The following is a 57313-nucleotide window of genomic DNA, read 5'->3' on the forward strand; positions in this document are numbered from 1 at the left end:
GCCAGCGAGTTGTTCGCCTGAGGGTGCATTTCCGGTCGATTACCGCACAGTCTGTTCTGCCGGTTCTTCTGAAAAGCTGAACATGGTTCTAAATTGTTGAATATAGATTATGGAACGAAGTTTCAGAATCCATATGACAACAATGACAAGAGGACAGGCTGTTGAACGCACCCCTTCGTATTGCCCTGATCGGCGCCGGCATCATGGGCCGCCAGCATTACCAGCATCTGCTCAGTGTTCCGCAGGCCCAGCTGTGCGCTGTGGCCGACCCGGGTCCGCAGGCCGAGGCCTTCGCGGCCGAATGCGGCGTGCCCTGTTTTGCCGACCACCGCCAGATGCTGGAGCGCGTGCGCCCCGAGGCAGTGATTGTCGCCAACCCGAACAACCTGCATGTCGCCACCGCCCTGGATTGCGTCGAGGCTGGCGTACCGGTGCTGGTCGAGAAGCCGGTGGGTGTGCATCTGGATGAAGTCCGCGCATTGGTGGAAGCCTCGCGCCGCCAAAATGTGCCGGTGCTGGTCGGCCATCACCGCCGGCACAACCCGCTGATCGCCAAGGCCCACCAGGTAATCAGCGACGGCAAGCTGGGCCGGCTGATCAACGTCACCGCGCTTTGGCAACTGCAAAAGCCCGACAGTTACTTTGAAACCCCTTGGCGCCGCGAGCCGGGTGCTGGCTTCCTGCTGACCAACCTGATCCATGACCTCGACCTGCTGCGCCACCTGTGCGGTGAGGTGGTGCAGGTGCAGGCGTTCACCCGCAACGATGTGCGCGGTTTTGCCAACGAAGACAGCGCCGCGGTGCTACTGCAGTTTGCCAATGGAGCATTGGGCAGCCTGACCGGCTCCGACGCGGTGGCCGCACCGTGGAGCTGGGAGCTGGATTCCGGCGAAAGCCCGGTGTACCCACGTCAGGATGGCCAGCCATGCTACCTGCTGGCCGGCACCCAAGGGGCGCTGAGCATTCCGCAACTCAAGCGCTGGCACTACGCCGAGGTGGGCTCGGGCTGGCATACGCCGTTGTTGCAGAGCGAGGAACGCATCCCCGCCGGCGAGGCATTGACCCTGCAACTGCAGCACTTCGTGCGGGTTGCCCGGGGTGAGCAGGCGCCGCTGATCGATGCCGCCGACGGTGGCCGCACCCTGGCGCTGATCCAGGCGATCCGCCAGGCAGCGGAAACTGGCCGGGCCTGTGCGCCCGAGCACATTGCCTGAGGTGTCTGGTGACGATAATGACTGAGCGAATTTTCTCCTTGGCGGCGCTGACGGTGCTCGAACTGTCCCCGCCGGACATGGTCGAGGCAGCGGCCCGCGCCGGCTATAGCCATGTAGGCCTGCGCCTGGTGCCCGCCACCGATCAGGAGCAGCATTTCCCGCTGGTGGCCGATGCCGGCCTGCGTCGGCAAACCCGGGCGCGCCTGCGCGACACCGGCATCCAGGTGCTCGACCTGGAAATACTGCGGCTGAAGCCGGAAACCTGCGTGGCCGATTTCGAGCCGATTCTGGCGGTGGGTGCCGAGCTGGGTGGCACGGAGCTACTGGTGGCTGGCAACGACCCGGATGAGGCGCGTTTGAGCGAGCGCTTTGCCGCGTTGTGCGACCTGGCGCTGGCTTATGGTATTCACCCGCATCTGGAGTTCATGCCCTGGACCGATGTGCGTGACCTGCGCCAGGCCATGCGGGTGGTGGCCAACGCCGGCCGCGCCAATGGGTGCGTGCTGGTGGATGCCTTCCACTTCAACCGCTCCGGGTCTTCATTCGGCGACCTGGCGCAGCTGGCGCCGCAGCGCATGCGCTATGCCCAGCTGTGCGACGTTGCCGGCCCGGTGCCGGCCGACATGGACGAGATCCTGCGCCAGGCACGCAATGAACGGCGCTTCCCGGGTGAGGGCGATGCCGACCTGGTCGGCTTGCTGCGTGGCTTGCCGCCAAATGTGCCGTTGAGCCTGGAAATCCCCACACGGCAGTTGCTTCAGCAGGGCATCAGTGGCGAACAGCGTGCGCGCATGGCGCTGGAGAAGGCCATGGCAGTGTTGGCCAGAGTCTGATTGAGAGAACGCGGCGCATGGCACGGGCTTCGCCCATGTTCGCGGGCACGCCCGCTGCCACAAGCTGCACCTGATTCACTGACCTGGCAGGGGCCTTGGGGAGCAACTGTCTTGCTCAATTTCTAAAAGGTGGCGCGATCCCTGTGGGAGCGGGCGTGCCCGCGAACACGGGCGAAGCCCGTGCCATCCACCGCGCCGCCTGTTTCGCGGGCTTGCCCGCTCCCACAGGTACGGCGCATATCTTGACTCAGGCGCGACCTCACACAGTGGGTGTATCAGATTGATCAAAAAAAAAGGGCCCGCGAGGGCCCCGTAGAGGTAAGTGGCCAGCGCGTTCAGATGCTCTCGACCTTGCGCGGCGCCATGAAGTACATCCACACCAGCGCCAGGAAGTACATCGCCGGGATCATGGTGAACAACACGGCATAGTTGTTGTGGGTAGCGGTCAGTACGCTACCGACGATCTGCGTCATGAACATTCCGCCAATCGCAGCGCACATGCTGCCGAAACCGAACACCGTACTCACCAGGTGCTTGGGCGTGTAGTCCATCACCAGGCTCCAGATATTCGCCGTCCATGCCTGGTGTGCGCCCACCGCCAGCGAGATGGCCGCCACCGCGACCCACAGGCCACTGGCGTTGGCGGCAAGCGTGACGCTGACCATGGTGCAGGCGAAGATCAGCATCGACACCAGCCGCGCCGTGGTGGCGCGCACTCCGCGGCCGATCAGCCAGGAAGACAGGACGCCACCGCCGATGCTGCCGAAGTCCGCCGTCAGCCAGATGATGATCAGCGGGATGCCCATCTGGGTCACATTGATGCCCAGGTTGTACTGCTGGTTGAGGAACGGTGGCAGCCAGTACAGGTAGAACCAGAACACCGGCGCGGTTATCGCGTAAGCCACCGCGAACGCCCAGGTGCCCCGCAGGCGCAGGATGCGGCGGAACGGTACGCGGGTCGGCTCGGGCTCGTCGTCCTGCTGGATGTATTCCACCTCGCTCTGGCGCACCTGTGGGTGATCCTCAGGGTTGTAGTACTTAAGCAGCCACAGTACCACCCACACCAAGCCAAGGCTGCCCATGGCGATGAACGCGGCCTGCCAGCCCCACACTGCCAGAATCAGCGGCAGCAGGGCCGGCGTGACCATGGCGCCGACGTTGGTGCCGGCATTGAACAGGCCGGTGGCGATGGCCCGCTCGCCCGCCGGGAACCACAGGCGCACGGTCTTCACGCAAGCCGGGTAGTTGGCGGCCTCGGTCAGGCCGAGGATGAAGCGGCAGACCATGAAGCCGGCGGCCGAAGTGGCCAGGCCATGGGCGCCGGTGGCCAGGCTCCACAGCAGCACGGCGAAAAAGAACGCGCGTTTTACCCCGACCTTGTCGATCAGCCGGCCCTGCAGCAGGAAGCCGACCGCGTAGCCGACCTGGAACCAGAAGTTGATGTTGGCGTAGTCCATCGCCGTCCAGCTCATTTCCTTGGCCAGGACGGGTTGCATGATGCCGAGCGCGGCACGGTCGATGTAGTTCAGGGTGGTGGCGAAGAACACCAGGGCAAGCATGCCCCAACGGGTTTTGCCGACGCCGAAGGCGCCGCGAAGCTTGTCGCCGATCGAACCCTGGGGCATTCGGGGGGCGGCGGGGGTGATCCTGGAGTGGTTCATAAACTGCTCGTTTCTTGAAATTGTATTCAGCTGCGGTGCTACGGATACGTGGCCGGGTCCCAGGCAGGGGGGCACGCAAGGCCGGTGCATGGTGAGCAGTGGGGACGGCAGCGTCAATTCAAGGGAAGGGCTAGTGTTCGGTTATCGAACGGTTGCGTTGGCCTGCGGGTGATGCAACGGCTCAACGTATATAGGGAGGAGATGGCGTGGCCGCTTGTTGCTCACTACCGCAGGCTGGTCGTGTTCGGGGTGGGGCATAAATTGTCGCCAGAGCAATCAGAACCATACCGTTGCCCAGCGTTCGACCTCCAGGCGGCCGTATTGCTGAATCCACATTTGAAGGGTTTTGTGTGAGGTGCTTTTTGCTTCTACCACCTCACCGGTATACGGGTTTACGTAGTATTTGCTTTGCCGCGACCTGAAGCGTGGGAGTGGTGGAGGTGGTAACCACGGGTTTTGAGTCTTATAGCTGTCACATTCACTGATGGCCAGGACATGAGACAAGTCGAATTGGTATTCATCAAGCAGCGCGTGGAGCTTGCTTTCGAATTCAAACTCGCGCTTTAGGTCGGGGTTGATTTTTATGAAGGAGAGTTCGTTTTTTTTGGCAGCGAGAAGGCGCTCGAGTGCACGAAATTCAGCAAGTCTGGACATGTCGTTTCTCCAACGGTTGATGGATGTAGTGTTAGTTGGTGTTAAGGGGGAATGCAAGTAAAGAAATAATTTGTGAATGTTTTTCGGTGCCTGGGGTGGTGTTGCCGTTATTGGGTTTGTTTGGTTTTTAGTTGTTTATGTAAGTTTATTCCTACCCGGCAATATTTTGTGAGCTGGTAGGGGCATACCTGTGGAAATCGACTCGCCGGTGATGGGCCGCAGGGCGGCCCAGAATGCTCGACTGACAGGCTTCAGCCTATGGCCTGTTTATGTCCGGGATTTGATGCCAGCTGTAACCACTATCTTCCAGGTGGCTGGCTTATGCTGTTAATCAATGAGCCAGCCTGGATCTCCCTCAACCAGAGTTCCTCCGTGGCTGGTTGTGTCTCCTTCCCTGGCCGCGGGTTGTCCCTCGATGATCGTGCAGGCAGCGCCTGTTTCGATGACGGCACCGCAACTGATGCGGTCGCCCACACGTGCGACGGCCCTGCCATCGACGAATGTTGCGCTTGCGCCTGTTTCCACGGTGCCTTCGCCATGGAGCGGGCAGCTATGACGGTGACCTACGAGTACGATGGGTTTCATTTGCGCTTCCTTTTGCTTGGTTCGACAGTGGTCTCTTCGAAGGCTTCTGCTGGTGGTGGGGCCGCCCGGACGTTGAACAGCCGACAGACGCCGTACCAGCAGATGGCGACGGAGAGGTTGTAAGGGAACAGCACGGCCCAGAACGGCAGTTGCCAGTTCTTCTTGCCTTGCATTTCACCGGGTTCGCCGGTTCGCCAGGGGGCGTAGTGGCGCCAGGCCTCTGCCGGGGTCAGGCAGATGGCATGCAGCGGCTTGTGCCACCAGTTGGATTCGCCGGGCGGGGGGAGCTTGTCCGGGCCGTGATCCATGAAGTGGCGGAGGTATTCCCAGACTTCGGCAACGTGCTTGACGCCGGGTTCGGTGGGTTCGTTGCTGTCGACCCAGAGGCAATCTTTCTGGTGGAGGCTGCCGTCTTCTCGGCGAGGGGCGAAGGCGAGGGCGTAGCTCGTGCTGAAGGATGAACCACCGAACTCGGTGCGTTTGAATACACCGCCTCCAATGTTGTTCCAATCAAAGATTATGAGTCTGTTTATTCTTTTGTAATAGATTTTTTGGGTGAGTCTATTGAAGTATATGTCAGAGAGGTTTTTTATGAAGAATATTCGGTAGGCTAAGAATGGTATGAAAAGAAGGGGGCCGAGAAGTTGTATTGCAATGAATACATATGCGCCATCCTGTTTGTAATTGATCGTGTGGTTCATAAAGCCTGTGCAGGATACAAGTGCTATGAACAAAATAGTTGCGGTATACATCTTGGCCATGAACACTGAGTCGGAAACCCATGGATTTCTCAACTCTGCTATTGAGTTGGTTAGGTTGGATATCTGTCCATGGATTTTTGGTTTTATATCAGTTTTTTGGTGCGGGCTAAATAGCCATGCTGTGGCCATGGCACTATCTCTCGATGTAAATGGTTGAGATTGAATTAGCGCTAGGGGATAAGCCTTGATTAGGATGGTATTTTATCGATAGTGTGGCGCTTCTTGTTCTGGCTCTATCGAGCTTGTAATGTAAGATAAGTCCTGTGGAAGTTATGTGGCAAGTCGGCTCCGTTGGTAAGGAGGTTGAGGTGTTGTCGAAATCCAAGGCTTTCAATGTACCGTACCATTGGCTTTGTCCCATGATGAAGTCTTTTAGCAGCACGGTGAATTCTATAGTGGCGATACCCTCGTAAACATGGCTATGTATGATTGTTGCCCAATCTGGTGTTTGCCAGTGATTGTCTGAACTCAACCTTGTAGTAAGTCCTTCAAGATTCAGGAGTGTTGCTTGTTCAGCCGTCAGGGCAATGGGGGCGTAGTCTTGAATATGCCAGGACTCAAGCTCTTCGTTGATATTGGCGAAGCCTGGGAGAAATCCTTGGTAATCTAATTTTATCTCGGAGCGGACCTCTCCATCGTTTTCTCTTGTGCCAAAAATACTTCTGCTTGCCCATAGCTCTATCGGCCTATGGAGGCGTTCGTGCGCTTTAGAGTGTAGATAAAGCCCTCCGGCATCCCCGCGTTCAACCCACCGCCAGCGCCTGCTGTCAGTAACCCGAGAAAGTTGGGTTTCACACGCACGGTAGTGGTCAGTTCGATTGATACCGTTCGGCTTCCCGAGATGCGCAGTTGTTTCATCTCTTCAACCTGCGCTATCCTGTGGGGGACCGCGCTCTTATTTTTTGACGGACTGTGTGTTGGAGGAAAGTGCTTGCCTCTAATTGCCAAGGTTAGGCGTGGTTGCCGAGCGACAATGATAAGACAATGCCTCGACTAACGCTTTTGAGTCGAGGTCGAAAGTGTAAGGATATATTTGAGTGAGTCGATGGCTGCTCGAACAGCCTTCAGGAGGGATAAATAATGCGGATAAGTTTGTAGGAAATATCTTATTTTATGTTTCGTCTATATATATTTAGTTCTTGCACTTGGCCATTACCACCTGGCAAGTCTTGGGTGTGCCCCCTGACCGGCTTGCATAGCGCACGCAGTTGTTCAGCGATTTCTGCCGGGCAATGCTCAGGGTATTGCCCCACGCAAGGCCGCCTTCGCCGGTGGTGGGGACGGCTTTGGCGAAGCAGTTGGAGCCTGTTGCGGGCGTCGCATACCGGGCCTTGCTCGCCTTGCTGGAACAGCCGGCGGTTAGCACCAGGCTGAAGGCGAGCAGGGTAGCCAGCGCCCAGGGCGTATATGGGCGATTCGGTTTACTGCTCATAGGTTCTCCACATTGATGGGCAGGACTCTGCAATCGTCAGAAAGGTGCTGTCCCTGTTGGGCGGTTTTACCGGCGAACAGCGGCAAAGCCGGTGCCATTAACTGAGCAGGATATTGCATTCAAGCGAAGCGGTGAACGCTTGTGTTGTATCAGATACAGCGGGGGCTTGCACCAAGGCAGAGCCCCCGCGGGCGTAGCGATCAGAAGCGGTAGTTGAAGCTGGCTTCCAGGGTACGTGGTGCTCCCGGGGTGATCAGGTCTACCGAACCGTGCGCGGACGCATAATAGTCACGATCGAATACGTTCTTCAGGCGCAACGCAGCATCCCACTGCGGCACGCTGTACAGCAGTGCGGCGTCGAAGGTGGTGTAGCCCGGCATCACTACCACGTTGTCGAGTGCGGTGTAGCGCTCGTCGACGTAGTTGGCGCCGGCAGCCACGCGCCATTCCGGGGTCAGGGTACGCACCAGCCAGACGTTGGCACTGTTACGCGGCGTCAGGGTAGGGGTCTGGCCTTCGTTGGACACACCGTTGGTCTTGCTGTTGGACTTGGTGATCTCGGCATCCAGGTAGGCGTAGCCGGCGTAGATCTGCCACTTGTCCGTGAGCTGCCCGCTGACGGTGGCTTCGAAGCCGTCGGTGCGCTGCTCGCCGGCTAGCACGGTCAGGTTGGGGTTGGCCGGGTCGGCGGTTTTCATGTTGGTGCGCTCGAGGCGGAATACTGCTGCGGTCACCGACAGGCGGCTGTCGAGCAGGTCCCACTTGGCGCCGATTTCGTAGTTGGTGGTTTCTTCCGGCTCCAGGTGCTGGTTGGTCGGGCTGACCGCGAACACTTCGCCCGAAGGCTGGTAGCTGCGGCTGACCGACACGTAGTACGACTGGATGTTATCCGGTTGGTAGACCAGGCCGGCACGTGGGCTCCAGGTCTTGTCGGTACGGTCGAGGTCGACGTTCTGCGCGCGGTCGTCGTCGTACTCCTGGCCAAAGATGTCATAACGTACACCGACAAGGGCCTTCCAGTGCTCGTTCAGTTCGATCATGTCCTGCACATACAGGCCGGTGGTCTGCTGGAAGTTGGTGCCCTTGGACGACAGATTGGCGGCGTGCTCCGGCACCGGCACCAGTGCGTCGCGGTACACCGGCACCTGGGCCACGTTGTTCTGGCTCAGCACCCGCTGGTGCTTGTCCTGGAAGCCTACTTCCAAGCCATACAGCAGGTTGTGCTGCATACCGGCCAGTTGCGCCTGTTGCTTGAGTTCGGTCTGGTTGAACATGCCGTACTCGTCGCGGGCGACGTTGCCGCGGTTGAGCTTGACCAGCAATTCGCCGTCGGGCGCGGTGACGAAGCGCGTCGGGCTGCTGTCGGCCAAGGTGTTGTTGCGGTCCAGGTCGTAACGGTAGTAACGGCTGGTGTTGGTCAGAGTGAAGTCGTCGTTGATGCGGTAGTCCAGGCTGGCAGTCAGCGAGAACACTTCGCTGCGGGCGTAGTCCTGGTCGGCATCGCCGGAGCCGAAGCGCTTGTCGCGGTCCACATCCACCGGGCGGTTGCCCAGCGCCGGGATGCCGAAGTCGATCAGGCGCTTGTCGTACAGGTAGGTGGCGCCCAGGTTCAGTTCCAGGTCGTCGGAGAGGCGGAAGTAGGCCGATGGCGCGATGGCCTTGCGGTCGATGTAGCCATCGTCGCGGAAGGTGTCGCTGTCTTCGAAGGCACCGGTCACGCGGTAGGCCTGGTTGCTTTGCGGGTCGGCCCATCCGGTGTCGAACTGGGTGCGGCGCTTGCCTTCGCTGTCGAAGTTCATGCCGATTTCGCGCTTGGGCGTGAAGCTTGGTTTCTTGCTGATGCTATTGATCAGGCCGCCCGAAGAGCCACGGCCATACAGCACGGCGGCAGGGCCCTTGATCACCTCGACCCGCTCGATGTTGGACAGGTCACGGAAGTACAGGGCGTCGTCGCGCACGCCGTCGATGTACATGTCGCCAATGGCACTGAAGCCGCGGATGGTCACCTGGTCGCGCTGGCCGTCACCGTTGGACAAGCCAACGCCTGGCACGTTCTTCAACACGTCTTCCATCGACTGCGCACCCTGGTCCTTGATCACGCTTTCGGGCACGACATTGACGGTCTGCGGGATGTCGCGCAGTGGGGCGTCGATCTTCATGGCGCTGCGACTTTCGCTGGCCTTGTAGCTTTGCTGCTCGTAGGCGCTGGTGACGGCAGTGGCGGGCAGGGCCAGGGAACCCTGTGAGTCAGGTTGAACGGCTGCGTGAACAGCAGGTACTACCAGCAAGCCAAGCATGGAAATGGATGCCGGGGCAACAGACTTTTTTGCCATTACAGGTGACTCTTTGTTGTATTTTGGAAGTCACGAATAGTAATGATTTGTAAATGTAAAGCAAGTGTAAAGAATTCGCATTTGCTTTCGCAAGGGCGCCGATGGTGAGAAAGCGACGAAATGCGTCGCAGCAGGAAGGCGACTGCAAGGTGGCAGGCAAGGGCTATGCTTGTTGGCGCGTGAGCATTTCACGCACTTATCCGGTCTTGATTACATGGAAGCAGGCCTATGAATTCAATTCGCTCCCTCGTTCGTGCTGTTGCCTTGGTCACCCTGGCGTCCACCGCCAGCTTTACGGTGCAGGCTGCCGGTATTCCCATTGGCAGCGAAGCGCTGGAAAGCCACGTCACCACACAGGTCACAGCTATCGACCTGGCCAACCGCCAAGTCACTGTGAAAGGCCCGGATGGCAAGAAGGACGTGACCTTCCAGCTCACGGAAAAGGCCAAGGCGCTGCCTAACCTCAAGGTGGGTGACCGGGTCGATATCTACGTGACCCGTGCAGTGGCCTATGTGCTGAATCCCGAAGTAGGCGGGGTGCCGAAAGCGACTGAAGAGTCCGGTACCATCCGCGCCACGGCAGACAACCCCAACCCGGGCGGCGAGGCATTCCGCCAGGTCAAGGTCACGTCGCAGATCAAGAAGATCGACCTCAAGGCGCATGAGGTGAGCCTGCTACCGCCGGAGGGCAAGCTGCAGGTGGTCAAAGTCGAGAACCCTGACCTGCAGGCACGCATGAAGAACCTCAAGGTCGACCAGACGGTCGACGCGATCTACACCGAAGTGCTGCGCGTCGAAACCTCGCGCTGACCATTCATCGGGGCAGGCTACGGGTTGCCCGCACATGGATCCGCCGTGATGCCTTGCATGACGGCGGGTGTCGTTCGAACAGCTGAAGCACCCAGTCGGGCCGGGTCTTGCTGGCATCGTTGAGCCAGTTTGCAACCGAGTCCTGGGCATACTTGTCGGCTTCGGCCAGGCGGGGCACCAACAGTGGCTCGGCCGTTTCCGGCATCAGCTTGAGCGCGGCGATGTGCTCGCACCAGACGCCACGTGGGCGCAGTACCTCGATGCAGAAGCGGCGTACCAGTGGGTTGCTGTCGCCGGCATGCCGGGCAAGCAGGGCAAGGGCGTTATCCAGTGCTTGAACCAGGCGTGGGCGCAGGGCCATCCAGGCCCATTCGCGCACGCCAAAATGTTCATCGCGAGCAAAACGCAGCTGGGCCAGCAATGCGCCTTCGAGATCGAGCCTGCGCGACAGGTGCGACTGGGCAAAGGCAGCCCAGCTGCGCACTGTATCGGAGCTGTGTGCGCTGCACTGCTCGAACACCTGCTGGCGCTGGGGAGCAGGTGCTGCTTCCAGCCACTGCCCAAGGGTAACTCCGATACCCGTGATCTTTTTTGAAAGGCCCTGCGAGCATGTTTCTTCGGCGCAGGTAGCCAACTGTTCGGCCAGTGTGTCAGGCAACTGGCTTGCCAATGCCCCCGCCAGTGCCCGTTGATCCACTGCCAGGCATTCGGCCAGGTTGCGGGTGGGCAACTGCCCGTGGTCGATCAGGGTTTTGCGTTCATCTGTCATCGAATGTGCTCCATCACATACGGTTTGCTCTGGTCTCGGCCGTAAACCCGCCTGTTCGAGCCTCAGGCGCCGCGGCTGGGCAGCATCCTAGCCCAATTGGCGGGTATCCATGTGACGAATAGCATGAGTGCACACTTTCGATTTCCATCGATAAAGGGAATTTTCCGATCATTGACTGAACATACGTCACGAATGAGGACTGCCATGTTCAGCAAAACCTTGTGCCTGCTACTGTTTCCCTTTGCCCTGGCGTTGCTTGCCGGTGCCGTGCTGCCATTCCAGGCTGCGGGTAATGCCGCCGTCGGCCGGGCGCTCGGGCATTGGCTGTGGGGCGCCTTTACGTCGTTGGCGGTAAGTTCGCTGGTGGTGATCGCCGCGTTGCTGATCCTGAGGGTGCCGGCGCCAGACATGGGCAAGGCCTTGCAGGGGCCTTGGTGGTTGTGGGTTGGCGGTGTGCTGGGGGCGTTGTACGTGGCCGGTGCCGCGGCGCTCACCCCTAAGCTGGGCGCGGCGGGGTTCCTGGTGCTGGTGGTGGCGGGGCAGATCATCACGGCGGTGGTCGCAGACCACTTCGGGGTGATGGGGTTGGGGGGCAGACCGCTCAACCTGGCCAGGCTGGCGGGGGTAGTGCTGATTCTCTGCGGCGTGCTGCTGGTGCAAGGCCCCTGGGCGGCGGGCTCGCCGGTCAGTGCCACTGCCGTGTTGAAACAGCCGGAAGGCTGATCAGCGCCCCGGCTGGCTGCACGCCCATACGGTTTCGCGCAACCAGCGATGCCCGGGGTCGTCGTCCTTGCGCCTGTGCCAAGCCTGCTGGTAATCGAATGAGGGAATCGCCAGAGGCGGCTCGAACTGGCGCAATGCCCTGTGCTGATGCAGCGAGCCCACCGCGCGGCTGGCCACCGTCAGGATCAGATCGGTGCCGGCCAGCACCTCGACCGCCGCACTCCAGTGCGGCAAGGCCAGGGCGATCCGCCGACGCAGACCTTGGGCGGCCAGGGCACGCTCGATTTCATCGAAGGCATCCGGGTGCATGGCCATCAGCACATGCGGGCGAGCCAGCCAGTCGGCCAAGGCCAGGCCGCCGCTGGCCGGCAGCACGTGGTGATCGGCAACGCTGATGAAGCTGTCGGCGAAAAGCGGCTGGGCAGTGATGGCCTCAGGCAGGTCCGGAAAGATGCCCAGGGCCAGGTCCAGTTCACCATCGAGCAACTGCGCCAGCATGGTTTCGCGGCTGGCCTGGCTGATGGCCAGGTCTACCCCGGGTGCGACCTGGCGCAGGTGGCGCAGCAGCGGTGGCAGGATGATCCGTGAGGAATAGTCGGACAGCGAGAGCCTGAAGCGACGCTGGGCCTTGGCCGGTTCGAACTGTGGGGCGGCCAGCAGGTTGTTGAGGTTGCCCAGGGCGTCCTGCAGCGGCCTGGCCAGCGAGCGGGCGCGGGCGGTCAAGGCCATGCGGCCGTTCTGGCGCACCAGCAAGGGGTCGTCGAAGTGCTTGCGCAACTGCGCCAGGGCGTGGCTTACCGCGGGCTGGCTGCGGTGCAGGCGCAGAGCGGCGCGGGTCACGTGCTTTTCGCTCAGCAGCGCGTGCAGGGCGAGCAGCAGGTTGAGGTCTATCTTGCGTAGTTCATCCATGGTGCGAATGGTCTTGGCCAGCTGCGACGGTTTTGATCAGCTTAACAAATACTGAAGGCGGGCACGGTCCCGTGCACACAGTGGGTGGTACTGGCCTGGGCCCGCACTTGATTGCTGCAACAGGTGCAGAAATCATCTGCATGGGCCCAGATTGTTCAACTTGTCGTGCCTGATTAGCCTGACTCGAACCCCATCCAACAGGATTTGATCATGGCTACCCGCATCGTTCTAACCAGCACCGGCACTGCCGATGTCATGCAGCTTGAACACTTGCCAGTACAACCTCCAGGTCCCGGCCAGGTCTGGCTGGAACAGACAGCCATGGGCGTGAACCCGCTGGACCTGTTGCAGCGCAAGGGCGGAGCGCCCCTGGCCTTGCCGTCCGGGCTGGGGCTGGAAGGGGCGGGGTGGGTCGCTGCCGTCGGCGAAGGGGTGTGTGACGTGCAGGAAGGCGACCGGGTTGCCTATGCGATGGGCCCGGTCGGCGGTTACGCCAGCGGCCGCCTGTACCCGGCCGAACGCCTGGTCAAGCTGCCGCCGCAGCTGGATGACCAGGCCGCCGCCGCAGTGATGTTCAAGGGCATCACCGCGCAGTACTTGCTGAAGACCACTTATGCCGTGGGCCCGAGTAGCCAGGTGCTGCTGTACGGCGCCGCCGGCGCCTTGGGCCAGCTGATGGCACCCTGGGCACGGCATCTGGGGGCGAAAGTGATCGGCGTGGTGTCGCGCCTGCAGAGTGTGGCAAGGGCACAGGCAGCGGGCTGCCACCATGTGCTGGTGTTCGACGCGGCAACCTTGGCCGACCAGGTACGTGAGCTGACTCAGGGGCAGGGTGTGGACGTAGCCTATGACTGTGTCGGCAAGGTGTCGCTGCAAGCCTCGCTGGACAGCCTGCGGGTGCGCGGTTTGCTGGTATCGTTCGGCGGCACCTCCGGTGCGCCGGCGGCCATCGAAGTTGCCACGCTCAACGCCAAGGGCTCGCTGTACCTGACCCGGCCCTCGCTGGCGGCGCACACCCGCACGGTCGACGAGTACCAGCAGCGCGCCGCCGATGTGCTGGCGGCGGTCGCCGAGGGTATTATCCAGCCTCGGGTCTGGCGTCGCTACCCGCTGGCCGAGGCGGCCAGGGCCCATGGGGACCTGGAGCAAGGGCTGTCGGAGGGTGCGCTGGTCCTGACCACCTGATCCCCGATCCCGATCCCGATGCCTTGTGCCGAGCCTTGCCATGGATGCCTTCGACAGCCGCCGAGCCGATGAACTTGCCACTTTGCTGGCGCTGCACGAGCAGGGGTCGTTCGCCGCTGCCGGGCGGCAGCTGCAGCGCCACCCCACGGTGTTGTCCAAGCGCCTGAGTGCACTGGAGGCGCGCCTGGGCATTCGGCTGGTGGAGCGCAGTACACGGCAGTTGCGCTTTACCGATGAAGGCGAGCGACTGGTTACCAAGGTTTGCGAGGCCAACCGGCTGATCGCCGAGGCCGAACAGGAAGCGGCCGAAGGGGCGGCAACGGTACGTGGGCGCCTGCGCCTGGCGTTGCCGGCAGCCATGGGGCGGCGCTGGTTGAGCGGGATGTTGGCCGATTTCGTGCTGGCCCACCCACAGGTGATGGTGGAGGCCGAGTATGCCGATCGCTTCGTCGACCTGATAGGCGAGGGTTTCGATGCCGCCATCCGTATTGGCGAGCTGGCCGACAACCGCCTGGTGGCCAGGAAACTGTGCGATCACCTGCGCATCCTGTGTGCGTCACCCGAGTACCTGGCTCGGCATGGCGCACCTGTGCAGCCGGAGGACCTCTCTGGGCATAATTGCTTGTGTTTCAGCGGCTTGCGAAGCTTTCCTGAATGGCGACTTATGAGTGACGGGCGACAGATAAGCGTCAAGGTTGCCGGCAGCCTGCGCAGTAATGACAACGAAGCCCTGCTGGAAGCGGCGCGGCGCGGCGTGGGTATTCTGGCCGGAGGGGACTGGCTGATGGACGAGGACCTGGCCAACGGTCGCCTGGTGCGGGTGCTGCCGCATTGGCAGCTGGATGTGGCTGCAGGCATTTACCTGGTACGGCCGACCGCGCGCCTCAACAGTGCTGCCCTGGTGGCTTTCAAGGCGTGGCTGGAGGCACGCTTCGAGGCCGGTGCACCCTGGCGACTTTGACTTGCTCTCGTTGAGTTGGCAGGCCCTGTGGGAGCGGACCGCTTTCTCCCGCAGGGCTTTATCGCCTTGCTACCGCATGCTGCACGCACTGCTCGTAATAGGTCTGCTTGATTGCTGCAGGCTTGAGCCGCGAGCGGCTGTTGTACGTCTGTTCGGTAATGCCGAAGGCGGTCATGCGCATCCACGGCTTGGGAAATTTGCGCACCTGCAACTTCTTGCGCGTGGCATAAAGGGTTACCCCGGAAAGCTTGGCCTGCTGGGCCTCGGCGGCTATCTGCGCGCCCCAGCCGCAAGTGTGGCGATCGTTCTGGCTCAGCGCCCGTGCCTGCACGCCGAAAGCGAGCGTGGCCAGCAGGCAGCCGGCCATCGTTGCTAGAAGTACTCGCATGTTGCTGTCCTAAGCATCTGAAGGAAAACGAAGTTTGCCTTCGCTTGAGGACGCTGGGGGCCAGCAATTTGCCGTCAGGTTGTGGCCATGAGCAACGGCTTGCCGACGGAGGTGCGCAGGCTGGCCCGGGCCAGGCTGGCGACCCAGATCACCGATACGCCGTAGTTCAGGCGCTGGTACAGGCCGAACAACTGGCCGCTTTGTGCCGCCTGAGCCATGAGCGCGACGGTGATGATCGCCAGTACAACGCAGGCCAGGGAGAACAGCGCCAGCGCCCTGGAACCGGCAATGCGGTTGCCCAGCCAGGCCCACAGAGCACTGGCCAGGGTAAGCGATAAGAACATCAGCAGGCCGCACAGGTTATGCAGTTGTTGTGACAAGGAAGGCTGTGCCGGCGCGCAACCCTGGTCGCAGGGAAACCAGCCGGTGCCCAGGCTACCCAGGCCGTGCAGCAGCACCAGCGCGGCACTCAGCAACGCCAGCTTCGAGCCGTGCCAGCGTCGTGCCAGGCCCCAGGCAAACAGCGCAAACAGTATGGCGAGGGGGAAGTTGTTGACCAGCGGCGACCAGCTCTGGGTCGGTGAACCGGTGGCGCCGAGCTGGCTCATGGCCTGTTGAAGATGGTTGTAGCCGGGATAGGCTTGGGCGGTGAACCATACGCCAACCAGCAGCCAGACGGGAATCAGCAGGCCGCTGGCGAGCAGCAGGCGTTCGAGGGGTTTCATGCGGTGGTTTCCTTCCATGGACGAGCGTGAAACCGTACAGTACAGGCTTTCGCCTGCATGGAGCCAGCCCTTCCAGGGTCGGGTGGCGGTTGCGGACGCCGACAAATACAGTATGGCGTGTATGTGATCGTACAACTGCTTGCGCTATCATGAGCACTGTCTTTCAAGGTGAACTTCAGGGCAATGACAGAGCAGCAGGTACAGGCAAAGACCCGGCGCAAGCCGCGCAGTCTGGCCCAGGAACTGGTCACGGTGCTGACCGAGCGCATTCGTAGCGGTCAGCTCAAGCGCGGCGACAAGTTGCCGACCGAATCGCAGATCATGGCCGAAGAAGGCGTTAGCCGCACGGTGGTGCGTGAAGCGATCTCGCGGCTGCAGGCAGCCGGGCAGGTGGAGACCCGCCACGGCATTGGCACCTTCGTGCTGGATGCGCCGGCCGCGGGTGGTTTCCGTATCGACCCGGCGACCGTGGTCACCCTGCGCGAAGTATTGGCGGTGTTGGAATTGCGCATTGCCCTGGAGACTGAATCGGCGGGCCTGGCGGCGCAGCGGCGCAGCGATGAAGCGCTGGCCGGCATGCGTGCGGCGCTGGACGAACTCAACGAAGGGGCGGCGCATGCCACGGATGCGGTGTCGGCGGACTTCCAGTTCCACCTGCGCATTGCCCAGGCCAGCGGCAACCACTACTTCGCCGACATCCTCAACCACCTGGGCACCAGCATCATCCCGCGTACCCGGCTGAATTCGGCTCGGCTGGCCCATGATGACCAGGCGCACTACATGAGCCGGCTGATGCATGAGCACGAGGCAATCTACGAAGCCATCGCTCGGCGTGATAGCGAAGGGGCGAAAATGGCCATGCGCATGCACCTGAGCAATAGCCGCGAACGCTTGCGTCAGGCGCATGAAGAGGCTGAGGCGCAGGGGGCCTGAGGCTGTTGTCGCCTGTACCGGCCTCTTCGCGGGCGCGCCCGCTCCCACAAGTATCACCGTGCCCTTGAGGACGAGGTGAACCCGGTGGGAGCGGGCGTGCCCGCGAAGAGGCCGGTACAGTCAAAAGAGAAGCCCCGCCATGCGCGGGGCTTTCTGGTTTCAACGGGCAATCAGATCGCGCCATCACGCCACTGGCCATTCACCAGCCGGCGCAGCCCCAGCGGGTTGCCGTCGCGCAGTGCCTCGGGCAACAGCGCCTGCGGGTAGTTCTGGTAGCACACCGGGCGCAGGAAGCGGTCGATGGCCAAGGTTCCGACCGACGTACCGCGCGCATCCGACGTGGCCGGGTATGGCCCACCGTGCACCATCGCATCACACACCTCGACACCGGTCGGGTAACCATTGACCAGGATCCGCCCGACTTTCTCTTCCAGCAACGGTACCAGCCAGGCGAAGGCCTGCAGGTCTTCCGGCTCGCCGATCAGGGTCGCGGTCAGCTGACCTCGCAGGCCAAGCAGGGCGGCGCGCAACTGGTCGTCGTCCTGCACTTCCACGGCAACGGTGGTGGGGCCGAACACTTCTTCCTGCAGCAGCGGGTCAGACTCCATCAACAAGCGGGCATCGGCCTTGAACAGCTGGGCGCGCGCCTGGCTGCCTGCCTGCGCCTGGCCGGCCAGATGCTCGATACCGGCATGCGAATGCAGGTGCTCCAGGCCGCCAATATAGCTGCGCAGGCCGCCGGCGTTGAGCATGGTCTGGCCGGCCTGCTGGCCCAGGTGCTGGCCAAGCTCGACCAGCAGTTGGCTGTACTGCGGCGACTGCAGGCCGATCACCAGGCCCGGGTTGGTGCAGAACTGGCCAGCACCCAGGCACACCGAACCGGCCAGCTCTCGGGCGATAGCTTCGCCACGCCTGGCCAGGGCGCCCGGCAGGATGATGACCGGGTTGATGCTGGACATCTCGGCGAACACCGGGATCGGCTGCGGGCGCTCGGCGGCCATACGGCACAGGGCGTCACCGCCTTTCAGCGAACCGGTGAAGCCGACAGCCTGGATGGCGGGGTGCTTGACCAGCCACTCGCCGACGCCGCCACCGAACACCATGTTGAACACGCCCTTGGGCATGCCGGTGCGCTCGGCGGCGCGCTGGATGGCACAGCCCACCAGGTCGGCGGTGGCCATGTGGCCGCTGTGGGCCTTGAACACCACCGGGCAACCGGCAGCCAGGGCCGCGGCGGTATCGCCACCGGCGGTGGAGAAGGCCAGGGGGAAGTTACTGGCTCCAAATACGGCTACCGGGCCTACGCCGATGCGCATCTGGCGCAGGTCCACGCGTGGCAGGGGCTGGCGCTCGGGCAGGGCCAGGTCGATGCGTGCACCGAGGAAGTCACCACGCCGCAACACCTGGGCGAACAGGCGCATCTGGCCGCTGGTGCGGCCGCGTTCGCCCTGGATACGGGCAGGGGGCAGGGCGGTTTCACGGCAGACGATGGCGACGAAAGCGTCGTCCAGTTCGTCCAGCTCGGCGGCAATGGCATCAAGGAATTCGGCGCGCCGCGCCGGGGCCAACTGGCGGAATTCGGTGAAGGCGCCGGCGGCGGCCTTGGCGGCCTGGTCCACTTCGCTTTCGGTGGCTTGGGCGAAGCTGTAGGGCAGGGCCTCGCCGGTGCTGGCGTCCAGGCTCTGCAGGCGCTGCGGGCCAGCTGCGCTGCGCTGGCCGGCGATGAAGTTGTGGCCGAGGATTTCAGGCATGGGTGCTCCTGTAGAGAGTAGTGAAGGAAGAAAGGAAGAGAAAGTGTTTGAGGCGTTTGCTCGGTCCCTGTGGGAGCGGGTTCACCCGCGAAGCAGGCAACTCGATGTATGGCACCGGCTTTGCCGGTGTTCGCGGGTGAACCCGCTCCCACAGGGACCGCGTTGCAATGTTGAATTGGACAAGCCCTGGGCATCAGGTAATCGGTGCCGGGTTGAACAGGGTGATGTCGTTGTGCAAGCGGTGCTGTTCGGCCCAGGTCTGCTTGCGGCCGCTGGCCACGTCCAGGTAGTAGCGGAACAGTTCCCAGCCCAGCTCCTCGATGGTCGAGCGGCCGCTGGCGATGCGCCCGGCGTCGATGTCGATCAGGTCGGGCCAGCGCTGGGCCAGCTCGCTGCGGGTGCATACCTTGACCACTGGCGCCATGGCCAGGCCGTACGGGGTGCCGCGGCCGGTGGTGAACACATGCAGGTTCATGCCGGCAGCCAGTTGCAGGGTGCCGCAGACAAAGTCGCTGGCCGGGGTGGCGCAGAAGATCAGGCCTTTGCGCTTGACCCGCTCGCCCGGGCCGAGCACGCCCTGGATGGCGCCGCTACCGGACTTGACGATCGACCCCAGCGACTTCTCTACGATATTCGACAGGCCGCCTTTCTTGTTGCCCGGTGTGGTGTTGGCGCTGCGGTCGGCGGCGCCTTGCTGCAGGTAGCGGTCGTACCAGTCCATTTCGCGTACCAGGGCGTCTGCGACCTGCTGGTTTTCTGCGCGCGAGGTGAGCATGTAGATGGCATCGCGCACTTCGGTCACTTCCGAGAACAGCACGGTGGCGCCTGCGCGTACCAGCAGGTCGGCGGCATAGCCCAGCGCCGGGTTGGCGGTGATGCCCGAAAAGGCATCGCTGCCCCCGCACTGCATACCCAGGATCAGTTCGCTGGCCGGCACGCTTTCGCGGCGGCGCTGGTCGAGTTTCTTAAGGCGGGTTTCGGCCAGGTCCATGATCTGTTCGATCATTTCCACAAAGCCCAGGCTGGCGTCCTGCAGGCGGTACAGCCACGGATCGCTGAGGTCCACCGACGGATCGTTGTCGTGCATCACCTGGTCGGCCTGCAGCTTTTCGCAGCCCAGGCTGATGACCAGGGCTTCGCCGCCCAGGTTGGGGTTGCGCGCCAGGTTGCGCACCGTACGGATCGGGATATAGGCATCGCGCGCGTTAATCGCCACGCCACAGCCATAGCTGTGGGTGATGGCCACCACGTCATCGACGTTGGGGTACCTGGGCAGCAACTCGCTGCGAATGCGCTTGACCGCATGCTCCAGCACGCCGGCCACGCACTGCACGGTGGTGGTGATGCCGAGGATGTTGCGAGTGCCAACGGTGCCGTCAGCGTTGCGGTAGCCGTCGAAGGTGAAGCCTTCGAGCGGCGGCAGCGGCTGCGGGACGGCGTTGCAGCGTGGCAGGCTGTCCAGCGCCGGGGCGGCCGGCATGGCCAGCTGGCTCTCCTGCACCCAACTGCCCTGGCGCAGGTCTGCCAGCGCGTAACCGATGACCTGCCCGTAGCGGCGCACCGGTTCACCCTTGGCGATGGCCACTGTGGCCACCTTGTGGCTCTGTGGCACGCCCTCGACCAAGGTCAGGCCGTCGGCGAAGCGGGCGCCTTCGCCCAGGCCGCCATCGTTGACCACTATCACGACATTGTCGTCGTCGTGCAGGCGGACGTAGCGGGGCGAGTCGGAATGTTCGATCAACTGCATGTTCGGGCCCTGCTTGTCAGGTTCTCAGGCTTTTGTACATCCGCCCGCGGCGGTGGCCGACGCGGGCGTGTTCTCTCAATGGCGCGAGCCGGCCAGTTCGCTGCCGGCCACTGGCTCGGCGTCAGGCTTTGGGCTTTCACGCAGCTCGATGCGCTTGATCGGGCCGACGATCACCAGGTAGCTGAACACCGCCACCAGGGCGTTGGCGCCGACATACACCAGGGCCCACTTGAACGAACCCGTGGCGCTGATGATGTAGCCGATGACGATCGGCGTGGTGATCGAGGCGATGTTGCCGAAGGTGTTGAACAGCCCGCCCGACAGCCCGGCGATCTGCTTCGGCGAGGTGTCTGCGACCACCGCCCAGCCCAGCGCACCGATGCCTTTGCCGAAGAACGCCAGGGTCATGAAGCCGACCACCATCCACTCGGCGTCGACGTAGTTGCAGAACACCATGGTGGTCGACAGCAGCAGGCCGCAGACGATCGGCAGCTTGCGCGAGAAGGTCAGCGAATTGCCGCGGCGCAACAGCCAGTCGGAGATCACCCCGCCCAGCACACCACCGATGAAGCCGCAGACCGCCGGCAGCGAGGCAATGAAGCCTGCCTTGAGGATGGTCATGCCGCGCTCTTGCACCAGGTACACCGGAAACCAGGTGAGGAAGAAGTAGGTGATGGCGTTGATGCAGTACTGGCCCAGATACACGCCCAGCAGCATGCGGCTGGTCAGCAGTTGCTTGATGTAGCCCCATTTCGGGCCGTCGTTGCCGCGCTTCTGGTCCATGTCCACCAGGCCGCCGTTCTGCTCGATGTGCTCGAGTTCGCCTGGGCTGATGCGTGGGTGTTGGCGAGGGTTGTAGATGGTCTTCAGCCATATCATGGAGAACACGATGCCCAGCGCGCCCATGACCACGAACACGTGCTCCCAGCCGAAGCTGAACACGATCCAGCCCATGATCGGTGCGAACAGTGCCGTGGCGAAGTACTGCGCCGAGTTGAAGATGGCCGAGGCGGTACCGCGTTCCTGGGTCGGGAACCAGGCCGCGACGATGCGCGCATTGCCCGGGAACGACGGGGCTTCGGCAAAACCGACCAAAAAGCGCAGGGTGAACAGCGTCACCACCGCCCAGGCTACCGGCAGGCCGCCGACAAAGCCCTGCAGCAGGGTGAACAGCGACCAGGTGAAAATGCTGAAGGCGTAGACGTTCTTGGAGCCGAAGCGGTCGAGCAGCCAGCCGCCAGGAATCTGGCCAGCCACGTAGGCCCAGCCGAAGGCGGAGAAGATGTAGCCGAGGGTCACGGCGTCGATGCCGAGGTCTTTCTGCAGGCTGGAGCCCGCGATAGCAATGGTGGCGCGGTCGGCGTAGTTGATCGTGGTCACCAGGAACAGCATGAACAGGATCAGGTAGCGCACATGCGTCTTCTTCGTCGCTTGCATGCTGGTAGTACTCCCACTAGTTATTTTTGTGCGGGCTCACGAATTGTAACCGGAGCGGGGCTGACCCACTCCGGGTGCGGCATCTGGCAGGCCGCGGGCAGCGCTTACTGCGGCCCCATCTTGTCCATCAGTGCGGCGAGTTTGTCGTACTCGTCGGCGCTGAGGTCGGTAAGCGGAGTACGCACCGGGCCGGCGTCGTAACCGGCGATTCTGGCGCCGGCCTTGACGATGCTCACGGCGTAGCCGGCCTTGCGGTTGCGGATATTCAGATAAGGCAGGAAGAAGTCGTCGATCAGCCTGGCCACGGTGGTGTGGTCGTCGCGGGCGATCGCGTTGTAGAAGTCCATGGCGGTCTTTGGCACGAAGTTGAACACGGCGGAGGAGTACACCGGCACGCCCAGCGCCTTGTAGGCAGCAGCATACACCTCGGCCGTAGGCAGGCCACCCAGGTAGCTGAAGCGGTCGCCCAGGCGGCGACGGATCGACACCATCAACTCGATGTCACCGAGGCCGTCCTTGTAGCCGATCAGGTTCGGGCAGCGCTCGGCCAGTTTTTCCAGCAGGTCGGCGTTCAGGCGGCAGACGTTGCGGTTGTAGACGACGACGCCGATGGTTACCGATTTGCACACCGCTTCGACATGGGCGGCGACGCCTTCCTGGCTGGCTTCGGTCAGGTAGTGCGGCAGCAGCAGCAGGCCCTTGGCACCCAGGCGCTCGGCTTCTTGCGCGTATTCGATGGCCTGGCGAGTGGAGCCGCCGACGCCGGCGAGGATGGGGACCGAGTTGGCGCAGGTGTCGACGGCGGTCTTGATCACCTGGCTGTACTCACTGGCGGCCAGGGAGAAGAACTCACCGGTGCCGCCGGCGGCGAACAGGGCGCTGGCACCGTACGGGGCCAGCCACTCCAGGCGCTTGGCATAGCCAGCGGGGTTGAAGTCGCCTTGGGCGTTGAAGTCGGTGACCGGGAAAGACAGTAGGCCGTGGGAGAGGATGGATTTGAGTTCTTGTGGCGTCATTGTTGTTGGCATCCTGTGGCGCTTGGGTGAAGGGGGTTGTTCTGCGGTTGAGGTAAGTTATCGTACAACATGTATGATGACTAGTCCCTCCATGAGATTTTTTGTGGCGCGGTTGGGAGGAGGTGCTATTGCCTGCACTGGCCTCTTCGCGGGCTTGCCCGCTCCCACAGAGACTGCGCTGCGCTTGAGACAGTGGAGAGATTCGTGTAGGAGCGGGCGTGCCCGCGAAGAGGCCGGTACAGGCGAAAAAACGGAAGCAGGAGACACAGATCGCAGACTACTCGCGATCAGTCATCGTATCTCTATGTAGGGAAGGAAAAAACGATCGCGGAGACAGGCACAAGCCCGCCACCCGTTTCCACGGGAAGTGTTCTGGGACCAGCAGAGGGTGACCGGGGAAAACGGGGCGGCCTTGCGCCGCCCCGCGATCAAAGCAGAGGAAAGCTAGGGTCAGGCCGCGTGCTGGCGCTTGATCTGCGCCTTGCGTACCTGGGCTCGGCAAGCATCACCGAAAGCCTGGAAGATCTTGATCGAGTCCGGGTTCTTCGCCGCTTGCCACTCCGGGTGCCACTGCACGGCGAACAGGAACGGCGAAATGCTCGGAGCATGAATTGCCTCGACCAGGCCGTCTTCGGCGTGGGCGATGGCCTCGATGCCGGCACCGAGCTTGTGCAGCCCTTGGCCATGCAGCGAGTTGACGCGAATCTCGTCGGTACCCAGGGTTTCACGCAGCCAGCTGTCCGGCTTGATCTTCACGCCGTGCACCTGGGCGTATTGCACCTCGACCGGGTCTTCCGGGTTTTCCCGGTGGTCGTTGAAGCCTGGCTCGGCGTACACCTTCTGGTAGATGTCGCCACCCAGGGCAACGTTGATTTCCTGCATGCCACGGCAGATGCCGAAGATCGGCAGACCACGCTTGATTGCTGCCTTGACCAGCGGGATGTCGAACAGGTCGCGGTTCTGGTCCTGGCCTTTGCCGGGGGTCTGGTTCTCCTGGCCGTACAAGGCCGGATCGATGTTGCTGCCGGCGCCGGTCAGGTACACACCGTCGGCCATGTCCAGATAGGTCTCGAGGTCCTCGATGCCGCAGCAGGTGGGCACCAGTACCGGGACGCAATCGGAAAACTCGACCAGCGGGGTGATGTATTTGTGGGTCATGACCTGGTAGTCATGGCCTTTGCGCTCTTGGCTGCCCATGGTCATCAGGACGACGGGTTTGCGCAGGGAAGGTTGCTTGTTGCCAATGTTGCTGTTGGACATATGTCACCTTGGGACAGGTTCGGCCTGTCGTTGTTGTGCAGGTGCACGGCGCGGGGCCTTGGGTGCAGCCTGTAGCCCCGAGCACTGCCGGCTCGTCGGAGGCGACGATTCCGGTCGGGGCTTGTAGATAGCTTGCCAGAGCCGTTCGATATGTCAAACGACGGAACAGGGCTTTGTGGCCGGGAATACGCCGGTTTTCAAGGGCTGAAACCGGTGCAGGCCCGTGGTGGCGAGGGTTTGGTGGGGGTTAAGGTCAATAATATTTAACGATGCAGTTGGGTCTTTGCAGCGGTGCAATGAAGGTGTCGCCTGTTCCGGCCTCTTCGCGGGCATGCCCGCTCCCTCAGGTTGATCACCGGTCCGAAGGCCTAGGTGATCCTGTGGGAGCGGGCGAGCCCGCGAAGAGGCCGGAACAGGTGTCAGTGCAGTATTTGCGCCAGGAACCCCTTGGCCCGCTCGGTACGCGGCTGGTTGAAGAACACCTGTGGCGGGCTGTCTTCGATGATCTGCCCGCCCTCGAGGAACAGCACCCGCTCGGCCACCTGGCGGGCAAAGCCCATTTCATGGGTGACGCAGAGCATGGTCATGCCGGTGCCGGCCAGCTGCACCAGCACATCCAGCACCTCGGCGACCATTTCCGGGTCCAGCGCCGAGGTGGGCTCGTCGAACAGCATTATCCGCGGCTTCATGCACAGTGCCCGGGCAATAGCCACGCGCTGCTGCTGCCCGCCAGACAACTGACTGGGGTATTTGTGCGCCTGGCTTTCGATACCAACCTTCTTCAGGTACATGCGCGCCCGCTCTTCGGCATCCTTGCGCGACAAGCCGCGCACGCTGGTGGGGGCCAGCAGGCAGTTGTCCAGCACGCTCATGTGCGGAAACAGGTTGAAGTGCTGGAACACCATGCCGATATCGCTGCGCACCTGCGCCGCTTCGCGGCTGGTGGCCGCCAGGTCGATGCCATCTACCTTGATGCTTCCCTGCTGGGCCACTTCCAGGCGGTTGATGCAGCGGATCAGGGTCGACTTGCCCGAGCCGGACGGCCCGCACAGCACGATGCGTTCGCCTTCGCGCACCTGCAGGTCGATGTCGCGTAGCACGTGGAATGCGCCGTAGTGCTTGTTCAGGCCTTCGATGCGGATCAGCACCGGGCGCGGGTCGGGTTCGGGGGCAAGGGTGGCAAGGCTCAGTGGTGCGGTCATCTTGTTGTTCTCCCGCAGGGGTTCAGTCGAAACGGGTCGCGCTGTAGGGCGCGGGGTCGGTGAAGGGGCGTTCGCCGGTGACCAGTTCGGCCACCAGCCGGCCGCTGACCGGGCCCAGGGTGAGGCCGTGGTGGGCGTGGCCGAAGTTGAACCACAGCCCCGGGTGGCGCGGCGCCGGGCCGATCACCGGGCGCATGTCGGGCAGGCATGGGCGACGACCCAGCCAAGGGGTGTCGTCCAGGCGCTCGCCCAGGGCAGGGAACAGCTTGCGCGCCAGCGCTTCGCAGCGGCCCAACTGGATCTGGTTGCCCGGCGCGCTGCTGGCGTCGAACTCGATGCCGGTGGTCAGGCGCACGCCGCGGGCCATTGGCGCCAGCACGTAGCCGCCCTGGGTATCACAGATAGAGTGCTCCAGTTGCGCACCGTCACGGGTGCTGTAGTGCATGTGGTAGCCACGTTTGATCGCCAGCGGGATCTGGTAGCCCAGGCCGTTGAACAGGTCGGCCGACTGCGGGCCGAGGCACGCCACCACCTCATTGGCGGTAATCGGGCCGCGGCGGCTGTCTACCCGCCACTGGCCGTCGACCTGGCGCAGGCTGCGTGCATCGCCATGCAGGAACTGCCCGCCGCGTTGCATGAACAGGGTGGCGTAGCCGCGGGTGAGGGCACCGGGGTTGTTCACGGTCTTGGGGTCGAGCCAGTGAATGCCACCGACCACGCTGGCGTCCAGCTGGTGCTCGCGGGCCTGCAACTGCCCGCATTCGAGGATTTCGAACTGCAGGCCATAACGGGCGAGGCCCTTGGCGTCGGCCTTGGCCTGCTCGAACAGTGCCGGCTCACGGAACACTTCGATCCAGCCTTTGGCCTGTACCAGCCCTTCCAGGCCGGCGGCAGTAATGAAAGCGTCGTGCTCTTCGACGCAGCGCTGCACCAGCGGCAGCATGTCGGCAGCAGCACCGGCCAGGCGCCCGGGGGCCGACTGGCGCCAGTAGCGCCACAGCCACGGGGCGGCCTTGGGCAGGTGTAGCAGGCTGTAGCGCACATCGGGCTGGCGGTTCAGGCCGTAGCGTAGCAGCGCGCCCAGTTGCCGGGGGAAGGCATAAGGGATCACACTGGAGCGCTCGATCAGCCCGGCGTTGCCGTGGCTGGTGCCGCTGCCCGGTTCGTCGCGGTCGATCAGGGTCACCTGGCGCCCGCGGGCCTGCAGGTGCAGCGCGGTGCTGACGCCGACGATGCCGGCGCCGAGGACAAGGGTCTGGCAATGCATGGAGCGTATCCTTCGGTCAGTTCAGGTGGCGGCCCAGGCGGGCTTCCAGGTGTTTCAGCAGGCGCCGCACCAGTTCGACGATCAGCAGATAGAGCACGGCGGCCCACAGGTAGATCTGGAAGTCGAAACTGCGCGAGAAAGCCAGTTTGGTCACGCCCATAAGGTCGTAGATGGTCACCAGCGAGGCGATCGCGCTGGCCTTGATCATCAGGATCAGTTCGTTGCCCAGCGGGCCGATGGCCACCAGCAGCGACTGCGGCAGGATCACCTTGAAGAAAGTGGTCGAGCGCTTCAGGTTCAGCGCCCGTGCCGCCTCATGTTGCCCGGGGGCGACGGCCATCAGGCTGCCGCGGAAGATCTCGGCCTGGTAGGCGGCGGTATTCAGGGTGAACGCCAGCAGGGTGCAGAACCACGCCTCGCGGAAGAACCACCACAGGCCGACGTCCTGCCAGAAGCCCTTGAGCGAGCCCAGGCCGTAATACAGCAGGAACAGCTGGGCCAGCAGCGGCGAGCCGCGGAAGAAATACACGTAGCCAGCGGCCATGCGCTGCAGCAGCAGGCTGCGTGACATGCGCGCCAGGGCCAGCAACAGGCCGAGCACGGCACCCAGGCTGAAGGAAATCGCCACCAGTTTGGCGGTTACCAGCAGGCCATCGAGAAAGCGCGGCCCGTAGCGGTCGAGCAGCTCGGGGTCGAGGACCAGCGCCAGCAGTTGTTCGAAGCTCATGCGCGTGCTCCTTGCAGGTGGCGGTTGCTGCGCCGTTCGATGAAGGCGAACACCCGCCCGGAAAGTGCGGCGAACAGCAAGTAGCCCAGGCAGGCGACGCCATAGAAGAACATCGGCTCCTTGGTCACGCTGACCGCCAGGTTGGTCTGGCGCATCAGGTCGACCAGCGAGATGGTGGATACCAGCGAGGTGTCCTTGAGCAGCGACAGCCAGTTGTTGGACAGGCCGGGCAGGGCGATGCGGGTCAGTTGCGGCAGCAGCACCTTGAAGAAGCCGGTGCGCTTGCTCAGGCCCAGCGCCGAGCAGGCTTCGAGCTGGCCCTTGGGCAGGGTCTTGAAGGCGGCCAGCCAGATCTCGCTGGAAAACGCGGCGAACACCAGGCTGAAAGCGATCATCGCGGCGAGAAAGGTATTGATCAGGAACTCACCCTGGTAGCCCATGGCCGCGAGGATCTTCTGCGCCGCGATCTGGCAGCCGTAATAGATGATCAGCAATGTCAGCAGTTCGGGCAGGCCCCGGAACACAGTGGAGAAGGTGGTGGCCCAGGCCCGCGGCAAGCGCTTGCGCGAGCGTGCGGCGAGGGCGACAACCAGGCCCAGCGGCAGGCCGATGGGCAGGCAGGCCAGGGCCAGGGACACGGTGACCAGCGCGCCGGCCAGCAGCGCCTGGCCCCAGCCTCCGCTGGCGAAGGACAGCAAGGACAATTGATCGAGCATGACGAACACCTTGTGTTGACCTCACCGGCCCCATCGCCGGCAAGCCAGCTCCCACAGGTACATCTCTGTTCTTCAGGTCAGTGAGCAACCTGTGGGAGCTGGCTTGCCGGCGATAGGGCCCGGCCAGGCAATGAGGGCTTGAAGATCAGTTGTAGATATCGAAAGCGAAGTACTTGCTGGCGATCTTCTGGTAGGTACCGTTGGCCACGATCTGTTGCAGTGCAACGTTCAGGCGCTGGCGCAGGGCTTCATCGTCCTTGCGCACGGCAATCGCGGCATCGGCCTTGGTGTCGGCGACATCGCCGAGGATCTTGCAGCAATCCCCGCCGTTCTTGGTCATCCACTCGTGCAGCGGGAATTTGTCGGCAATCACGCCGTCCAGGCGGCCCGCGGCCAGGTCGGCATTGGCTTCGTCCATGGTCGGGTAAAGCTTCACGTCGGCACCTGCCTTGGCGTAGACGTCTTCGGCGTAGATGGCCTGGGTGGAGGACGACTGGGCGCCAACGGTGTAGCCGTCGAAGTTGGTCTGGGCGTCGCTGATCTTGCTGTCCTTGGCCACGGCGACGGTCAGCGGGGTGCGGTAGTAGTGGTCGGTGAAGGCGATCTTCTTGCGCCGTTCTTCGGTGTTGATCATCGACGCGACCACTGCGTCGTACTTGCGTGCCATCAGTGCCGGGATGATGCCTTCCCAGTCCTGGGCCACCAGCGTGCACTCGACCTTCATCTGCTCGCACAGGGCATGGGTGATGTCGATGTCGAAGCCGTGCAACTGGTTATTGGCGTCGACATAATTGAAGGGCGGGTAGGCACCCTCGGTGGCGAAGCGCAGGGTTTCGGCACTGGCGGCACCCGACAGCAGCAGGGCGCACGCACCCACCAAGGCCATGGTCTTGTTCATATCGCACCTCATTGCACTCTTGCTATTGTTGTTTTCCCGTCGACCACGAGGTGTAGCCGACGAATTCGTTATGTAGAGCGGCAGTTGCTTCCAAGCGTTTTTCAACATCCGGTCCGAGCTTCTTGCAGACCTCGTTGACCATCAGGTGCACCCACGACAGCATGGTCGAGGTGGACTCCCAGAACAGGTTGAACTCGGTGGGGATGCGGAACACCTCGTCGGCGTTGGCATCCGCCCAGTCACAGAAGGGGTCGGTCACCAGGGTGACCGCTATGCCAGCCTCGCGCGCCTTCTGGCACAACAGCAGGGCATGGCGGGAATAACGGCGGGCTTCGAACACCACCAGGGCGCTGTCTTCGGCGCGTCCCAGCAATACTTCGCCAAAGTGCCCGGCACCGATATCGACCAGTTGCACGCCATCGCGCAGGTACTGCAGCAGGTGGCTCATGCACATGGCGATGCCGCGCTCGGTCTGGAAACCGGCGATGAACACCCGCTGCTTGCTCGCCAGGCGCTGCGCGACGCAGTGCCAGGCGCTGCTCTGGCGATACTCGTGCACGCGCACCAGGGCGGCGATTTCCTGCTCCAGGCTGCCGGCGTTGTCACTGCCGTCCTGGTTCTGGCGGTAATCTTGCAGGCGGTCACCTACCAGCCACGGGCCATCGCCCAGGTCGTTTTGCAGGTCTTGCTTCAACGCCTTGAGGTGGGCATAACCCAATGAACGGCAGAAGCGGCCAACACTGGATTCGCTGACACCCAGCTTGACGGCGATGCTGGCCGAGGTCTGGAACGGCAGTTCGTGCAGGTTGGCGAGCATGTAGCTGGCGATCTTGCGGCCCGAAGCAGCGGCCCCTTCGAGGCTGTTTTCCAGGCGTTGCTTGATCGGTTGGCTCATGCTGCGGCTCCAGAGGTAAGGCTTGTGAAAGAAAATGGCTGTTTTCTGTCATCAAGTCAACATTTGACAGATAGCTGTCACATGCAGGAAAGTTTTTGTCGTTGCAACGCTGTAGCCATTCCAATTCCAACAAGGAGCTTCAGATGTCCGCACCTTCCACCAGCACCGTCGTGCGTGTGCCTTTTATCGAGCTGCAGGGCCTGTTGCAGAGCATCTTCCAGCGCCATGGCTGCAGCGACAGCGTGGCCCGGGTGCTGGCCTACAACTGCGCCAGCGCCCAGCGCGATGGTGCGCATAGCCATGGGGTATTCCGCATGCCCGGTTATGTCTCGACCCTGGCCAGCGGCTGGGTCGATGGCCAGGCCACGCCGGAGGTCAGCGATGTGGCGCCCGGTTATGTTCGTGTCGATGCCGCGGGCGGCTTTGCCCAGCCTGCGCTGGCGGCGGCCCGTGAATTGTTGGTAGCCAAGGCGCGCAGCGCCGGTATCGCCGTACTGGCGATCCACAACTCGCACCACTTTGCCGCGCTGTGGCCGGATGTTGAGCCATTTGCAGACGAAGGCCTGGTGGCCCTGAGCGTGGTCAACAGCATGACCTGCGTGGTGCCGCACGGCGCCCGCAAGCCGCTGTTCGGCACCAACCCGATCGCCTTCGCCGCACCTTGCGCCGAACATGACCCGATCGTCTTCGACATGGCCACCAGCGCCATGGCCCATGGCGATGTGCAGATTGCCGCCCGCGCTGGCCAGCAGTTGCCGGAGGGCATGGGGGTGGATGCCAATGGCGAGCCGACCACCGACCCCAAGGCGATTCTGGAGGGCGGTGCTTTGCTGCCATTTGGCGGGCACAAGGGCTCGGCCTTGTCGATGATGGTGGAGTTGCTGGCGGCGGCGCTGACCGGCGGGCATTTCTCCTGGGAGTTCGACTGGTCGGGGCACCCGGGGGCGAAGACGCCATGGACCGGGCAACTGATCATCGTCATCGACCCGAGCAAGGCCGAGGGCGAGCGGTTTGCCCAGCGCAGCCGCGAGCTGGTGGAGCAAATGCAGGCGGTGGGGCTGACGCGCATGCCGGGCGAGCGGCGTTACCGCGAGCGCGAGGTGGCCGAGGAGGAGGGGGTGGCGGTGACCGAGCAGGAGTTGCAAGGCCTGAAGGAGCTGCTTGGCTGACCCGGCCTCTTCGCGGGCACGCCCGCTCCCACAGGGGCATCACAGGTTCCGGATATTGTGCATGACCTGTGGGAGCGGGCATGCCCGCGAAGAATCCAGCACAGATCTTGAGCCATGCAATGTTGCATAGACAACCTTGCACAATAGTTGATGTTCCTGAGCCCGCACTCCGGTTATGCTCAGGGCTGCCTTTTCGAACTGTCCTGATCCAAGGAGCTGCACGCTGTGTTCAAACATGTCGATGCCTATGCCGGCGACCCGATCCTCTCGTTGATGGAAACCTTCAAGGCCGACCCGCGCGCCGACAAGGTCAACCTGAGTATCGGCCTGTACTACGATGAGGCCGGCGTGGTGCCGCAACTGGCGGCTGTGGATGCGGTGGAAAAACGCATCGCCGGCCAGGACCACGAAGCCTCGCTGTACCTGCCGATGGAAGGCCTGGCCAGCTACCGCCAGGCGATCCAGGCGCTACTGTTCGGCGCCGACCACCCGGCCGTGACCGGCGGGCGCGTGGCTACCGTGCAGACCGTGGGCGGTTCCGGCGCACTGAAAGTCGGTGCCGACTTCCTCAAGCGCTATTTCCCGCAGTCCGAAGTCTGGGTCAGCAACCCGACCTGGGACAACCACCGCGCCATCTTCGAAGGCGCCGGCTTCAAGGTGCACACCTACCCGTACTTCGACCAGGCCACCCGTGGCGTGGACTTCGACGGCATGCTGGCCACCCTGCAGACCCTGCCGGCCAACAGCGTGGTGCTGCTGCACCCGTGCTGCCACAACCCCACCGGTGCCGACCTGGAACAGCACCAGTGGCAACAAGTGGTTGAAGTGGTCAAGGCACGTCAACTTATCCCGTTCCTCGACATCGCCTACCAGGGCTTCGCCGAAGGCCTGGTGGAAGACGCCTACGCCATCCGCGAAATGGCCCGCGCCGGCGTGCCGTGCCTGGTCAGCAACTCGTTCTCGAAGATCTTCTCGCTGTACGGCGAGCGGGTCGGCGGCCTGTCGGTGGTCTGCGACGATGACGCCACTGCCCAGAGCGTGCTCGGCCAGCTCAAGGCAACCGTGCGCCGCAACTACTCCAGCCCGCCCAACTTCGGCGCCCAGCTGGTCGCTGGCGTGCTCGGCGATGCCGCCCTCAATGCCCAGTGGGCCGAGGAAGTCGAAGTGATGCGCAAACGGATCCTCGACATGCGCCAGGCGCTGGTCGATGCCCTGGCCGTGCTGCTGCCAGGCCAGGACTTCCAGTTCTTCCTGCGCCAGCGCGGCATGTTCAGCTACACCGGCTTCAGCGTCGAGCAGGTGCGCCGCCTGCGTGACGAGTTCGGCGTGTACCTGATCGACAGCGGCCGCGTATGCATGTCCGGCCTGCGCCCGGCCAACCTGCAACGGGTTGCCGAAGCGTTCGCTGCTGTACAGAAATAAGACCGCACGGGGCCGCTTTGCGGCCCTGTCGCCGGCAAGCCGGCTCCCACAGGAACAGCGCGTGGCTCAAGGAGTCCGCGGTCGGTGTGGGAGCTGGCTTGCCGGCGACACTGCATGGCAGCCCCTGATTGCAACCTGCTTGTAAAGACAAGTGCAACCGTCTCTCGGATAGGGCTTCGCAAGTGCAACCTTTCCGTGCACAATCGCGCTCCCTTTTTCGGTTGAGTTGGGCGAAACGTCTATTTCGCCATTCTCAGCCTGTTGCAGTCTTGCGAGTGGAGCTTCACCCGGAATGAATGAGCAGGCCCCAAGCGTTGAACAACGCTTTGCAGAATCGACCCCCGCCACCCTCGGCAGCTGGTCGCGTCACGACACCACCTGGATGCTGGGCCTGTTCGGCACAGCGATCGGCGCCGGAACCTTGTTCCTGCCGATCAACGCCGGCCTTGGCGGCTTCTGGCCGTTGCTGATCCTGGCCTTGCTGGCCTTCCCGATGACCTATTTCGCTCACCGCGGGCTGACCCGTTTTGTCCTGTCCGGGCGCAATGGCGGCGATATCACCGAAGTGGTCAAGGAGCATTTCGGCAGCACCGCCGGTGCATCGATCACCGTGCTGTACTTCTTTGCGATCTTCCCGATCCTGCTTATCTATAGCGTGGCACTAACCAACACCGTGTCCAGCTTCATCGAGCACCAGCTGCACATGCAGCCGCCGCCGCGCGTGATCCTGTCGTTCGTGCTGATCCTCGGCCTGCTGGCCATCGTGCGCTGCGGGGAGCAGGCCACGGTCAAGGTCATGAGCCTGCTGGTGTACCCGTTCATCGTTGCCCTGGCGTTGCTGGGCCTGTACCTGGTGCCGCACTGGACCGGTGGCATTCTCGACAGCGCCGCCCAGGTGCCGCCGACCTCGGCGTTCCTGCACACCCTGTGGCTGGCGATTCCGGTGATGGTGTTCTCGTTCAACCACTCACCGATCATCTCCGCCTTTGCCGTCGACCAGAAGCGCCGCTACGGCGAGCATGCCGATGAGCGCAGCGGCCAGATCCTGCGCCGTGCCCACCTGCTGATGGTGGTGATGGTGCTGTTCTTCGTGTTCAGCTGCGTGCTCACCCTGAGCAGCGCCCAGCTGGCCGAGGCCAAGGCGCAGAACCTGTCGATCCTGTCGTACCTGGCCAACCACTTCAGCAACCCGACCATCGCGTTCGCTGCGCCGCTGATTGCCTTCGTGGCCATCGCCAAGTCGTTCCTCGGCCACTATATCGGCGCCAGCGAAGGCCTGAAGGGCATCCTCGCCAAGGCCGGTGCACGCCCTGCGGCCAAGACCCTGGACCGGGTGGTTGCCGCGCTGATGCTGGTGGTGTGCTGGATCGTCGCCACCCTCAACCCGAGCATCCTCGGCATGATCGAGTCGCTCGGCGGGCCGATCCTCGCGGTGCTGCTGTTCCTGATGCCGATGTACGCCATACGCCGCGTGCCGTCGATGCGCAAATACAGCGGTGCTGCCTCCAACGTGTTCGTGGTGGTGGTTGGCCTGGTTGCGCTGACCTCGGTGGTATACGGCCTGCTGGGCTGATACGCCGCCTGCTGTGACGAATGCCCGGGTCGCTTGTCGCCACCCGGGCATTTTTTTGTCCACAGGAATTGTCCGGCAATAGAACAATTTCACCAGCCCCATAGGCACCCGGGCGCCTTCGTGCTTAACTCATTGTCCTTTTCAAACCCCGCATAAGGATTTCGTCATGGCTCAAGTGACTCTCAAAGGCAACCCGGTTCAGGTCAAAGGCGAGCTGCCGAAAACCGGCGCCCAGGCGCCGGCTTTCTCCCTGGTCGGTGAAGGCCTGGCTGACAAGTCGCTGAAAGACTACGCCGGCAAGCGCAAGGTGCTGAACATCTTCCCGAGCGTCGACACCCCGACCTGCGCTACCTCCGTGCGCAAGTTCAACGCCCAGGCCAACGATGTGGCCAACACCGTGGTGCTGTGCATCTCTGCCGACCTGCCGTTCGCCCAGGCGCGCTTCTGCGGCGCCGAAGGCCTGGACAACGTGAAGAACCTGTCGACCCTGCGTGGCCGCGAGTTCCTCGAAAACTACGGCGTGGCCATCGCCGATGGCCCGCTGGCCGGCCTGGCCGCCCGTGCCGTGGTGGTGCTGGACGAAAACGACAAGGTGCTGCACAGCGAGCTGGTTGGCGAAATCGCTGATGAGCCGAACTACGATGCGGCGCTGGCTGTACTGAAGTAAGAGTTGTGTGGGGCAGGGCGGGCATCTTTAGTCTGTACCGGCCTCTTCGCGGGTAAACCCGCTCCCACAGGTGCAGTGCAGTACCTGTAGGAGCGGGCAAGCCCGCGAAGAGGCCACCCCAGGCAATACCCTGTAAACGGCCCGGAACCATTTCCGGGCCGTTTTCATTTAAAGTTCAACCCCTTGGCAACGTCAGGCAAAGGTAAACCTCTGGTAAAGGCGCTTTGCTAAAACAATGCCAGTGCTTATCGTTCATCCTCCCCAGGCCGTCATTCCGAACAAGGTTCGTTCAACCCATGCAAGCGTCCAATTCCCGTTCCCCTCGTCGCTGGCTCGTTGGCCTGCTGATCCTGCTGCTGGTGGCTGCACTGGCCTGGTGGCTGTGGCCTGCAGCGACACCTGCGCATAAAGAAGGCAGTGCCGGGCGCGGTGGCAAGGGCATGGGCATGATGGGCGGCCGCCCGGGCTTTGGCGGTTCCAGCGACCCGGTGCCGGTGCGCGTCGAGCCGGTGCGGGTGGGCGACTTCCCCCTGTACTACAAGGCCCTGGGCACAGTCACCGCGACCAACACCGTCAACGTGCGCAGCCGCGTGGCTGGCGAGCTGGTGAAGATCCACTTCAAGGAAGGCCAGCAAGTCAAGGCCGGCGACTTGCTCGCCGAGATCGATCCGCGCCCGTACCGCATCGCCCTGCAACAGGCCGAAGGCACCCTGGCGCAGAACCAGGCGCAACTGAAGAACGCCCAGGTCGACCTGGCCCGCTATAAAGGCCTGTACGCCGAAGACAGCATCGCCAAGCAAACCCTCGACACCGCCGAAGCGCAGGTAGCGCAGTTCCAGGGGCTGGTGAAGACCAACCAGGCGCAGGTCAACGATGCCCGCCTGAACCTCGATTTCACCCAGATTCGCGCGCCGATCAACGGCCGCGTGGGCCTGCGCCAGCTCGACCTGGGCAACCTGGTGGCGGCCAACGACACCACCGCGCTGGTGGTGATTACCCAGACCGAGCCGATCAGCGTCGCCTTCACCCTGCCGGAAACCGAGCTGAGCACCGTGCTGGAGCGCTACCGCAGCGGTGCCACCCTGCCGGTCGAGGCCTGGGACCGCAGTGACAGCAAGCTGCAGTCTACCGGCGTGCTGGGCAGCATCGACAACCAGATCGACACCACCACCGGCACCCTCAAGTTCAAGGGCCGCTTCGAGAACAAGGACCTGGCCCTGTTCCCCAACCAGTTTGTCAACGTGCGCCTGCTGGCCGATACCCTCAAGCAGGTGACCCTGGCCCCGGCGGCGGCGATCCAGTTCGGCAACGACGGCACTTTCGCCTATGTGGTCAACGCCGAAAGCAAGGTGAATGTGCGCAAGCTCAAGGTGGGCGCCAGCGACGGCGAAAACACCGTCATCCTCGAAGGCCTCAAGGCAGGCGACCGCCTGGTGCTGGAAGGCACCGACCGCCTGCGCGAAGGCACCCAGGTGGAAGTGGTCGAGGACAGCTCGCAGGTGCCGACCACCCCGGGCCAGCACCTGCAAGGGCAGGAAGCCAAGGGGGCGGCACGCGCTGGTGATGTGCAGCCTGGTCAAGCACAGCCAGGTAGCGCAGCAGGCAAGGCGGGCGCATGAACCTCTCGCGCCTGTTCATCCTGCGGCCGGTTGCCACCACGCTGAGCATGCTGGCCATCGTTCTGGCCGGCCTGATCGCCTACAAGCTGCTGCCGGTTTCCGCCCTGCCGCAGGTGGATTACCCGACCATCCGGGTCATGACCCTGTACCCCGGCGCCAGTCCGCAGGTCATGACCAGCGCCGTTACCGCACCGCTGGAGCGCCAGTTCGGCCAGATGCCAGGCCTGGAACAGATGGCCTCGACCAGCTCCGGCGGCGCCTCGGTGCTGACCTTGCGCTTTAACCTCGACATGAACATGGACGTTGCCGAGCAACAGGTGCAGGCCGCGATCAACGCCGCCAGCAACCTGCTGCCCAGCGACCTGCCGGCGCCGCCGGTGTACAACAAGGTCAACCCGGCCGACACCCCGGTGCTGACCCTGGCCATCTCCAGCAAGACCATGCCGCTGCCCAAGCTCAACGACCTGGTCGATACCCGGGTGGCGCAGAAGCTCGCGCAGATCAGCGGGGTTGGCATGGTCAGCATCGCCGGCGGCCAGCGCCAGGCGGTGCGGATCAAGGTCAACGTCGATGCCCTGGCCGCCAACGGCCTGAACCTGGAGGACGTACGCACCCTGATCGGCGCCTCCAACGTCAACCAGCCCAAGGGCAACTTCGACGGCCCGACCCGGGTCTCGATGCTCGACGCCAACGATCAGCTGCGCTCCCCTGAGGAGTACGCCAACCTGATCCTGGCCTACAACAACGGCGCACCACTGCGCCTCAAGGACGTGGCCGAAATCGTCGACGGCGCCGAAAACGAGCGCCTGGCCGCCTGGGCCAATGAAAACCACGCGGTGCTGCTGAACATCCAGCGCCAGCCGGGCGCCAACGTCATCGAAGTGGTCGACCGTATCAAGGCCCTGCTGCCGTCGATCACCGACAACCTGCCGGCCGGCCTCGATGTTTCGGTGCTCACCGATCGCACCCAGACCATCCGCGCCGCGGTCAAGGACGTACAGCACGAACTGCTGATCGCCATCGCCCTGGTGGTGATGGTCACGTTCGTCTTCCTGCGCCGTTTCAGTGCCACCCTCATTCCGTCGATCGCCGTGCCGTTGTCGCTGATCGGCACCTTTGGCGTGATGTACCTGGCCGGTTTCTCGGTCAACAACCTGACGCTGATGGCCCTGACCATCGCCACCGGCTTCGTGGTCGACGATGCGATCGTCATGCTGGAGAACATCTCCCGGCACATCGAGGAGGGCGAGACGCCCATGCAGGCGGCGCTCAAGGGCGCCCGGCAAATCGGCTTCACCCTGATCTCGCTGACCTTCTCGCTGATTGCGGTACTGATCCCGCTGCTGTTCATGGCCGATGTGGTCGGCCGCCTGTTCCGCGAGTTCGCCATTACCCTGGCGGTGGCCATCCTGATTTCCCTGGTAGTATCGCTGACCCTGACGCCGATGATGTGCGCGCGCCTGCTCAAGCGCGAGCCCAAGGAAGAAGAACAGGGCCGCTTCTACCGCGCCAGTGGCGCCTGGATAGACTGGCTGATCAGGCACTACGGCAGCGCCCTGCAGTGGGTACTGAAGCGCCAGCCGCTGACGCTGCTGGTGGCCGTGGCCAGCCTGGCGCTCACAGTGATCCTGTACATGGTGGTGCCCAAAGGCTTCTTCCCGGTGCAGGACACCGGGGTGATCCAGGGCATTTCCGAAGCGCCGCAGTCCACCTCGTTCGCCGCCATGAGTGAACGTCAGCAGGCCCTGAGCAAGGTGATCCTGCAGGACCCGGCGGTGCAGAGCCTGTCGTCCTACATCGGCGTCGATGGCGACAATGCCACACTCAACAGCGGTCGCCTGCTGATCAACCTCAAGCCTCATGGCGAGCGCGATGTGACTGCCAGCGAGGTGATCGACCGCCTGCAGCCGCAAGTCGACCGGCTGGTGGGCATCCGCCTGTTCATGCAGCCGGTGCAGGACCTGAGTATCGAAGACCGGGTCAGCCGTACCCAGTACCAGTTCAGCCTGTCGTCACCGGACGCCGAGTTGCTGGCGCAGTGGAGCGGCAAGCTGGTGCAGGCGCTGCAGCAGCGCGCGGAAATGGCCGACGTGGCCAGCGACCTGCAGGACAAGGGGCTGCAGGTGTACCTGGTAATCGACCGCGACATGGCCAGCCGCCTGGGGATAAGCGTGTCGCAGATCACCAACGCCCTCTACGACGCCTTCGGCCAGCGCCAGATCTCGACCATCTACACCCAGGCCAGCCAGTACCGCGTGGTGCTGCAGTCACAGGATGCGGCGGTGATCGGCCCGCAGGCGCTGGAGTCGATCCACGTCAAGGCCACCGATGGCGGCCAGGTGCGCCTGTCGGCGCTGGCGCGCATCGAGCAGCGGCAGGCCCAGCTGGCCATTTCCCACATCGGCCAGTTCCCGGCGGTGACCCTGTCGTTCAACCTGGCCCATGGCGCATCGCTGGGCAAGGCGGTGCAGGTGATCGAGCAGGTGCAAAAGGACATCGGCATGCCGCTAGGCGTGCAGACCCGCTTCCAGGGCGCGGCGCAGGCGTTTCAGGCATCGCTGTCGAGCACCTTGCTGCTGATCCTGGCGGCGGTGGTGACCATGTACATCGTGCTGGGCGTGCTGTACGAGAGCTACATCCACCCGGTGACCATTCTTTCGACCCTGCCGTCGGCGGCGGTCGGCGCCTTGCTGGCCTTGCTCATCAGCGGCAACGACCTGGGCATGATCGCCATCATCGGCATCATCCTGCTGATCGGTATCGTCAAGAAGAACGCGATCATGATGATCGACTTTGCCCTCGAAGCCGAGCGCCAGCAGGGCATGAGCCCGCGCGATGCCATCTATCAGGCCGCGTTGCTGCGCTTCCGGCCGATCCTGATGACCACCCTGGCCGCGCTGTTCGGCGCCGTGCCGCTGATGCTCGCCACCGGCTCCGGCGCCGAGTTGCGCCAGCCGCTGGGCCTTGTGATGGTCGGCGGGTTGCTGGTCAGCCAGGTGTTGACGTTGTTCACCACCCCGGTCATCTACCTGTACTTCGACCGCCTGGCCCGCCGCTGGCGCCCGGCCAATGACGTGAAGCAGGCCGAGGCATGAACCTGTCCGGTCCTTTCATCCGTCGCCCGGTGGCGACCATGCTGTTGAGCCTGGCGATCATGCTGCTGGGCGGGGTCAGCTTCGGCCTGCTGCCGGTGGCACCGCTACCTCAAATGGACTTCCCGGTGATCGTGGTGTCGGCCAACCTGTCCGGCGCCAGCCCGGAAGTGATGGCGTCCACCGTTGCCACGCCGCTGGAGCGCAAACTGGGTAGCATTGCCGGCGTGACCACCCTGACCAGCAGCTCCAACCAGGGCTCCACGCGGGTGATCATCGGTTTCGAGATGGGCCGCGACATCGACGGTGCGGCGCGCGAGGTACAGGCGGCGATCAACGCCACCCGCAATCTGCTACCCAGCGGTATGCGCAGCATGCCCACCTACAAGAAGATCAACCCGTCGCAGGCACCGATCATGGTGCTGTCGCTGACCTCGGACGTGCTGCAGAAAGGCCAGCTGTACGACCTGGCCGACACCATTCTGTCGCAGAGCCTGGCCCAGGTGCCGGGGGTAGGGGAGGTGCAGATTGGCGGCAGCTCGCTGCCGGCGGTGCGCATTGCCGTCGAGCCGCAGTTGCTCAATCAGTACGGCCTGTCGCTGGATGAAGTACGCACGGCGGTATCCAACGCCAACCAGCGCCGGCCGATGGGCTTTGTCGAGGACGCCGAGCGCAGTTGGCAGGTGCGTGCCAACGACCAGCTGGAAAGCGCCAAGGACTACGAGCCGGTGGTGATCCGCCAGCAGAACGGCACCATCCTGCGTCTGTCCGACGTGGCAACCATCACCGACGGCGTCGAGAACCGCTACAACAGCGGCTTCTTCAATGACCAGAGCGCGGTACTGCTGGTGGTCAACCGCCAGACCGGGGCCAACATCATCGAAACGGTCGAGCAGATCAAGGCGCAGCTACCGGCGCTGCAGTCGCTGCTGCCGGCCAGCGTGCAACTGAACGTGGCGATGGACCGTTCGCCAGTGATCAAGGCAACCCTCAAGGAAGCCGAGCACACCCTGCTGATTGCCGTGGTGCTGGTGATTCTGGTGGTCTACCTGTTCCTCGGCAGCTTGCGTGCCTCGCTGATCCCCAGCCTGGCGGTGCCGGTGTCACTGGTGGGCACCTTCGCGGTCATGTACCTGTGCGGTTTCTCGCTCAACAACCTGTCGCTGATGGCGCTGATCCTCGCCACCGGCCTGGTGGTGGACGATGCCATCGTGGTGCTGGAGAACATCTCCCGGCACATCGAGGACGGCCAACCGCCGATGAAAGCGGCCTTCCTTGGTGCCAGGGAAGTGGGTTTCACCTTGCTGTCGATGAACGTGTCGCTGGTGGCCGTGTTCGTCTCCATCCTGTTCATGGGCGGCATCGTGCGCAACCTGTTCCAGGAGTTTTCCATCACCCTGGCGGCGGCGATCATCGTGTCGCTGGTGGTATCGCTGTCCCTCACGCCGATGTTGTGTGCCCGCTGGCTCAAGCCGCAGCAGGCCGGGCAGACCCGCCTGCAGCGCTGGAGCGATCAGTTGCACCAGCGCATGGTCGGTGCCTATGACCACAGCCTGGGCTGGGCCTTGCGCCACAAACGCCTGACTCTGTTCAGCCTGCTGGCCACCATTGGCCTCAACATCGCCCTGTACGTGGTGGTGCCAAAGACACTGATGCCACAGCAGGACACCGGCCAGCTGATGGGCTTCATCCGCGGCGACGACGGCCTGTCATTCAGCGTGATGCAGCCGAAAATGGAAGTGTATCGCCGGGCTTTGCTGGCCGACCCGGCGGTGCAGAGCGTTGCCGGATTCATCGGCGGCAACAGCGGCACCAACAACGCCTTCGTGCTGGTGCGCCTGAAGCCGATCAGCGAGCGCAAGATCGATGCGCAGAAGGTGATCGAGCGCCTGCGCAAGGAAATGCCCAAGGTGCCAGGCGGGCGCCTGTTCCTGATGGCCGACCAGGACCTGCAACTGGGCGGCGGCGGCCGCGACCAGACGTCGTCGCAGTACCTTTATACCCTGCAAAGCGGCGACCTGGCGGCGCTGCGCGAATGGTTCCCGAAAGTGGTGGCGGCGCTGCGTACACTGCCGCAGCTGACTGCCATCGACGCCCGCGACGGTGCCGGCACCCAGCAGGTGACCTTGGTGGTCGACCGCGACCAGGCCAAGCGCCTGGGCATCGACATGGACATGGTCACCACGGTACTGAACAACGCCTACAGCCAGCGGCAGATTTCCACCATCTACGACAGCCTCAACCAGTACCAGGTGGTGCTGGAGATCAACCCGAAGTACGCCTGGGACCCGAGCACCCTCGAGCAGGTGCAGGTGATTACCGCTGACGGTGCCCGCGTACCGCTGTCGACCATCGCCCATTACGAGAACAGCCTGGCCAATGACCGGGTCAGCCACGAAGGCCAGTTCGCCGCTGAAAGCATCGCCTTCGACGTCGCCGAAGGCTACAGCCCCGACCAGGCCATGGCGGCACTGGAGCGCGCAGTGGCCAAGCTGGGCTTGCCCGAGGAAGTGATCGCCAGGCTCGGCGGTAGCGCCGATGCCTTCGCCAAGACCCAGGAAGGCCAGCCGCTGATGATCCTGGGTGCGCTGGTGCTGGTCTACCTGGTGCTGGGTATCCTCTACGAAAGCTACATTCACCCGCTGACCATCCTCTCGACACTGCCCTCGGCTGGCGTCGGTGCCTTGCTGGCGCTGTACGTCACCGGCGGCGAATTCAGCCTGATCTCGCTGCTTGGGCTGTTCCTGCTGATCGGCGTGGTGAAGAAGAACGCCATCCTGATGATCGACCTGGCCCTGCAGCTGGAGCGCCATCAGGGCCTGACACCGGAAGAGTCGATCCGCCGGGCCTGCCTGCTGCGCCTGCGGCCGATCCTGATGACTACCCTGGCGGCAATCCTGGGTGCCTTGCCGCTGCTGCTTAGCCATGCCGAAGGCGCGGAAATGCGCCAGCCACTGGGCCTGACCATCATTGGCGGCCTGGTGTTCAGCCAGATCCTCACCCTTTACACGACACCGGTGGTCTACCTGTACCTGGACCGCCTGCGTCACCGTTTCAACCGTTGGCGTGGCGTGCGCACCGACGCCGCCCTGGAAACCCCGCTATGACTTTTGCCCAGACCCCACTTCACCGCGCTCTGCAGACGCTGACCCGCGGGCGTGGCTCGCGCCTGCTCGGCGCCGGGTTGTGCGTCGCCATGCTCAGCGCCTGCACCCTGAGCCCGGACTACCACCGCCCGGAGCTGAGCAGCACGGCCCAGTTCAAGCATGCCGAAGGCTGGACCCAGGCCACGCCGTCCGATGCCATTGCCCGCGGCGCCTGGTGGGAAATCTACGGCGATGCCGGGCTCAATGCGCTGGTAGAAGAGCTCAACCGCAGCAACCAGACCGTGGCACAGTCGGAGGCCCAGTACCGCCAGGCCCAGGCGCTGGTGCGCAGCAGCCGGGCGGCGCTGTTCCCCAGCCTGGACCTGAGCGTCAGCAAGAACCGCTCGGCCCAGGGCACCGGCAGCTCCAGTTCGAGCCTGTCCAACAACAGCAGCGGCATTCGCAACACCTACAACGCCCAGCTCGGCGTCAGTTGGGAAATCGACCTGTGGGGCAAGCTGCGCGAAACCCTCAACGCCAACCAGGCCAGTGCCGAAGCCAGCCTGGCTGACCTGGCCTCAATCCGCCTCAGCCAGCAGTCGGAACTGGTGCAGAACTACCTGCAGTTAAGGGTGATCGACGAGCAGAAGCGCCTGTTGGAAGCCACTGTGGCAGCTTATGAACGCTCCCTGCGGATGAACGAAAACCAGTACCGCGCCGGCGTCGCCGGCCCGGACGCGGTGGCCCAGGCGCGTACCCAGCTCAAGAGCACCCAGGCCGACCTGATCGACCTGGTCTGGCAGCGCGCACAGTTCGAGAACGCCATTGCCGTGTTGCTGGGCAAGGCCCCGGCCGATTTCGCCCTGGCCGACAGCAAGGCCATTCCGGCGCTGCCGCAAATTCCGCTGGCCTTGCCCTCGCAGTTGCTGGAGCGGCGCCCGGACATCGCTGCGGCCGAACGCAACGTGATGGCTGCCAACGCCAACATCGGCGTGTCGCGGGCGGCGTACTTCCCGGACCTGAGCCTGAGCATGAGTGGCGGGTACTCCAGCAGCAGCTTCAGCAACTGGATCGAACTGCCCAACCGCTACTGGTCGGTGGGCCCGCAGCTGGCACTGACCTTGTTCGACGCCGGCAAGCGCAGTGCCGAGGTAGACCGCACGGTGGCGGTGTATGACCAGACCGTGGCGCAGTACCGCCAGACCGTGCTCGACGGCTTCAAGGAAGTGGAAAACCTGCTGGTGCAATTGAAGGTGTATGGCGATGAAGCGGTGGTACGCCAGGAGGCACTGGATGCTGCCCGCGAGTCGCTGCGCCTGACCGAGAACCAGTACCGCGCCGGGCTGATCGGCTACCTGGATGTGGTCAACGTGCAGACCACGGCACTGAGCAACGAGCGCAGTGTGTTGAACCTGCTGCAGGGGCGCCTGGTGGCCAGCGTGCAGCTGGTTGCCGCGCTGGGCGGTGGCTGGGATGCCGACCAGGCTCTTGCGGAGCAGGATTGAATCGACCTTTGGACGCGGCTCCCTGCAGGAGCAGCCTTGTGTCGCGATCGGGCTGCGAAGCAGCCCCAGAAATGGGTACAAGCACAAATCACTGGGGGCGCTTCGCGCCCCGATCGCAACACAAGGCCGCTCCTGCAGCTACCGCGCATCCGTCCAGGCCCTTGTAGTCTTTGGATCCATTCCCATTCGCAAAAACCCCGTGCTTTTCGCTTAAGCTTGAGTACAATCGTCAGCTTTTTCCGGGCCCCCCGTCCCGCCGCTGGAACTTCCAATGCTGACCGGTAGCTACTCCTCTTCGCTGGTGTTGATTTCGCTGTGCGTGGCGATCCTGGCGTCCTATACCGCCCTTGACCTGACCGGCCGCATCGCCACGGCCAAAGGCCGGGCTGCCTGGCTATGGATGGGGGGAGGCGCATTGGCCATGGGCATCGGCGTGTGGTCGATGCACTTCATCGGCATGCTTGCCTTCAGCTTGCCCATCGACCTGGGGTACGACCTTGCCCTGACCGCGTTCTCGCTGCTGATCGCCGTGTTGTCTTCGGGCTTTGCCTTGTGGTTGGTCAGTCAGCCGAGCCTGCCTTGGCAGCAGTTGGCGTTTGGCGCGCTGATCATGGGCGCCGGTATCGCCTGTATGCACTACACCGGCATGGCCGCGCTGCGCATGCTGCCGGGCATCGACTATGATCCGACGCTGTTCGGGGCCTCGCTGCTGATCGCCGTGGGCGCCTCGGCAGCGGCCTTGTGGATCGCCTTCCGTCTGCGCGCGCATACCCCCTATGTGCGGCAGATTCGCGGCCTGGCGGCAGTGGTGATGGGCTTTGCCATCGTCGGCATGCACTACACGGGCATGTCTGCGGCGAACTTCCCCGAAGGCAGCTTCTGCGGTGCGCTGGCGGGGGGCGGTTTGCAAGGCGATGGCCTGGTCTACCTGGTACTGATCACCACCCTGGCGGTACTTGCGGTGGCCTTGCTCACTTCGGTGCTGGACGCCCGCCTGGAGGCGCGCACCGCCGAGCTGGCCCGCTCGCTGACCCTGGCCAACCAGGAACTGACCCAACTGGCCCTGCACGACACCCTTACCGACCTGCCCAACCGTACCCTGCTGGCCGACCGTATCGAGCAGGCCATCGCCAAGGTAGCGGAGCAGGGTGGCTGTTTCGCCCTGATGTTCATCGACCTGGACGGCTTCAAACCTGTCAACGATGCCTTTGGCCACCACATCGGCGACCTGCTGCTCAAGGCCGTGGCGGCGCGCCTGCGCGGGCACCTGCACAGCCAGGACACCCTGGCGCGCATCGGCGGCGACGAATTCGTGCTGCTGGTGCAGTTGCGCGAGCCGAACGATGCCATGGATGTGGCGGTCAAGCAGGTCAACCTGGTGTCACGGCCGTTCCGCGTGGCCGAGCATGACCTGCAACTGACGGCGAGCCTGGGCATCGTCCTGTACCCGGGCAATGGCCAGGACCAGCACGAGCTGCTGCGCAACGCAGACGCCGCCATGTACCACGCCAAGAGCGCCGGCAAGAACGGCTACAGCTTCTTCGACGTGTCGATGAACAGCAACGCCCGCCAGCAACTGCAGTTGCTGCAGGACCTGCGCCAGGCCCTGGAGCAGCGTCAGTTCCGCCTGCACTACCAGCCCAAGTTCGACGCCCAGAACTGCCAGCCGATCGGTGCCGAGGCCTTGCTGCGCTGGGAGCACCCGCAGCAGGGCCTGTTGCTGCCCGACCGCTTCATCGGCCTGGCGGAAAAGACCGGCCTGATCATCCCCATTGGCGAATGGGTGCTCATCGAGGCCTGCCGGCAGATGCGCCAGTGGCTGGACCAAGGGCACCACGGCTGGCGCATGGCGGTGAACCTGTCGGCCATCCAGTTCTGCCATGCCGGGCTGGTCGAGAGCGTCGCCCGAGCCCTGCAGCAAAACAACCTGCCGGCCAACTGCCTGACCCTGGAAATCACCGAAACCACAGCCATGCATGACGCCGATGCCAGCCTGGCGGTACTGCAACGATTGGCCGACATGGGCGTTGACCTGTCCATCGATGACTTTGGCACCGGCTATTCCAGCCTGATGTACCTCAAGCGCCTGCCGGCCAACGAGCTGAAGATCGACCGCGGCTTTGTGCGTGAGCTGGAGCAGGACAGTGACGATGCGGCGATCGTTTCAGCCATTGTCGCGCTAGGCCAGGCGCTGGGCCTGCGCATCGTTGCCGAAGGGGTGGAGACCGACAAGCAGCAGGATTTCCTGACCCGCCTGGGCTGTGATTCGTTGCAAGGCTACCTGCTCGGCCAGCCGGTTCCGGCCGAGCAGTTCATGGGCAAGTTGCAGGCCATGCGCCCGGAAAGTATGGCAGCGGGCTAAACAGCGTCGCGCAAGGTGGCGGCGGGCATGAAGGTATCCATCTCCGCCTCGACGGCCTCGATGATGCGCTCTACATCGGCGGCGGCCATGATCGCCGAGCAAGGGATGCCGGCAATCGCCAGGAAGGTTTCGCCGGTGGCGCGATCGAATAGCCGCGCGACCATGCTGCGCGGTGCATCCATGCTGGCTTCGAAGCCCAGTGGGTGGAAATGCCAGCGCATCACCTGGCAGGCGTTGGGGAACGTCATCTTGTTCATGCCAGCCTCCTTGTCCGTACCTGGACATGGTGTGCGGGTGGCCACATCGATGCGGCCGCCGGGAAAGTAACCATAGCACCTGCCACGCATCATTCTCGGCGGCAAATACGACAAATTCGCTGATGCATGACAGAGGTCACATCTTGTCAGGGATCGCAGTTTGAAGATTGCCGCTCAGGCAAACGTTTTCCGCGTGCGATGGCGGCAAATACTCCGGCGAACTCTGCAGGGGCGTTTGATGTTGGGGGCATGGTGCTTTCGGACGAGCGGCATTGCCCTCAGCCGACGGGAGGACGATCAAGTGAATAACCGCGTGGGTAGTTTGCTATCGCACGGGTCGTATCCACGGGATTCCTGATGGTACCCGTCGTCATCCATGTAACGACCGCCTCCGCGGTTGAGCCTCCTGTCATGGCGAGTGTCATGCCTGCGAGCATTACCTCAACAGGGTGGATTTGTTGAGTGTTTACAGCCTGGAGACCGATATTCTGCACTTGCGCGACGGCCTGATCCACCACTTGCACCAGTTGTTCAAGGTTCATTTCCGGAGCTTGGTGCGGCTGCGGAGCCTGGTGATGGGCTTGTGGCACTCTTTGCGGCCGACCCTGTGGGCGTTGTGCTCGTTGCTGCTGTCGTTGCTCGGCCCTTTGTTGAACTCTGCGAGGGCGTTGGGTATTAAAACCTTGGGATGCGCGGAAGCTATTTTGCGAGACGCCATTTGTTCTGGCCTGCGCCATTGGTCGACGCGGCATTTTGAAACGGCCCGTTGGATCCGTGAAGTTTATAGGGTCATCCTGGCAGTAGACATAACAGTTCAGACCGCCGTCATGGAAAGGCGAAAAACTGTCTGGTTGGTAAAAGCGCATTAGCAAAGGGCTATAGACTCTATGGCCATTCCCAAGCGAGTAGGTTCCGGAAGCGGCGTCATAGAGGGCTCCAGTAAAACCTAACAAGCTTTCAACAGAACTCGGCTTACTTAACCCATAAGGTGAATACACCTGTTGCGATGGCGTTGCAGTCGTGCGCATGAACGCTCTTGTGGTGTCGGCTTGAGTCAGCAAACTTTTCGAAGTAACCGTTTTCATGGCTGAACCCATTTAACCTTCAGGCGTCAAGCGTCTCTTGGTGGGCCGAACGGTTGCAACTAGCAGAATTGATAGCAGACTCAGCCCAGCAGGCCAGCAGCGATATTGATGGTGAATCCCAAAATCGCCGTATTGAACACGAACCCCACCAGCGAATGCGCCAGCACCACCCGCCGCAACCCCCGCCCGGCAACGCCGACATCAGAAGTTTGCACGGCCACGCTGATGGTGAACGAGAAGTAGTGGAAGTCCCAGTAATCCGGGTTGCGCTCGCCATCGGCGAAGCGCAGCGGCGGTTCGTGGTTTTGTCCGGTATAGAACAGCCGGGCATAGTGCAGGCTGAAAATGCAGCCGATCAGTAGCCACGAGCCGGCCACCGTAAGGCCGGTGTAGAGGTAATGCAAAGCCAGGGCCGTGCCTTGCAGGCCGCGGCTGGACACCAGTTGCAGGGTAACGGCGGCGAGGCTGGCGATGGCGGCGATGCACACGGTGAGCAGGACCAGGCCGGCGTTTTCGTCTTCGACGCGGGCCACCTTGCGGACCTTTTCCGGGCTGGCGCTCCAGCTCAGGTAGAGCACCAGCAGCAGGTATAGCCACACGCCCAGGTTCCAGCCGACGAGGATGTGCTGCACGCTGTCGACAGCGGGGATCAGCCAGGCGCCGAGCAGGCCGACCACGGTGGCGATGCTCAGGCGCGGGTGGGTGTGGGTCAGGCGGTGGAAAGCCATGGGGTCTCGTTTACCGTGGGTATGGGTACCACTCTAGACGGTCATTACAGAGATGAGGGACATGCGCGGGTCCATTGTGGGAGCGGGCGAGCCCGCGAAGCAGGCACCGCGGTGGCTGGCAAGTACCCTGTGTGCGGCTTCAGCCGCGAACACCGGCGCAGCCGGTGCCATGCACCGCGTTGTATTCTTCGCGGCTAAAGCCGCTCCCACAGAGTATGCGGTGTACTCACTGATTCTTTGCTGTCGCCCATCGCGCCCCCTTGCAACTCTCAGTACACTGCACGCTCCAACACCAACATCCGTTGAACTCGAGGTTTCTGCATGACGCTCAGTCCTTTGGCAGGCAAGCCGGCTCCGGCCAGCGTGCTGGTCGATATTCCCCGACTGCTCACCGCCTACTACACCGGCCGCCCCGACGCTGCCGTGGCGGCTCAGCGGGTGGCCTTCGGCACCTCAGGGCACCGGGGCACTTCGCTTGAATTGAGTTTCAACGAGTACCACGTCCTGGCCATCACCCAGGCCATCTGCCTGTATCGCCAGGAGAAGGGCATCGATGGCCCGCTGTTCATCGGCGCCGATACCCACGCGCTGTCGGCACCGGCCACCGCCAGCGCCCTGGAGGTGCTGGCGGCCAATGGCGTGCAGGTGATGCTGTCCAAGAATGACGAATACACGCCGACGCCGGCCGTGTCCCACGCCATCCTCTGCCATAACCGTGGCCGCACCCAGGGCCTGGCCGACGGCATCGTCATCACGCCGTCGCACAACCCGCCGCAGAGTGGTGGCTTCAAGTACAACCCGCCCAATGGCGGCCCGGCCGACAGCGACGTGACCAAGTGGATCGAGGCCAAGGCCAACGAACTGCTGGCCGCTGAACTGGCGGGCGTCAAGCGCATGGACCATGCCCAGGCGTTGCAGGCATCCACCACCCAGCGCCACGACTACGTGACCAACTACGTGGCCGACCTGGAAAACGTCATCGACTTCGACGTCATCCGCGGCGCCAAGCTGCGCCTTGGCGTCGACCCGCTGGGCGGGGCAGGGGTGCGCTACTGGGCGGCGATCGCCGAGCATTACAAACTGGACCTGGAAGTGGTGAACACCGAGGTCGACCCGACCTTCCGCTTCATGACCGTCGACTGGGACGGCCAGATCCGCATGGACCCGTCCTCGCCATATGCCATGCAGGGCCTGATCGGCCTGCGCGAACGCTTCGACGTGGCCTTCGCCTGCGATCCGGACCACGACCGCCACGGCATCGTCACCCCGGACGGCCTGCTGCAGCCGAACAACTACCTGGCCGTGGCTATCGACTACCTGTATCGCCACCGCCCGCAATGGCGCAGCGATGCTGCCGTTGGCAAGACCGTGGTTTCCAGCGGCCTGATCGACCGCGTCACCCGGCGCCTTGGCCGTGAGCTGTACGAAGTGCCGGTGGGCTTCAAGTTCTTCGCTCAAGGCCTGTTCGACGGCTCGCTGGGCTTTGGTGGCGAAGAAAGTGCCGGGGCTTCGTTCCTGCGCCGCGATGGCTCGGTATGGGCCACCGACAAGGACGGTCTGATCCCGGCCTTGCTGGCTGCCGAGATGACCGCCCGCACCGGGCGCAACCCGAGCCAGGCCTACGCCGACCTGACCGAGGCGCTGGGCAAGCCGTTCGCCACCCGTGTTGAAGCCAAGGCCGATGCGCGGCAGAAGGCTTTGCTCAGCAAGCTGGCGCCGGAGCAGGTGAAGTCGACCGAGCTGGCGGGTGAGCCGATCGTGCAGATCCTCAGCCATGCACCCGGCAACGGCCAGGCGATCGGCGGGCTGAAGGTGATCACCGCCAATGGCTGGTTCGCCGCGCGTCCGTCGGGCACCGAGGACATCTACAAGATCTACGCCGAAAGCTTCATCGACGAGGCGCACCTGCAGCGCCTGGTACAGGAAGCGCAGGTGCTGGTGGATGCGGCGATTGCCTGATCGGTAACAAACCGCTTGGTTCTGTGGTGCGCTGTAAATTAGAATTAATCTTATTTACGCCGCCGCAGGGCCTTCTCCATGATCGACGCCGCGCCGCCACCGAAGCCTAGCCTGCCTGCCCTGTACCGGGAGCATCGCAGTTGGCTGGAAAACTGGCTGCGCCGGCGCATGGGCAATGCCTGGGATGCCGCCGACCTCAGTCAGGATACTTTCCTGCGCGTCCTGGCCAGTACTCAGCCGCTGGCAGATATTCGTGAACCACGCGCTTACCTGCTGACCGTGGGCAAGCGCCTGCTCAGCAATTTCCACCAACGGCGCAGCCTGGAACAAGCCTACCTGGACGCCTTGGCGCATTTGCCCGAGCAGCATGTGCCTTCGCCAGAGCAGCGCTGGATAGTGCTGGAAACCCTGCAAGCGCTGGATGAACTGCTCGACGGCCTCAAGGCGCCGGTGCGCAGGGCTTTTCTCTGGAGCCAGCTGGAAGGCCTGGGCTATGCCGAAATCGGCGAGCGCCTGGGCGTATGCCAGCGCTCGGTGAAGCGCTACATGGCGCAGGCTTACGAACACTGCCTGCTGGCCGAATTGCAATGACCAGCCATTCCCCCGACACCCGCGAAGCTGTGCGTGCTGCGGCGCGTTGGCTGGCACTGCTGGATTCTGGTGACGCCAACGAAGCGGACTTGCAACGCCTGGCGCAATGGCGCGCCAGCAACAGCTTGAACGAAGACGCCTGGCAAAAGGCCGCATTGCTGCGCGCGCGTTTTTCCGGGTTGCCCGGGGCGTTGGCGATGGCCACCCTCGACCGCCCGGATACCGGCCGACGGGCGCTGCTCAAGCAGGCCCTGGGGGTTGCAGCGCTGCTACCGGCGGCCTGGCTGGTGAGTCGCGAGCTGCCGCTGGAGGCCTGGACAGCCGACCTGCACACCTCGGTAGGCGAGCGCCGGCAGGTGCTGCTGAGCGATGGCACCTTCGTGCAGTTGAACACCGACAGTGCGGTGGATATCGACCTTGGTGCTCGCCGCCTGACACTGCTGCGCGGTGAAGTAGCGGTCAAGGTGCCTGCTGACCTGAGCCTGACCTTGCAAGTGCCTCACGGCCAAGTGGCGCTCAATGACGGTGAGGTCTGTCTGCGTCTGATTGATGACGCCTGCCGGGTGTCGGTGGTCAATGGGGTGGCCCGCCTGCAGCCGTTACGCGGCCCTGCGATGCTGTTACGGGCCGGGCAGCAGGCCCGTTTGCAGGCGGCTGGCGTTGGCCCGGCGAGAGCGTTTGATGCCTGGCCGCTAGGCTGGCGCGAAGGCGTGCTGCGCCTGGACGACCGTCCACTGGGCGAGCTGCTGCACGAACTGCGCAGGTACCGCCCCGGGCTGTTGCGCTGGGCACCGGAGCTGGAGCGCTTGCGCGTAACCGGCACCTTCCGCCTCGACGACACCGACCGGGTGCTGGCCTTGCTTGCTGCCAGCCTGCCACTGCAGGTGCAGTCACGTACGCGTTACTGGGTCAGCCTGGCCGCGCGAGAAAATCGTGCGTGAGGCTGTCCCCTTTTATTCCTTCGCCGGTCATTACCGGTAGGAGCAAATAAAGGGGAGCCTTGTTCAATGCCTGCAGTAATGTCTAACAGCCTGCGCCCGTTGGTGTGCGCAGTGCGCCCGTTGTTCGCCATGAGCCTGTTGTTGTGCGCACCCGCCTGGGCCGATGAACCGGCTCGGCGCGCCTATCAGGTACCGGCTGCCAGCCTGGGCGCTGCACTGGCCCAGTTCGCCGACCAGGCCGGTGTCAGCATTTCGCTGGACCCGGCGCTGGTCAAAGGTCTGCACAGTAGTGGGCTGTCCGGTAGTTACAGCGTCGACGAAGGCTTCATGCAGCTGCTGCGCGGCAGCGGCCTACAGTTGCTGCCGGTAGGTGAGGGCGCCTTCACATTGGGCCCGGCGCCCCAGGCGGGCGGGGCGCTGGAAATCGCCCCAACCAGCATTGTCGGCGGCTTGGCCGCCAGCGGCGAATCGCAACCTTACGCCGGCGGCCAGGTGGCACGGCAGGGCGCGCAAGGCCTGCTCGGCTCGCGCGACTTCATGGAAACCCCGTTCAGTATTACCAGCTACACCAGCGAACTGGTGAAGAACCAGCAGGCGCGGACCTTGGGCGAGCTGATCGCCAGCGACCCATCGGTGCGCGCCACCAACCCGGCGGGTGGGCGCTTCGAACAGTTCACCATTCGCGGCTTCAGCCTGTTCAACAGCGATGTGGCCTATAACGGCCTGTACGGCATCCTGCCAACCTACTCGATCGACATGGAAATGGCCGACCGGGTCGACATCATCAAAGGCCCGAGCCAGTTGATCAATGGCATTTCGCCGCGAGGCAGTGTCGGCGGCGGTATCAATGTGCAGCCCAAGCGGGCCGGCGACCAGCCGCTCACCGAGTTTACCGGCAGCTACGCCTCGGCCAGCCAGGCAGGCGGCGCGGTGGACGTTGGTCGGCGCTTTGGCGAAGGGCAGCAGTTCGGCGTGCGCTTCAACGGCGTGAAACAGGCCGGCGACACCGAGTGGAACCACCAGCGTGTCGAGCGCGAAATGGCGGTGTTGGGCCTGGATTTTCGTGGCGAGCGCCTGCGGCTTTCGGCAGACCTGGGCCATACCGAGCGCGACACCGATGCACCACAGGAGCGGGTGCTGGTCGGCGCCAATGCCAAGGTGCCGGATGCCAACGATGTACGCCACAACTACGCCCAGGCCTGGAGCAAGGCGCGCACCAACGACACCTTTGGTGCACTGCACGCCGAGTACGATATCAGCGAATCGCTGCTGGCCTATGGCGCGGTCGGTGCGCGCAAGAGCAACCATGACTTCCTGCGCCACAACGTGTCGGTCACCAACGATGCCGGCGACTTTACCGTGCAGCCGCGCGACTTCACCCGCGATGAAACCGTGCGCACTGCCATGGCCGGCGTGCGCAACTGGTTCCATACCGGGCCGGTCAGCCACGAGCTGAATCTGGCCGCCACCTACTTCTACATGGACTTCACCAACGGCGGCGCCCGCTATGCCTCGGCGCCCAGTAATCTCTACCACCCGGTAGCCACGCCTACACCGGGCACGCCAACCCGCATCGACCCCGAGGTGTACACGGAAAACCGCTTTTCCGGCGTGGCCCTGGCCGACACCCTGGGTTTCTTCGACGACCGTCTGCTGCTGACCCTGGGGGCGCGCTGGCAGCGGGTGCAGGTGGATGACTGGAGCGACGGTATCAAGGGGGAGACCGCCTACGATGAAGAGAAGGTGTCACCCTCGGGCGGCGTGCTGCTCAAGGTTACCGAGCAGCTGTCGTTGTATGCCAACTACATGGAAGGCCTGAGCCAGGGCAAGATCGCGCCGTCGACATCGGTCAACGAAGACCAGATCTTCCCGCCGTTCACCAGCCGCCAGGTCGAGGTGGGGGCCAAGTACGACCTGGGTCAGGTTGCCTTCACTGCCAGTGCCTTCCGCATCCGCCAGCCCGCCTACGAAACCAACCCCGCATCGCGGGTGTTCGGCCCCAATGGCAAGCGCGACAACCGCGGTATCGAACTGAGCGTGTTCGGCGAGCCCGTGCAAGGCGTGCGGGTGCTGGGCGGGGTGATGTACATCGACAGCGAACTGACCGATACCGTTGGCGGCGCCTACGATGGCAACCGCGCGCCGGCCACGCCCGAGTACAACGTCAACCTCGGTACCGAATGGGACGTGCCTGGGGTGAACGGCCTGACCCTGACGGCGCGGGGCATCCACTCGAGTTCGCAGTACCTGGACCAGAACAACAGCAAGCAGATCGACGGTTGGGAGCGTTACGACGTGGGCGCGCGTTATGCCTTCAAGGTGGATGCCACCCAGGTGACCTTGCGCGCCAGTGTCGAGAACGTGCTGGACGACCGCTACTGGAGTTCGGCCGGGGCCTCGGATGACAGCGAACCGGGGCTGACGCTGTCCACGCCGCGTACCTACCTGCTGTCGGCGACAGTGGGTTTCTAGCAGGCCAGGTGGATTCAGGCAATCTGGGGCCGCCTTGCGGCCCATCGCCGGCAAGCCGGGCTCCCACAGGTACTGCGCAGACCTCAAGGTTTGCGAAATCCCTGTGGGAGCCCGGCTTGCCGGCGATGGGCTGCGCAGCAGCCCCAGGAGCACTGACTGACAACTATCAGGGCAAGCCCGCGCCCGGTGATCTCGCTAGGCTTGGTCAGGCACCACGGCGATCACGTCGATTTCCATCAGCCACTCGGCCTGGGCCAGCCCGGCCACCACCAGGCCGGTGGAGATCGGGAACACGCCTTTGAGCCACTTGCCCACTTCCTTGTACACCGGCTCGCGGAAGCGCGGGTCGGTGATGTAGGTGGTGGTCTTGACGATGTGTGACAGGTCCGAGCCGGCCTCTTCGAGCAGTTGCTTGACGTTCTTCATCGCCTGCTCGGCCTGCGCCCGTGGGTCGCCCAGGCCCACCAGGTTGCCTTCGAAGTCGGTGCCGACCTGGCCGCGTACGTAGATGGTGTTGCCGGCGCGCACCGCCTGGCACAGGTCGTTGTCCAGGGTCTGGTTGGGGTAGGTGGCCTTGGTGTTGAACATGCGGATGCGGGTATGGGTAGGCATCAGTGGGCTCCGAGGGGGCTGACGTTGCGGGTCTTGGGTTGCTGCTGCTCATCCGCTGCGCGTTGTTCGCGGTCGCGGTAGGCGGTATAGGTGCGTTGCGTGGCGATGTGCCCGGCGACGTGCTTGGCGTCGTGCCACACGCCCCAGATGAATGACGAGCCACGGCGCGACAGCCACGGCAGGCCAAGGAAGTACACGCCCGGCTCGCGGGCCACGCCGCGTTGGTGCTGGGGCTTGCCGTTGGCGTCGAAGGTGTCTACCTGCAGCCAGCTGAAGTCGACACCGTAACCGGTAGCCCAGATGATGCTGGTGACGCCGGCCTTGGCCAGGTCCAGCTGCTGCAGCGGGTTGCGCATGCACTCCGGGTCGGCCAGGCGTTTGCGGGCTTCGGGTTCTTCCGGCAGGTCCAGGCCGTTGCGTTCGATGTAGGCATCGGCGGCATCCAGCAGGGCCAGGTAGTTTTCGTCGCCGCGGTTGATGTTCTCGACCAGGTTGTCCTGGAAGCGCGCCACGCCGTTATCGAACGACTGGGTCAGGCCGACCAGGGTCATGCCCTGGTGGGCAAGGGCGCGGAAGTCCACGGTGTGGCCGCCACGGGCGCCACTGACGGCAATGGTCACGTGCTCGCGGCCAGGCTTGGCGATTTCCGCGTCCCACTCACCCAGCACGCCCAGCCACCAGCAGAAGTCGCGGTTGCGGTAAGCGCGTGGCGGGCGATCGTGGGCACCGACCGAGAGATACACCTTGCGCCCGGCACGCATCAGTTCTTCGGCGATCTGCACGCCGGAGGAACCGGCGCCGACCACCAGCACCGCGCCGTCGGGCAGCTGCCCGGGGTTGTAATAGGCGGCGGAGTGGATCTGGTGCAGGTTGCTGTCTTTCGGCGCGATGGCCGGGATCACCGGTTTCTGGAACGGGCCGGTGGCGGCGACCACGCGGTTGGCGCGAATCACGCCTTCATTGGTTTCGATGGTAAAACCGGGGCGGTCGCTGTTGCGCAGCACTTTCTTCACTTCGATGCCGGTGCGTACGGGCAGGTTGTACTTGCGTACGTACTGTTCGAAGTAGTCGGCTACCTGGTCCTTGCCGGCGAAGGCATCGGCGTCGAGGTTGAATTCCAGCCCCGGGAAGCGGTCATGCCAGACCGGGCCGTTGGCCACCAGCGAGTCCCAGCGGCCGGTGCGCCAGGCCTCGGCGATACGCTTGCGCTCCAGCACCAGGTGCGGCACGCCAAGCTTGCTCAGGTGTTCGCTCATGGCCACGCCGGCCTGGCCGGCGCCGACGACGAGGGTGTCGATTTCGAGGTTGTTCAGTGTCATGTCCGGGCCCTTGTTCAGGCGGTTTTTGTCAGGTCGGTTTGGAGGACCGCCGTTGCCTGGAGCCAGACTAGGGATGCCGTGGAAATGGCGAAAATAGTATTTAGCTGGGGCTTGCCGATAAAACGGCGAAGGCCTTGATTCCTGCCGCCTGTAGCGGGCCCAGCAGCAGCTGTTTCGGGGTTTTGTTCAAACGTTTCGTGGTCATAGTTTTTTCCTCTGCAATCCCTCGGAAAAAGGTCGTTTCGCTGGCCGAAAGGTTCAACCCAGAATGCTGTGTATCGCACAGCACAACAGGAACCATGACATGACTTTTTCCATCATCGGTCGTTGCCAGGAAACCGGCCAGGTCGGTATCGCCATCAGCTCTTCGAGCATCGCCGTGGGCGCCCGCTGTCCGTGGGTGCGAGCCGGTGTGGGTGCTGTTGCTACCCAGAACATCACCTTGCCGGCGCTGGGCCCGCAGATTCTCGATGCCTTGGAACAGGGCCAGTTGCCGCCTGCCGCTGCGCTGGACCGGGTGCTGAGCGCCAATGGCTGGAGCGAGTACCGCCAGGTCACGGTGATCGACAGCCATGGCCAGGTGGCACTGTTCACCGGCAAGGAAGCCCTGGGCACGCACTGTGCCCTCGCCGGTGAGCAATGCGCGGCGGCAGGTAACCTGCTGGCCTCGACCCAGGTGATCGAAGCGATGGTGCAGGCCTTTGAACAAGCCGGCGGGCATCTTGCCGAGCGCCTGTTGGCCGCCATGCACGCGGCGATGGCCGCAGGCGGCGAGGCCGGGCCGGTGCACTCGGCGGCCTTGAAGATCGCCGGCGAGCTGACCTGGCCGCTGGTGGACCTGCGCGTGGACTGGGCCGAGGCGGACCCGATCGCGGTACTCGATGGCCTGTGGCAGGCGTATCGGCCGCAGATGCAGGATTACGTTACCCGCGCCCTCAACCCGACTGCCGCGCCAAGCTACGGGGTGCCGGGTGATGAGTGACTACGCCAGTCGCGCGCTACTGGCCCGGCTGGTCGGCTTTGCCACGGTCAGCCGCGATTCCAACCTTGAATTGATCGGCT

The 57313-nt window shown here is 63.5% G+C and carries 49 protein-coding genes (2 of these 49 running past the window's edge); 23 read left to right on the forward strand and 26 right to left on the reverse strand.

Annotated elements, in window-relative coordinates:
• The 3 genes from CAF70_RS06320 to CAF70_RS06330 form a co-directional block, all read left to right on the forward strand.
• Positions 1-21, forward strand: the end of a protein-coding gene (locus CAF70_RS06320) for an IclR family transcriptional regulator (RefSeq protein ID WP_085623484.1). Its footprint begins 756 nt before the window's first position; the window shows 21 of its 777 coding nt (coding positions 757-777); its start codon lies off the left edge, out of view; its stop codon occupies positions 19-21.
• 140 nt (positions 22-161) lie between these two features.
• Positions 162-1214: a Gfo/Idh/MocA family protein gene (locus CAF70_RS06325; RefSeq protein WP_085623481.1), complete on the forward strand. Its 1053-nt coding sequence runs from the start codon at positions 162-164 to the stop codon at positions 1212-1214.
• A 17-nt stretch (positions 1215-1231) separates the two neighbouring features.
• Entirely contained in the window at positions 1232-2047 is an 816-nt protein-coding gene (locus CAF70_RS06330) for a sugar phosphate isomerase/epimerase (RefSeq protein ID WP_085623479.1), read from the forward strand.
• A 335-nt stretch (positions 2048-2382) separates the two neighbouring features.
• Here the strand turns inward: CAF70_RS06330 and CAF70_RS06335 are convergent, their stop codons facing one another.
• The 6 genes from CAF70_RS06335 to CAF70_RS06365 form a co-directional block, all read right to left on the reverse strand.
• Positions 2383-3708, reverse strand: a complete 1326-nt coding sequence (locus CAF70_RS06335) for an MFS transporter (protein WP_085623477.1) — start codon at positions 3706-3708, stop codon at positions 2383-2385.
• A gap of 276 nt (positions 3709-3984) precedes the next feature.
• Positions 3985-4362 (reverse strand): histone-like nucleoid-structuring protein, MvaT/MvaU family, encoded by a 378-nt coding sequence (locus tag CAF70_RS06340; protein ID WP_085623475.1) that lies wholly within the window; start codon positions 4360-4362, stop codon positions 3985-3987.
• A 327-nt stretch (positions 4363-4689) separates the two neighbouring features.
• Complete coding sequence (locus CAF70_RS06345; protein ID WP_085623473.1) at positions 4690-4947, reverse strand: PAAR domain-containing protein; 258 nt, start codon at positions 4945-4947, stop codon at positions 4690-4692.
• On the reverse strand, positions 4944-5837 hold the full coding sequence (locus tag CAF70_RS06350) for a DUF6708 domain-containing protein (protein WP_085623470.1): 894 nt from the start codon (positions 5835-5837) through the stop codon (positions 4944-4946). Before CAF70_RS06350 ends, CAF70_RS06345 begins: the two co-directional genes overlap by 4 nt.
• Before the next feature lie 1003 nt (positions 5838-6840).
• Complete coding sequence (locus CAF70_RS06360; RefSeq protein WP_085623468.1) at positions 6841-7140, reverse strand: hypothetical protein; 300 nt, start codon at positions 7138-7140, stop codon at positions 6841-6843.
• A 200-nt stretch (positions 7141-7340) separates the two neighbouring features.
• Positions 7341-9473, reverse strand: a complete 2133-nt coding sequence (locus CAF70_RS06365; RefSeq protein WP_178076360.1) for a TonB-dependent siderophore receptor — start codon at positions 9471-9473, stop codon at positions 7341-7343.
• A gap of 228 nt (positions 9474-9701) precedes the next feature.
• Here CAF70_RS06365 and CAF70_RS06370 point away from each other — a divergent pair, with 228 nt between their 5' ends.
• Positions 9702-10283 (forward strand): hypothetical protein, encoded by a 582-nt coding sequence (locus tag CAF70_RS06370; RefSeq protein WP_085623466.1) that lies wholly within the window; start codon positions 9702-9704, stop codon positions 10281-10283.
• 4 nt (positions 10284-10287) lie between these two features.
• Here the strand turns inward: CAF70_RS06370 and CAF70_RS06375 are convergent, their stop codons facing one another.
• A complete protein-coding gene (locus CAF70_RS06375) occupies positions 10288-11052 on the reverse strand; it encodes a hypothetical protein (protein WP_085623464.1) in 765 nt (254 codons plus the stop codon).
• A 204-nt stretch (positions 11053-11256) separates the two neighbouring features.
• Between CAF70_RS06375 and CAF70_RS06380 the strand changes: the two genes are divergently transcribed.
• Positions 11257-11775: a DMT family transporter gene (locus CAF70_RS06380; RefSeq protein WP_085623462.1), complete on the forward strand. Its 519-nt coding sequence runs from the start codon at positions 11257-11259 to the stop codon at positions 11773-11775.
• On the opposite strand, the gene CAF70_RS06385 is transcribed toward CAF70_RS06380, so the two are convergent.
• Positions 11776-12684, reverse strand: coding sequence for a LysR family transcriptional regulator (locus CAF70_RS06385; RefSeq protein ID WP_085623460.1), 909 nt, complete (start codon positions 12682-12684; stop codon positions 11776-11778).
• Positions 12685-12894: 210 nt separating this feature from the next.
• On the opposite strand from CAF70_RS06385, the gene CAF70_RS06390 reads away from it, so the two are divergent.
• Together CAF70_RS06390 and CAF70_RS06395 are read left to right on the forward strand one after the other, a co-directional pair.
• The gene (locus tag CAF70_RS06390; protein ID WP_085623458.1) at positions 12895-13869 is read left to right on the forward strand and encodes a quinone oxidoreductase; all 975 of its coding nucleotides are present in this window, start codon (positions 12895-12897) and stop codon (positions 13867-13869) included.
• A gap of 40 nt (positions 13870-13909) precedes the next feature.
• Entirely contained in the window at positions 13910-14830 is a 921-nt protein-coding gene (locus CAF70_RS06395; RefSeq protein WP_085623456.1) for a LysR family transcriptional regulator, read from the forward strand.
• Positions 14831-14888: 58 nt separating this feature from the next.
• On the opposite strand, the gene CAF70_RS06400 is transcribed toward CAF70_RS06395, so the two are convergent.
• Positions 14889-15218, reverse strand: a complete 330-nt coding sequence (locus tag CAF70_RS06400) for a hypothetical protein (protein WP_085623454.1) — start codon at positions 15216-15218, stop codon at positions 14889-14891.
• A 74-nt stretch (positions 15219-15292) separates the two neighbouring features.
• Complete coding sequence (locus CAF70_RS06405) at positions 15293-15943, reverse strand: DUF998 domain-containing protein (RefSeq protein ID WP_085623452.1); 651 nt, start codon at positions 15941-15943, stop codon at positions 15293-15295.
• 183 nt (positions 15944-16126) lie between these two features.
• Here CAF70_RS06405 and CAF70_RS06410 point away from each other — a divergent pair, with 183 nt between their 5' ends.
• A complete protein-coding gene (locus CAF70_RS06410) occupies positions 16127-16876 on the forward strand; it encodes a FadR/GntR family transcriptional regulator (RefSeq protein ID WP_085623450.1) in 750 nt (249 codons plus the stop codon).
• Positions 16877-17046: 170 nt separating this feature from the next.
• On the opposite strand, the gene CAF70_RS06415 is transcribed toward CAF70_RS06410, so the two are convergent.
• The 11 genes from CAF70_RS06415 to CAF70_RS06465 all read right to left on the reverse strand — a co-directional run bounded on the left by CAF70_RS06415 (position 17047) and on the right by CAF70_RS06465 (position 29792).
• On the reverse strand, positions 17047-18627 hold the full coding sequence (locus tag CAF70_RS06415; RefSeq protein ID WP_085623448.1) for an aldehyde dehydrogenase (NADP(+)): 1581 nt from the start codon (positions 18625-18627) through the stop codon (positions 17047-17049).
• A gap of 193 nt (positions 18628-18820) precedes the next feature.
• Positions 18821-20374, reverse strand: coding sequence for a galactarate dehydratase (gene garD, locus CAF70_RS06420; protein WP_085623446.1), 1554 nt, complete (start codon positions 20372-20374; stop codon positions 18821-18823).
• A 75-nt stretch (positions 20375-20449) separates the two neighbouring features.
• Entirely contained in the window at positions 20450-21811 is a 1362-nt protein-coding gene (locus tag CAF70_RS06425; RefSeq protein ID WP_085623444.1) for an MFS transporter, read from the reverse strand.
• Between the two features lie 104 nt (positions 21812-21915).
• A complete protein-coding gene (kdgD, locus tag CAF70_RS06430) occupies positions 21916-22827 on the reverse strand; it encodes a 5-dehydro-4-deoxyglucarate dehydratase (RefSeq protein ID WP_085623442.1) in 912 nt (303 codons plus the stop codon).
• A gap of 450 nt (positions 22828-23277) precedes the next feature.
• Complete coding sequence (locus CAF70_RS06435) at positions 23278-24087, reverse strand: gamma-glutamyl-gamma-aminobutyrate hydrolase family protein (RefSeq protein ID WP_085623439.1); 810 nt, start codon at positions 24085-24087, stop codon at positions 23278-23280.
• A 419-nt stretch (positions 24088-24506) separates the two neighbouring features.
• Complete coding sequence (locus CAF70_RS06440) at positions 24507-25289, reverse strand: amino acid ABC transporter ATP-binding protein (protein WP_085623437.1); 783 nt, start codon at positions 25287-25289, stop codon at positions 24507-24509.
• 22 nt (positions 25290-25311) lie between these two features.
• Positions 25312-26556, reverse strand: coding sequence for an FAD-binding oxidoreductase (locus CAF70_RS06445; RefSeq protein ID WP_085623435.1), 1245 nt, complete (start codon positions 26554-26556; stop codon positions 25312-25314).
• 16 nt (positions 26557-26572) lie between these two features.
• Entirely contained in the window at positions 26573-27283 is a 711-nt protein-coding gene (locus CAF70_RS06450; RefSeq protein ID WP_085623433.1) for an ABC transporter permease, read from the reverse strand.
• Complete coding sequence (locus tag CAF70_RS06455) at positions 27280-27999, reverse strand: ABC transporter permease (RefSeq protein ID WP_085623431.1); 720 nt, start codon at positions 27997-27999, stop codon at positions 27280-27282. The genes CAF70_RS06450 and CAF70_RS06455 overlap by 4 nt, the downstream gene beginning before the upstream one ends.
• A gap of 145 nt (positions 28000-28144) precedes the next feature.
• Positions 28145-28897 carry a transporter substrate-binding domain-containing protein gene (locus tag CAF70_RS06460; protein ID WP_085623429.1) on the reverse strand — a complete coding sequence of 251 codons (753 nt, stop codon included), beginning with the start codon at positions 28895-28897 and terminating at the stop codon, positions 28145-28147.
• Positions 28898-28919: 22 nt separating this feature from the next.
• Complete coding sequence (locus tag CAF70_RS06465) at positions 28920-29792, reverse strand: MurR/RpiR family transcriptional regulator (RefSeq protein WP_085623427.1); 873 nt, start codon at positions 29790-29792, stop codon at positions 28920-28922.
• 143 nt (positions 29793-29935) lie between these two features.
• Here CAF70_RS06465 and CAF70_RS06470 point away from each other — a divergent pair, with 143 nt between their 5' ends.
• From CAF70_RS06470 to CAF70_RS06515, 9 genes are all read left to right on the forward strand, one after another.
• A complete protein-coding gene (locus tag CAF70_RS06470; protein WP_085623425.1) occupies positions 29936-30961 on the forward strand; it encodes an Ldh family oxidoreductase in 1026 nt (341 codons plus the stop codon).
• Positions 30962-31186: 225 nt separating this feature from the next.
• Positions 31187-32383, forward strand: coding sequence for an amino acid aminotransferase (locus tag CAF70_RS06480; protein WP_085623421.1), 1197 nt, complete (start codon positions 31187-31189; stop codon positions 32381-32383).
• Positions 32384-32675: 292 nt separating this feature from the next.
• Positions 32676-33956 carry a serine/threonine transporter gene (locus CAF70_RS06485; protein WP_085623419.1) on the forward strand — a complete coding sequence of 427 codons (1281 nt, stop codon included), beginning with the start codon at positions 32676-32678 and terminating at the stop codon, positions 33954-33956.
• 166 nt (positions 33957-34122) lie between these two features.
• A complete protein-coding gene (gene tpx, locus CAF70_RS06490) occupies positions 34123-34623 on the forward strand; it encodes a thiol peroxidase (RefSeq protein WP_046615428.1) in 501 nt (166 codons plus the stop codon).
• 296 nt (positions 34624-34919) lie between these two features.
• Complete coding sequence (locus CAF70_RS06495; protein WP_085623417.1) at positions 34920-36242, forward strand: MdtA/MuxA family multidrug efflux RND transporter periplasmic adaptor subunit; 1323 nt, start codon at positions 34920-34922, stop codon at positions 36240-36242.
• Entirely contained in the window at positions 36239-39337 is a 3099-nt protein-coding gene (locus CAF70_RS06500; RefSeq protein ID WP_085623415.1) for an MdtB/MuxB family multidrug efflux RND transporter permease subunit, read from the forward strand. Before CAF70_RS06495 ends, CAF70_RS06500 begins: the two co-directional genes overlap by 4 nt.
• Positions 39334-42441 (forward strand): efflux RND transporter permease subunit, encoded by a 3108-nt coding sequence (locus tag CAF70_RS06505; protein WP_085623413.1) that lies wholly within the window; start codon positions 39334-39336, stop codon positions 42439-42441. The genes CAF70_RS06500 and CAF70_RS06505 overlap by 4 nt, the downstream gene beginning before the upstream one ends.
• Positions 42438-43925 carry an efflux transporter outer membrane subunit gene (locus CAF70_RS06510; protein WP_085623411.1) on the forward strand — a complete coding sequence of 496 codons (1488 nt, stop codon included), beginning with the start codon at positions 42438-42440 and terminating at the stop codon, positions 43923-43925. The genes CAF70_RS06505 and CAF70_RS06510 overlap by 4 nt, the downstream gene beginning before the upstream one ends.
• A 271-nt stretch (positions 43926-44196) precedes the next feature.
• Positions 44197-46287, forward strand: a complete 2091-nt coding sequence (locus CAF70_RS06515) for a bifunctional diguanylate cyclase/phosphodiesterase (protein WP_085623409.1) — start codon at positions 44197-44199, stop codon at positions 46285-46287.
• Here CAF70_RS06515 and CAF70_RS06520 read toward each other — a convergent pair.
• The 3 genes from CAF70_RS06520 to CAF70_RS06530 form a co-directional block, all read right to left on the reverse strand.
• Positions 46284-46544, reverse strand: a complete 261-nt coding sequence (locus CAF70_RS06520; RefSeq protein WP_085623407.1) for a DUF1652 domain-containing protein — start codon at positions 46542-46544, stop codon at positions 46284-46286. The two genes, CAF70_RS06515 and CAF70_RS06520, sit on opposite strands and share 4 nt — an antisense overlap.
• A 278-nt stretch (positions 46545-46822) precedes the next feature.
• Positions 46823-47629: an RHS repeat-associated core domain-containing protein gene (locus tag CAF70_RS27760; protein WP_256573277.1), complete on the reverse strand. Its 807-nt coding sequence runs from the start codon at positions 47627-47629 to the stop codon at positions 46823-46825.
• An 80-nt stretch (positions 47630-47709) separates the two neighbouring features.
• Positions 47710-48357 (reverse strand): DUF1345 domain-containing protein, encoded by a 648-nt coding sequence (locus tag CAF70_RS06530; RefSeq protein WP_085623403.1) that lies wholly within the window; start codon positions 48355-48357, stop codon positions 47710-47712.
• Positions 48358-48678: 321 nt separating this feature from the next.
• Between CAF70_RS06530 and pgm the strand changes: the two genes are divergently transcribed.
• The 4 genes from pgm (at position 48679) to CAF70_RS06550 (ending at position 54320) form a co-directional block, all read left to right on the forward strand.
• Positions 48679-50316, forward strand: a complete 1638-nt coding sequence (pgm, locus tag CAF70_RS06535; protein ID WP_085623401.1) for a phosphoglucomutase (alpha-D-glucose-1,6-bisphosphate-dependent) — start codon at positions 48679-48681, stop codon at positions 50314-50316.
• Between the two features lie 78 nt (positions 50317-50394).
• Positions 50395-50907 carry a sigma-70 family RNA polymerase sigma factor gene (locus CAF70_RS06540; RefSeq protein ID WP_085623399.1) on the forward strand — a complete coding sequence of 171 codons (513 nt, stop codon included), beginning with the start codon at positions 50395-50397 and terminating at the stop codon, positions 50905-50907.
• Entirely contained in the window at positions 50904-51848 is a 945-nt protein-coding gene (locus CAF70_RS06545) for a FecR domain-containing protein (protein WP_085623397.1), read from the forward strand. Before CAF70_RS06540 ends, CAF70_RS06545 begins: the two co-directional genes overlap by 4 nt.
• Before the next feature lie 66 nt (positions 51849-51914).
• Positions 51915-54320: a TonB-dependent receptor gene (locus tag CAF70_RS06550; protein ID WP_085623395.1), complete on the forward strand. Its 2406-nt coding sequence runs from the start codon at positions 51915-51917 to the stop codon at positions 54318-54320.
• A gap of 195 nt (positions 54321-54515) precedes the next feature.
• Here CAF70_RS06550 and CAF70_RS06555 read toward each other — a convergent pair whose 3' ends face one another.
• Positions 54516-54932, reverse strand: a complete 417-nt coding sequence (locus CAF70_RS06555) for a RidA family protein (protein ID WP_085599032.1) — start codon at positions 54930-54932, stop codon at positions 54516-54518.
• Positions 54932-56251, reverse strand: coding sequence for an NAD(P)/FAD-dependent oxidoreductase (locus CAF70_RS06560; RefSeq protein ID WP_085623393.1), 1320 nt, complete (start codon positions 56249-56251; stop codon positions 54932-54934). The genes CAF70_RS06555 and CAF70_RS06560 overlap by 1 nt, the downstream gene beginning before the upstream one ends.
• 304 nt (positions 56252-56555) lie before the next feature.
• Here CAF70_RS06560 and CAF70_RS06565 point away from each other — a divergent pair, with 304 nt between their 5' ends.
• Together CAF70_RS06565 and argE are read left to right on the forward strand one after the other, a co-directional pair.
• Positions 56556-57233 carry a DUF1028 domain-containing protein gene (locus tag CAF70_RS06565; protein WP_085623388.1) on the forward strand — a complete coding sequence of 226 codons (678 nt, stop codon included), beginning with the start codon at positions 56556-56558 and terminating at the stop codon, positions 57231-57233.
• Positions 57226-57313, forward strand: partial view of an acetylornithine deacetylase gene (gene argE, locus CAF70_RS06570; protein ID WP_085623386.1) — the 5' portion only. It continues 1073 nt past the right edge of the window; 88 of the gene's 1161 nt are visible here — the first part of the coding sequence; the start codon lies at positions 57226-57228; the stop codon falls past the right edge of the window. Before CAF70_RS06565 ends, argE begins: the two co-directional genes overlap by 8 nt.

The organism is Pseudomonas sp. B19(2017), from assembly GCF_002113165.1.
Classification (GTDB): Bacteria; Pseudomonadota; Gammaproteobacteria; order Pseudomonadales; family Pseudomonadaceae; genus Aquipseudomonas.

Coding starts and splice junctions, on each gene's coding strand:
- CAF70_RS06345 (WP_085623473.1), bottom strand. CDS start 4,947: ATGAAACCCATCGTACTCGTAGGTCACCGTCATAGCTGCCCGCTCCAT.
- CAF70_RS06550 (WP_085623395.1), top strand. CDS start 51,915: ATGCCTGCAGTAATGTCTAACAGCCTGCGCCCGTTGGTGTGCGCAGTG.
- CAF70_RS06465 (WP_085623427.1), bottom strand. CDS start 29,792: ATGAGCCAACCGATCAAGCAACGCCTGGAAAACAGCCTCGAAGGGGCC.
- CAF70_RS06460 (WP_085623429.1), bottom strand. CDS start 28,897: ATGAACAAGACCATGGCCTTGGTGGGTGCGTGCGCCCTGCTGCTGTCG.
- CAF70_RS06350 (WP_085623470.1), bottom strand. CDS start 5,837: ATGGCCACAGCATGGCTATTTAGCCCGCACCAAAAAACTGATATAAAA.
- CAF70_RS06545 (WP_085623397.1), top strand. CDS start 50,904: ATGACCAGCCATTCCCCCGACACCCGCGAAGCTGTGCGTGCTGCGGCG.
- CAF70_RS06395 (WP_085623456.1), top strand. CDS start 13,910: ATGGATGCCTTCGACAGCCGCCGAGCCGATGAACTTGCCACTTTGCTG.
- CAF70_RS06410 (WP_085623450.1), top strand. CDS start 16,127: ATGACAGAGCAGCAGGTACAGGCAAAGACCCGGCGCAAGCCGCGCAGT.
- CAF70_RS06485 (WP_085623419.1), top strand. CDS start 32,676: ATGAATGAGCAGGCCCCAAGCGTTGAACAACGCTTTGCAGAATCGACC.
- pgm (WP_085623401.1), top strand. CDS start 48,679: ATGACGCTCAGTCCTTTGGCAGGCAAGCCGGCTCCGGCCAGCGTGCTG.
- CAF70_RS06505 (WP_085623413.1), top strand. CDS start 39,334: ATGAACCTGTCCGGTCCTTTCATCCGTCGCCCGGTGGCGACCATGCTG.
- CAF70_RS06370 (WP_085623466.1), top strand. CDS start 9,702: ATGAATTCAATTCGCTCCCTCGTTCGTGCTGTTGCCTTGGTCACCCTG.
- CAF70_RS06380 (WP_085623462.1), top strand. CDS start 11,257: ATGTTCAGCAAAACCTTGTGCCTGCTACTGTTTCCCTTTGCCCTGGCG.
- CAF70_RS06385 (WP_085623460.1), bottom strand. CDS start 12,684: ATGGATGAACTACGCAAGATAGACCTCAACCTGCTGCTCGCCCTGCAC.
- CAF70_RS06340 (WP_085623475.1), bottom strand. CDS start 4,362: ATGTCCAGACTTGCTGAATTTCGTGCACTCGAGCGCCTTCTCGCTGCC.
- CAF70_RS06415 (WP_085623448.1), bottom strand. CDS start 18,627: ATGCCTGAAATCCTCGGCCACAACTTCATCGCCGGCCAGCGCAGCGCA.
- CAF70_RS06375 (WP_085623464.1), bottom strand. CDS start 11,052: ATGACAGATGAACGCAAAACCCTGATCGACCACGGGCAGTTGCCCACC.
- CAF70_RS06445 (WP_085623435.1), bottom strand. CDS start 26,556: ATGCATTGCCAGACCCTTGTCCTCGGCGCCGGCATCGTCGGCGTCAGC.
- tpx (WP_046615428.1), top strand. CDS start 34,123: ATGGCTCAAGTGACTCTCAAAGGCAACCCGGTTCAGGTCAAAGGCGAG.
- CAF70_RS06330 (WP_085623479.1), top strand. CDS start 1,232: ATGACTGAGCGAATTTTCTCCTTGGCGGCGCTGACGGTGCTCGAACTG.
- CAF70_RS06540 (WP_085623399.1), top strand. CDS start 50,395: ATGATCGACGCCGCGCCGCCACCGAAGCCTAGCCTGCCTGCCCTGTAC.
- CAF70_RS06565 (WP_085623388.1), top strand. CDS start 56,556: ATGACTTTTTCCATCATCGGTCGTTGCCAGGAAACCGGCCAGGTCGGT.
- CAF70_RS06400 (WP_085623454.1), bottom strand. CDS start 15,218: ATGCGAGTACTTCTAGCAACGATGGCCGGCTGCCTGCTGGCCACGCTC.
- CAF70_RS06365 (WP_178076360.1), bottom strand. CDS start 9,473: ATGGCAAAAAAGTCTGTTGCCCCGGCATCCATTTCCATGCTTGGCTTG.
- CAF70_RS06335 (WP_085623477.1), bottom strand. CDS start 3,708: ATGAACCACTCCAGGATCACCCCCGCCGCCCCCCGAATGCCCCAGGGT.
- CAF70_RS06495 (WP_085623417.1), top strand. CDS start 34,920: ATGCAAGCGTCCAATTCCCGTTCCCCTCGTCGCTGGCTCGTTGGCCTG.
- CAF70_RS06555 (WP_085599032.1), bottom strand. CDS start 54,932: ATGCCTACCCATACCCGCATCCGCATGTTCAACACCAAGGCCACCTAC.
- CAF70_RS06515 (WP_085623409.1), top strand. CDS start 44,197: ATGCTGACCGGTAGCTACTCCTCTTCGCTGGTGTTGATTTCGCTGTGC.
- CAF70_RS06405 (WP_085623452.1), bottom strand. CDS start 15,943: ATGAAACCCCTCGAACGCCTGCTGCTCGCCAGCGGCCTGCTGATTCCC.
- CAF70_RS06510 (WP_085623411.1), top strand. CDS start 42,438: ATGACTTTTGCCCAGACCCCACTTCACCGCGCTCTGCAGACGCTGACC.
- CAF70_RS06425 (WP_085623444.1), bottom strand. CDS start 21,811: ATGCAAGCGACGAAGAAGACGCATGTGCGCTACCTGATCCTGTTCATG.
- CAF70_RS06530 (WP_085623403.1), bottom strand. CDS start 48,357: ATGGCTTTCCACCGCCTGACCCACACCCACCCGCGCCTGAGCATCGCC.
- CAF70_RS06360 (WP_085623468.1), bottom strand. CDS start 7,140: ATGAGCAGTAAACCGAATCGCCCATATACGCCCTGGGCGCTGGCTACC.
- CAF70_RS06450 (WP_085623433.1), bottom strand. CDS start 27,283: ATGAGCTTCGAACAACTGCTGGCGCTGGTCCTCGACCCCGAGCTGCTC.
- CAF70_RS06560 (WP_085623393.1), bottom strand. CDS start 56,251: ATGACACTGAACAACCTCGAAATCGACACCCTCGTCGTCGGCGCCGGC.
- CAF70_RS27760 (WP_256573277.1), bottom strand. CDS start 47,629: ATGAAAACGGTTACTTCGAAAAGTTTGCTGACTCAAGCCGACACCACA.
- CAF70_RS06500 (WP_085623415.1), top strand. CDS start 36,239: ATGAACCTCTCGCGCCTGTTCATCCTGCGGCCGGTTGCCACCACGCTG.
- CAF70_RS06470 (WP_085623425.1), top strand. CDS start 29,936: ATGTCCGCACCTTCCACCAGCACCGTCGTGCGTGTGCCTTTTATCGAG.
- CAF70_RS06440 (WP_085623437.1), bottom strand. CDS start 25,289: ATGACCGCACCACTGAGCCTTGCCACCCTTGCCCCCGAACCCGACCCG.
- CAF70_RS06435 (WP_085623439.1), bottom strand. CDS start 24,087: ATGTCCAACAGCAACATTGGCAACAAGCAACCTTCCCTGCGCAAACCC.
- garD (WP_085623446.1), bottom strand. CDS start 20,374: ATGCAGTTGATCGAACATTCCGACTCGCCCCGCTACGTCCGCCTGCAC.
- CAF70_RS06520 (WP_085623407.1), bottom strand. CDS start 46,544: ATGAACAAGATGACGTTCCCCAACGCCTGCCAGGTGATGCGCTGGCAT.
- kdgD (WP_085623442.1), bottom strand. CDS start 22,827: ATGACGCCACAAGAACTCAAATCCATCCTCTCCCACGGCCTACTGTCT.
- CAF70_RS06390 (WP_085623458.1), top strand. CDS start 12,895: ATGGCTACCCGCATCGTTCTAACCAGCACCGGCACTGCCGATGTCATG.
- CAF70_RS06455 (WP_085623431.1), bottom strand. CDS start 27,999: ATGCTCGATCAATTGTCCTTGCTGTCCTTCGCCAGCGGAGGCTGGGGC.